The organism is Halomonas sp. Mc5H-6, from assembly GCF_024124705.1.
Taxonomy (GTDB): domain Bacteria; phylum Pseudomonadota; class Gammaproteobacteria; order Pseudomonadales; family Halomonadaceae; genus Vreelandella; species Vreelandella subterranea.
This window is the reverse complement of the sequence record NZ_JAMXSI010000001.1, coordinates 1-57,671: the sequence shown is the minus strand read 5'-3', so window position 1 is coordinate 57,671 and position 57,671 is coordinate 1. Positions and strand designations below refer to the sequence as shown.

The 57,671-nt window shown below is 54.9% G+C and carries 51 protein-coding genes, 1 tRNA gene and 1 pseudogene (1 of these 53 running past the window's edge); 19 read left to right on the top strand and 34 right to left on the bottom strand.

All coding sequences use genetic code 11. From position 1 onward, the window contains the following. Positions 1–1,772 carry the 3' portion of a diguanylate cyclase gene (locus NH395_RS00260; protein ID WP_253021550.1) on the top strand. 181 nt of this gene lie to the left of the window's left edge, so only the last 1,772 of its 1,953 coding nucleotides appear in the window; its start codon lies off the left edge, out of view; its stop codon occupies positions 1,770–1,772. Positions 1,773–2,002: 230 nt separating this feature from the next. Beyond that, complete coding sequence (locus tag NH395_RS00255; RefSeq protein WP_253021548.1) at positions 2,003–2,587, top strand: exopolysaccharide biosynthesis protein; 585 nt, start codon at positions 2,003–2,005, stop codon at positions 2,585–2,587. A gap of 57 nt (positions 2,588–2,644) precedes the next feature. On the opposite strand, the gene NH395_RS00250 is transcribed toward NH395_RS00255, so the two are convergent. From NH395_RS00250 to NH395_RS00200, 11 genes are all read right to left on the bottom strand, one after another. Further along, positions 2,645–2,721: transfer RNA gene (locus NH395_RS00250), tRNA-Arg, on the bottom strand. Positions 2,722–2,771: 50 nt separating this feature from the next. Continuing rightward, complete coding sequence (locus NH395_RS00245) at positions 2,772–3,719, bottom strand: AEC family transporter (RefSeq protein WP_253021546.1); 948 nt, start codon at positions 3,717–3,719, stop codon at positions 2,772–2,774. Between the two features lie 115 nt (positions 3,720–3,834). Then, a complete protein-coding gene (locus tag NH395_RS00240; protein WP_253021544.1) occupies positions 3,835–5,793 on the bottom strand; it encodes a diguanylate cyclase in 1,959 nt (652 codons plus the stop codon). 361 nt (positions 5,794–6,154) lie between these two features. Next, positions 6,155–7,138 carry a hypothetical protein gene (locus NH395_RS00235; RefSeq protein WP_253021542.1) on the bottom strand — a complete coding sequence of 328 codons (984 nt, stop codon included), beginning with the start codon at positions 7,136–7,138 and terminating at the stop codon, positions 6,155–6,157. Between the two features lie 109 nt (positions 7,139–7,247). Further along, the gene (locus NH395_RS00230; protein WP_253021540.1) at positions 7,248–8,381 is read right to left on the bottom strand and encodes a porin; all 1,134 of its coding nucleotides are present in this window, start codon (positions 8,379–8,381) and stop codon (positions 7,248–7,250) included. A gap of 260 nt (positions 8,382–8,641) precedes the next feature. Next, positions 8,642–9,382: a ProQ/FINO family protein gene (locus tag NH395_RS00225; RefSeq protein WP_253021538.1), complete on the bottom strand. Its 741-nt coding sequence runs from the start codon at positions 9,380–9,382 to the stop codon at positions 8,642–8,644. An 87-nt stretch (positions 9,383–9,469) separates the two neighbouring features. Then, the gene (locus NH395_RS00220; protein WP_253021537.1) at positions 9,470–10,003 is read right to left on the bottom strand and encodes a dihydrofolate reductase; all 534 of its coding nucleotides are present in this window, start codon (positions 10,001–10,003) and stop codon (positions 9,470–9,472) included. Beyond that, positions 10,000–10,827, bottom strand: a complete 828-nt coding sequence (locus NH395_RS00215) for a thymidylate synthase (RefSeq protein ID WP_366064797.1) — start codon at positions 10,825–10,827, stop codon at positions 10,000–10,002. The genes NH395_RS00220 and NH395_RS00215 overlap by 4 nt, the downstream gene beginning before the upstream one ends. 92 nt (positions 10,828–10,919) lie before the next feature. Further along, positions 10,920–11,708 (bottom strand): prolipoprotein diacylglyceryl transferase, encoded by a 789-nt coding sequence (gene lgt / locus NH395_RS00210; RefSeq protein WP_253021536.1) that lies wholly within the window; start codon positions 11,706–11,708, stop codon positions 10,920–10,922. Positions 11,709–11,853: 145 nt separating this feature from the next. Further along, entirely contained in the window at positions 11,854–12,657 is an 804-nt protein-coding gene (locus NH395_RS00205; RefSeq protein WP_253021535.1) for a sulfite exporter TauE/SafE family protein, read from the bottom strand. Next, complete coding sequence (locus NH395_RS00200; RefSeq protein ID WP_253021533.1) at positions 12,654–13,826, bottom strand: response regulator; 1,173 nt, start codon at positions 13,824–13,826, stop codon at positions 12,654–12,656. Before NH395_RS00200 ends, NH395_RS00205 begins: the two co-directional genes overlap by 4 nt. A 198-nt stretch (positions 13,827–14,024) precedes the next feature. Here NH395_RS00200 and NH395_RS00195 point away from each other — a divergent pair, with 198 nt between their 5' ends. Beyond that, complete coding sequence (locus tag NH395_RS00195; protein WP_253021531.1) at positions 14,025–14,795, top strand: NRDE family protein; 771 nt, start codon at positions 14,025–14,027, stop codon at positions 14,793–14,795. 9 nt (positions 14,796–14,804) lie between these two features. Here the strand turns inward: NH395_RS00195 and ptsP are convergent, their stop codons facing one another. Together ptsP and NH395_RS00185 are read right to left on the bottom strand one after the other, a co-directional pair. Further along, complete coding sequence (gene ptsP, locus NH395_RS00190; protein ID WP_092825569.1) at positions 14,805–17,066, bottom strand: phosphoenolpyruvate--protein phosphotransferase; 2,262 nt, start codon at positions 17,064–17,066, stop codon at positions 14,805–14,807. Positions 17,067–17,147: 81 nt separating this feature from the next. Next, entirely contained in the window at positions 17,148–17,639 is a 492-nt protein-coding gene (locus tag NH395_RS00185) for an RNA pyrophosphohydrolase (protein ID WP_253021529.1), read from the bottom strand. A 187-nt stretch (positions 17,640–17,826) separates the two neighbouring features. Here NH395_RS00185 and NH395_RS00180 point away from each other — a divergent pair, with 187 nt between their 5' ends. Further along, positions 17,827–18,486: an HAD family hydrolase gene (locus NH395_RS00180; RefSeq protein WP_253021527.1), complete on the top strand. Its 660-nt coding sequence runs from the start codon at positions 17,827–17,829 to the stop codon at positions 18,484–18,486. A 189-nt stretch (positions 18,487–18,675) separates the two neighbouring features. Here NH395_RS00180 and NH395_RS00175 read toward each other — a convergent pair whose 3' ends face one another. Continuing rightward, entirely contained in the window at positions 18,676–19,650 is a 975-nt protein-coding gene (locus NH395_RS00175) for a malate dehydrogenase (RefSeq protein ID WP_253021525.1), read from the bottom strand. A gap of 223 nt (positions 19,651–19,873) precedes the next feature. Between NH395_RS00175 and NH395_RS00170 the strand changes: the two genes are divergently transcribed. Both NH395_RS00170 and NH395_RS00165 read left to right on the top strand, forming a co-directional pair. Continuing rightward, positions 19,874–20,995, top strand: coding sequence for an efflux RND transporter periplasmic adaptor subunit (locus NH395_RS00170; RefSeq protein ID WP_253021523.1), 1,122 nt, complete (start codon positions 19,874–19,876; stop codon positions 20,993–20,995). After that, the gene (locus NH395_RS00165) at positions 20,979–24,041 is read left to right on the top strand and encodes an efflux RND transporter permease subunit (protein WP_253021521.1); all 3,063 of its coding nucleotides are present in this window, start codon (positions 20,979–20,981) and stop codon (positions 24,039–24,041) included. The genes NH395_RS00170 and NH395_RS00165 overlap by 17 nt, the downstream gene beginning before the upstream one ends. Positions 24,042–24,434: 393 nt before the next feature. Here the strand turns inward: NH395_RS00165 and rsd are convergent, their stop codons facing one another. The 5 genes from rsd to NH395_RS00140 all read right to left on the bottom strand — a co-directional run bounded on the left by rsd (position 24,435) and on the right by NH395_RS00140 (position 30,004). Continuing rightward, positions 24,435–24,923: a sigma D regulator gene (gene rsd, locus NH395_RS00160; protein WP_253021519.1), complete on the bottom strand. Its 489-nt coding sequence runs from the start codon at positions 24,921–24,923 to the stop codon at positions 24,435–24,437. Positions 24,924–25,030: 107 nt separating this feature from the next. Further along, the gene (locus NH395_RS00155) at positions 25,031–25,546 is read right to left on the bottom strand and encodes a disulfide bond formation protein B (RefSeq protein ID WP_253022400.1); all 516 of its coding nucleotides are present in this window, start codon (positions 25,544–25,546) and stop codon (positions 25,031–25,033) included. Beyond that, the gene (gshA, locus tag NH395_RS00150; RefSeq protein ID WP_253021518.1) at positions 25,546–27,183 is read right to left on the bottom strand and encodes a glutamate--cysteine ligase; all 1,638 of its coding nucleotides are present in this window, start codon (positions 27,181–27,183) and stop codon (positions 25,546–25,548) included. The genes NH395_RS00155 and gshA overlap by 1 nt, the downstream gene beginning before the upstream one ends. Before the next feature lie 131 nt (positions 27,184–27,314). Beyond that, positions 27,315–29,657 carry a Tex family protein gene (locus tag NH395_RS00145; RefSeq protein ID WP_253021516.1) on the bottom strand — a complete coding sequence of 781 codons (2,343 nt, stop codon included), beginning with the start codon at positions 29,655–29,657 and terminating at the stop codon, positions 27,315–27,317. Positions 29,658–29,737: 80 nt separating this feature from the next. Then, positions 29,738–30,004 carry a DUF1127 domain-containing protein gene (locus NH395_RS00140; RefSeq protein ID WP_253021514.1) on the bottom strand — a complete coding sequence of 89 codons (267 nt, stop codon included), beginning with the start codon at positions 30,002–30,004 and terminating at the stop codon, positions 29,738–29,740. Between the two features lie 139 nt (positions 30,005–30,143). On the opposite strand from NH395_RS00140, the gene NH395_RS00135 reads away from it, so the two are divergent. Continuing rightward, positions 30,144–31,004: a LysR substrate-binding domain-containing protein gene (locus NH395_RS00135; RefSeq protein WP_253021512.1), complete on the top strand. Its 861-nt coding sequence runs from the start codon at positions 30,144–30,146 to the stop codon at positions 31,002–31,004. A gap of 12 nt (positions 31,005–31,016) precedes the next feature. On the opposite strand, the gene msrB is transcribed toward NH395_RS00135, so the two are convergent. From msrB to yrfG, 5 genes are all read right to left on the bottom strand, one after another. Next, the gene (msrB, locus tag NH395_RS00130) at positions 31,017–31,514 is read right to left on the bottom strand and encodes a peptide-methionine (R)-S-oxide reductase MsrB (protein WP_253021511.1); all 498 of its coding nucleotides are present in this window, start codon (positions 31,512–31,514) and stop codon (positions 31,017–31,019) included. Positions 31,515–31,634: 120 nt separating this feature from the next. After that, the gene (locus NH395_RS00125) at positions 31,635–33,191 is read right to left on the bottom strand and encodes a phosphoenolpyruvate carboxykinase (protein ID WP_253021509.1); all 1,557 of its coding nucleotides are present in this window, start codon (positions 33,189–33,191) and stop codon (positions 31,635–31,637) included. 289 nt (positions 33,192–33,480) lie between these two features. Continuing rightward, positions 33,481–34,356 carry an Hsp33 family molecular chaperone HslO gene (gene hslO, locus NH395_RS00120; protein ID WP_066317900.1) on the bottom strand — a complete coding sequence of 292 codons (876 nt, stop codon included), beginning with the start codon at positions 34,354–34,356 and terminating at the stop codon, positions 33,481–33,483. 47 nt (positions 34,357–34,403) lie between these two features. Continuing rightward, positions 34,404–34,793 carry a ribosome-associated heat shock protein Hsp15 gene (hslR, locus tag NH395_RS00115; RefSeq protein WP_253021507.1) on the bottom strand — a complete coding sequence of 130 codons (390 nt, stop codon included), beginning with the start codon at positions 34,791–34,793 and terminating at the stop codon, positions 34,404–34,406. An 18-nt stretch (positions 34,794–34,811) separates the two neighbouring features. Then, positions 34,812–35,465: a GMP/IMP nucleotidase gene (yrfG, locus tag NH395_RS00110; RefSeq protein WP_253021505.1), complete on the bottom strand. Its 654-nt coding sequence runs from the start codon at positions 35,463–35,465 to the stop codon at positions 34,812–34,814. Between the two features lie 72 nt (positions 35,466–35,537). Here yrfG and nudE point away from each other — a divergent pair, with 72 nt between their 5' ends. Continuing rightward, entirely contained in the window at positions 35,538–36,152 is a 615-nt protein-coding gene (gene nudE / locus NH395_RS00105; RefSeq protein ID WP_253021503.1) for an ADP compounds hydrolase NudE, read from the top strand. Positions 36,153–36,192: 40 nt separating this feature from the next. Here the strand turns inward: nudE and NH395_RS00100 are convergent, their stop codons facing one another. Then, the gene (locus NH395_RS00100) at positions 36,193–37,251 is read right to left on the bottom strand and encodes an oxidoreductase (protein WP_253021501.1); all 1,059 of its coding nucleotides are present in this window, start codon (positions 37,249–37,251) and stop codon (positions 36,193–36,195) included. A 122-nt stretch (positions 37,252–37,373) separates the two neighbouring features. Between NH395_RS00100 and NH395_RS00095 the strand changes: the two genes are divergently transcribed. Further along, positions 37,374–38,153 carry a CLCA_X family protein gene (locus NH395_RS00095; RefSeq protein WP_253021499.1) on the top strand — a complete coding sequence of 260 codons (780 nt, stop codon included), beginning with the start codon at positions 37,374–37,376 and terminating at the stop codon, positions 38,151–38,153. 20 nt (positions 38,154–38,173) lie between these two features. Here the strand turns inward: NH395_RS00095 and NH395_RS00090 are convergent, their stop codons facing one another. Together NH395_RS00090 and NH395_RS00085 are read right to left on the bottom strand one after the other, a co-directional pair. Further along, positions 38,174–39,139, bottom strand: coding sequence for a putative zinc-binding metallopeptidase (locus NH395_RS00090; RefSeq protein ID WP_253021497.1), 966 nt, complete (start codon positions 39,137–39,139; stop codon positions 38,174–38,176). Between the two features lie 144 nt (positions 39,140–39,283). Beyond that, positions 39,284–40,210, bottom strand: a complete 927-nt coding sequence (locus NH395_RS00085; protein WP_253021495.1) for a YihY/virulence factor BrkB family protein — start codon at positions 40,208–40,210, stop codon at positions 39,284–39,286. Positions 40,211–40,597: 387 nt separating this feature from the next. On the opposite strand from NH395_RS00085, the gene NH395_RS00080 reads away from it, so the two are divergent. Next, positions 40,598–41,797 carry an integrase arm-type DNA-binding domain-containing protein gene (locus NH395_RS00080; RefSeq protein ID WP_253021493.1) on the top strand — a complete coding sequence of 400 codons (1,200 nt, stop codon included), beginning with the start codon at positions 40,598–40,600 and terminating at the stop codon, positions 41,795–41,797. Between the two features lie 174 nt (positions 41,798–41,971). Here NH395_RS00080 and NH395_RS00075 read toward each other — a convergent pair whose 3' ends face one another. Beyond that, positions 41,972–44,128 carry a pentapeptide repeat-containing protein gene (locus tag NH395_RS00075; protein WP_253021491.1) on the bottom strand — a complete coding sequence of 719 codons (2,157 nt, stop codon included), beginning with the start codon at positions 44,126–44,128 and terminating at the stop codon, positions 41,972–41,974. Between the two features lie 245 nt (positions 44,129–44,373). Here NH395_RS00075 and NH395_RS00070 point away from each other — a divergent pair. From NH395_RS00070 to NH395_RS00060, 3 genes and pseudogenes are all read left to right on the top strand, one after another. After that, positions 44,374–45,401, top strand: a pseudogene (locus NH395_RS00070) (IS30 family transposase). Positions 45,402–45,489: 88 nt separating this feature from the next. Beyond that, on the top strand, positions 45,490–46,008 hold the full coding sequence (locus NH395_RS00065) for a WYL domain-containing protein (RefSeq protein WP_253021489.1): 519 nt from the start codon (positions 45,490–45,492) through the stop codon (positions 46,006–46,008). A 116-nt stretch (positions 46,009–46,124) separates the two neighbouring features. Beyond that, the gene (locus NH395_RS00060; protein WP_253021487.1) at positions 46,125–47,201 is read left to right on the top strand and encodes a hypothetical protein; all 1,077 of its coding nucleotides are present in this window, start codon (positions 46,125–46,127) and stop codon (positions 47,199–47,201) included. A 43-nt stretch (positions 47,202–47,244) separates the two neighbouring features. Here the strand turns inward: NH395_RS00060 and NH395_RS00055 are convergent, their stop codons facing one another. The 5 genes from NH395_RS00055 to umuD all read right to left on the bottom strand — a co-directional run bounded on the left by NH395_RS00055 (position 47,245) and on the right by umuD (position 52,255). Further along, positions 47,245–48,315: an inovirus-type Gp2 protein gene (locus tag NH395_RS00055; protein WP_253021485.1), complete on the bottom strand. Its 1,071-nt coding sequence runs from the start codon at positions 48,313–48,315 to the stop codon at positions 47,245–47,247. A gap of 141 nt (positions 48,316–48,456) precedes the next feature. Further along, on the bottom strand, positions 48,457–49,932 hold the full coding sequence (locus NH395_RS00050) for a YfjI family protein (RefSeq protein WP_253021483.1): 1,476 nt from the start codon (positions 49,930–49,932) through the stop codon (positions 48,457–48,459). A 21-nt stretch (positions 49,933–49,953) separates the two neighbouring features. Continuing rightward, positions 49,954–50,145: an AlpA family phage regulatory protein gene (locus NH395_RS18430; protein WP_366065057.1), complete on the bottom strand. Its 192-nt coding sequence runs from the start codon at positions 50,143–50,145 to the stop codon at positions 49,954–49,956. Between the two features lie 386 nt (positions 50,146–50,531). After that, the gene (locus NH395_RS00045) at positions 50,532–51,809 is read right to left on the bottom strand and encodes a Y-family DNA polymerase (protein ID WP_253021481.1); all 1,278 of its coding nucleotides are present in this window, start codon (positions 51,807–51,809) and stop codon (positions 50,532–50,534) included. Next, on the bottom strand, positions 51,806–52,255 hold the full coding sequence (umuD, locus tag NH395_RS00040; RefSeq protein WP_253021479.1) for a translesion error-prone DNA polymerase V autoproteolytic subunit: 450 nt from the start codon (positions 52,253–52,255) through the stop codon (positions 51,806–51,808). The genes NH395_RS00045 and umuD overlap by 4 nt, the downstream gene beginning before the upstream one ends. Before the next feature lie 156 nt (positions 52,256–52,411). On the opposite strand from umuD, the gene NH395_RS00035 reads away from it, so the two are divergent. From NH395_RS00035 to radC, 6 genes are all read left to right on the top strand, one after another. Then, complete coding sequence (locus tag NH395_RS00035; RefSeq protein ID WP_253021477.1) at positions 52,412–52,750, top strand: hypothetical protein; 339 nt, start codon at positions 52,412–52,414, stop codon at positions 52,748–52,750. 90 nt (positions 52,751–52,840) lie between these two features. Beyond that, a complete protein-coding gene (locus NH395_RS00030) occupies positions 52,841–53,809 on the top strand; it encodes a DUF932 domain-containing protein (protein WP_253021475.1) in 969 nt (322 codons plus the stop codon). A gap of 151 nt (positions 53,810–53,960) precedes the next feature. Beyond that, entirely contained in the window at positions 53,961–54,137 is a 177-nt protein-coding gene (locus tag NH395_RS00025; protein ID WP_253021474.1) for a hypothetical protein, read from the top strand. A gap of 89 nt (positions 54,138–54,226) precedes the next feature. Continuing rightward, the gene (locus tag NH395_RS00020) at positions 54,227–55,012 is read left to right on the top strand and encodes an ERF family protein (protein WP_253021472.1); all 786 of its coding nucleotides are present in this window, start codon (positions 54,227–54,229) and stop codon (positions 55,010–55,012) included. A 37-nt stretch (positions 55,013–55,049) separates the two neighbouring features. Then, positions 55,050–55,661, top strand: a complete 612-nt coding sequence (locus NH395_RS00015) for a lambda exonuclease family protein (protein ID WP_253021470.1) — start codon at positions 55,050–55,052, stop codon at positions 55,659–55,661. An 89-nt stretch (positions 55,662–55,750) separates the two neighbouring features. Further along, on the top strand, positions 55,751–56,248 hold the full coding sequence (gene radC / locus NH395_RS00010; protein ID WP_253021468.1) for a DNA repair protein RadC: 498 nt from the start codon (positions 55,751–55,753) through the stop codon (positions 56,246–56,248). A 305-nt stretch (positions 56,249–56,553) separates the two neighbouring features. Here radC and NH395_RS18425 read toward each other — a convergent pair whose 3' ends face one another. Next, the gene (locus NH395_RS18425; protein ID WP_253021466.1) at positions 56,554–56,760 is read right to left on the bottom strand and encodes a transposase; all 207 of its coding nucleotides are present in this window, start codon (positions 56,758–56,760) and stop codon (positions 56,554–56,556) included. Positions 56,761–57,671: the final 911 nt, after the last annotated feature.

Genomic DNA, 57,671 nt, shown 5'->3' with positions numbered 1-57,671 from the left:
AGACGCTCAGTTACGCGCTCGCAGTCGCCGAGATGCCTATCATCAAGGCCCACATGACCGACAAGAATGGTGAAGGCGTCGACAGCTCGACGACAGCACAGTTGACCGATTTTTTATCGACGCTGGTCAAACATTACCCGCGCTACACCAAGCTTATACTGATCGATAATCAGGGCAACGAAGTCCTGCGTGCTCCGGTCGGGATTAAATCCGACCCTCGCTTTGATGACCATCGTCATGCAAATACCGATTATTTCAAAGCCGCCAGCAAGCTGTTCGCCCGTGATCTTTACATCTCGCCACCCGGCCGCAACCTCCAATACGAGCTACTCAGCGGTGAGGTAATCCCGGTCGTCAATGTCGCTACACCGATTTTTAACGATCAAGGCGAACGCCAGGGGATGGTCCTGTTGAGCCTTAACTGGCAATTTCTGACGGAAGCCGTCCAACAAGCCATGCTCATTGCCCCGGACGCAGGCGTTCTATTGGCTGATGCCCAGGGCGGTTGGCTCCTAACGGAGGGCAGCCAACGACTGCCGATGATCAGGTTTGGTGACAATTACGCCAGACTGGCAGCTAAACCCTGGCAACCCGTGACCGAGCAAGATGAAGGGACGTTCACCCTTGGCAACCATTTATTACGTTTCCAACGTTTGGATATACGCAGCCAGGGGTTCCAGGGGCTAGCAGGACGCATTTTCAGCCAGGACGATACTCTCCCCTGGGTATTAGGGGTTAGCCTACCTGCCCCCACCTGGAAGTCTCTGCTACAAGATGAAGCCATTGTTGTCTGGTTCTTATTGCTAACCTACTCCACGGCTGTGGCGCTGGGCATCTATTGGTCAATTAGCCGCCACCAACAACGCAAGCTGCGTCGAGAGGCGCAGCAGCAGGCCACCGAAGTCAGCAACCTGTATGAAAACGCTCCCTGTGGTTACCATTCGCTGAACGCCGATGGCGTGATCCTTAAAATGAACCAGACCGAACTTGACTGGCTAGGTTTAACCCGCGATGTTGTCGGAAAACGCAGCTACCGGGATTTTATTTCACCGGAATCACTGCTCGATTTTGATGCCGCCTTTCAGGACGTACAAGCAGGCCGACAAGGCGAGGCAGAATGCACGCTGATAGCCACCGATGGCCACAAGCGCCAAGTGGTCATTCAGGGGGTCGGATATCTGGAAAATGATCGTTTTAAGTACTCGAACGCCACCGTTTTTGACATTACCGAGCGCAAGCAACTGGAAGAAAAGCTGCGCGCCCAGGCCATGACGGACCCGTTAACCGGCGTCTACAATCGACGCTATCTGCAAGCGCAGGCCAGCGTCGAGATATCACGTGCCTCAAGGCACCAAACGCCGATCTCTCTCATCGCTATCGATATTGATCATTTCAAGCGCATCAACGATGAATATGGTCATGACGCCGGCGATGAAGTGCTTAAACGCTTTACCAGCGTGATTAAAGGATTGCTGCGCCAGGAGGATCTTTTGTGCCGTGTCGGCGGGGAGGAGTTCGCTATCTTGCTTCCCGACACGCCACTGGAGAAAGCATGGCAAGTGGCAGAACGCATTCGAGTTGCCGTGGAACAGACCCAGGTGCCCATTGAACACGACGACATGCCGGTTACCATTGCCATCACCGCTTCCTTCGGACTGACGCACATCGCCAACGACGAAAAGGCCTTAAAAGCCGCTATCAAGCGTGCTGACAGCGGTCTCTACGAAGCTAAATCCACGGGTCGAAATCGCATTGTCCTTCAAGAGACGTAACGACTATCTCTTGAAGGGCTTCCCCTCCTGTCTGCGATCAATTCTTCCCCGTGACGTTCTGCCGATGCGAGCGAAAGCTTAATGGCTTTCTCTATAGATCAGCTTGCATGCGGGACGAGGGAATTATTCGGTCAGTGAAGCGGTCCCAGCGTCTTATACATTTTGTCTTACACACTTTTAGTCACCAGAAGCAGCGCATCAAGCGCTGGACTTCTACATGGAAACCTCCAATGAACCAGCCGCTGCAGAGCCTTGAACAACTACTAGATCGAGTTAGTCAATTGACCCACGACAACGATCAGGTCTCAGTAGGGATGGTGGTCGAGTCGACTGGCAGTCGTTCTTTCGGGCCGCTGCTGATGCTGATTGGTATCACGCTGTTTTCACCGCTAAGCGGCTTACCCGGCATGTCCATCTTCATGGGGTCGTTCGTCTTGCTAATCGCCGTACAGATGCTAATGGGTCGAAAACAGTTCTGGTTGCCCAGCTATATCCTCAACCGTTCCATCGAGCGCGGCAAGCTTCAAAAGGCACTCCATTGGTTAAACAAGCCAGCACGGGGTATAGATCGCGTTCTCAAGCCGAGGTTAACATTTCTCGTTCGTAACGGCGGTAGCTATGGGATTGCCTCGCTATGCATCGTCGTCGGATTTTGCATGCCCTTCATGGAGCTGGTGCCATTTTCATCTTCAGCGGCTGGTCTGGCGTTATTAGCGTTAGGGCTGGCACTCGTCGTGCATGACGGCTTGTTGGTGCTGCTGGCACTGGGGGCATTCAGCGCAACCTTCATACTTATCGTTGCCAATTTTCTGTGACGGCTAGCCGTCGGGAACAGAGTGTCACGAAAGTCAAAGCCGCCTTACGAATTCAATTGGCGTCCCAGGCAGGATTCGAACCTGCGACCTGCCGCTTAGGAGGCGGCTGCTCTATCCTGCTGAGCTACAGGGACTTATAGGGGCAGAAGTATAACGTCTCGGCCAACCCAGGCCAAGGCATGCACTATATCCAGCCAAGCAGCCGCAACGCAAAAATCCCAGCGGTCACCGTCACGCTTGCCATCAGCGTGGTAATGGCAATGATATTGGCTGCCAATGCGACGTTACCACCAATCGCTTTGACCATGACAAAGCTGGCTGCCGCAGTAGGACTGGCAAAGAACAGGAAAAGCAAACCTAGCGGTTGCCCAGAAAAGCCTATCATCCAAGCAACCCCGGTCGCTAACACGGGGAGAATGGCCATTTTCATGACGCTGGCGCTTAGCGCAACCTGCTGACTATCCCGCAGACTCCTCACCGACAGGGTGGCTCCGATACAAATCAATGCCAACGGCAACGTAAGAGAGGCAAAATAATCACCCGATGTCATCAACCAACGGGGCAACTCAACTGACCAGGCGGTAAATGGCAATGCGACGACTACGGCGATAATCAGCGGATTCGTAACGATCTTCCAGAGCAGACTTCGCCAGTCGGTGGCCTGACCAGGCTGGTACATCGCCAGCACCACGACCGAAAGAACGTTGTATGTAACGATGACAACACCCAGTAATAAACTCCCTGCCGAAAGGCCATAGTTGCCGTACATTCCCGCCGCCAAGGCAAGCCCCACCACACCACAATTACCGCGAAACGCGCCTTGAACATAGACCCCGCGCTCCTCACGCGGGATCCGGAAGCTCGCCCACACCCAACTGAGTGCACATTGACAAAACGTCGCCAGGGCGAAAAACACCAATAGTGGTATATCCAGTGCCACCGACAGATCGGCTTTAATCAAACTCAGGAAGATCAGCGTCGGCAAGGTCGCCTTGAAGACCAGCGCAGAGGCAGTGGATACAAACGGCCGGTCAATCCAGCCAAGTCGTTTTAAGCCCAAACCGATAAATACCATGGCAAAGACCGGCAGGGTGACATCAAGGGTCCGGGCAAAAAGTTCAAATAGACTCACAGGCGACCATCTCTTTTCCTGAGTACAGATAGCAAGAACAGCACCTGCTTATATTCTACGGTTGGCAAAGATTTGTCGATTGTTTAGGGAGCTGGAAGGTTTTAGAGGCTGGACACTACTCAAAGAGATGGACAACGTCAGCGTCTGTTTCGTCGTGCAAATTGATCACCACACCGTTGCGGCCTTGGTCTTTCGCCGCGTAGCTTCCGGCGTCGGCACGCGCCACTGCGTCATCAGTACTACCATCATCCTCATGGAAGGTAGTGACCCCAATACTGAGCGTTACGCTATATTCCTTGCCTTCGTGAACGACCGAAATTTCTCCAACAGACTGGCACAGGGATTCAGCTATCTTTCGTGCCTGACTCAAGGTACAGCTGGGCAGCAGTACGCCGAACTCATCCCCGCCCTGACGGGCAACATGGTCGCTGCGGCGCACTTCCCAGGCCACCACTTGGGCAATGCGCCTAAGCATTTCATCGCCCAGTGCATGACCGCCTTCATCGTTAATCGGCTTGAAATGGTCAAGGTCGAACAATAATAGCGCGGAGGGCGTGCTGGTCTTTTGAAACTCAGCAAAGGCATCATCAAGACGCCTTTCGAAACCTCGCCGATTAAGCAAGCCGGTCAGCGGATCATGCTCGGCTTCCCAGCGTTGAATGGCCTCTTGTTCGCGACGCTCAGTAATGTCTTTGACCACTCCCACCAAACCAAGCGAATGGCCACCCTGGGAAAGCATGACCACCCGAGCGTGAATATCCAGCCACAGCGTTTCTTTATCATTGCGAATAAAACGTAACTGTCGGACGAAATCACTCCCGCTTTTCAAGCTATGTTGCCACATATCCTGGGCGCCACTCAGGTCATCGGCGTGAATTTGACGTAACCAGGCGTTCATCGGCGTATTCGGCTGAATATCGAGCATATCCAGCAACGCTGGATTCATGTAGGTAATATCGCCGTCAAAATTGGCGACGAACATGCCTTGGGGAGTGGCATTCAGCACGGAATCAAGAAAAGCTTCACGTTCCTGGAGATTGGTCATTAATACCTGGCGTTCGTCTTCAACGCGGTTGAAGGTACCCGCCACGTGCTGTAATTCTTGCATCCTGGTACCTAGCTCCACTCGATCACGCTCACCACGCCCTACTTGACCGATCTGTTTGGCTAAATGCTTTAATGGCGACAGCATGCGGCGCAGGATCAACCAGAGTACTGGTAGCATCAGCAATGTCAGCGCAACACCGAGCCACCACAGTCGCTGCAGAAAATCACTCAACGGCGCCAGGGCTTGATCACTGGGCAAATAAAGGCCCACGACCCAGTTTGCCGACCAAACCTGACCGTAGGACTGAAAACCCTCCTGGCCGTTAAGCAGCGAGCCGATGGACTCACCTTCCCAGCCATCCAATGCCAGATTGAGCCAGGGATTGAAATCCCTATCCGGCACATCGGTCATGATCAGATCTCGGTTAGGGTGATACAGAATCTTCCCCGAGGCCGTGGCTATCCCGACATAGCCTTCTTCACCTAGCCGGACGCGGGAGAGGCGATCGAACAGGCCACCGGAATCAAGACTGACAATACCGCCCACAAAGCCGTTAAATTCACCGCTGCCATCAATGCGCGGCACGTTAATCAGGACCATGGGCATACTGCTGGCACGGCCCACAAAGGGCTCACTAACGTAAGGCCTTTGTGTGCCGCGCAGCATCTTAAAATATTCCAACTGAGAAGTGTCCAGGCCTTCGCGACCTTCAACAACAGGCCAGTCAGCCACCACTCGCCCTTCTTTGTTGGCTACTACGACGCCCTCGAACCATGCCATCAGGGCTTCATTGCGTTTCAAGGTGGCTCGCATGGTGTCTCGGTTCGCATCACTCTCAATCTGGTCATTGAGAAGACTTAATGCATCAATGCGGGCCTCTACCTGCTCGGTAACCTCATCAGCCACCAACGTCGACTCATAACGCAAATGCGCCATATTGGTGGCTTTTACCATGGAACTGCCGAGCTGCCAGGCCATACCCAGTACCAACATCACAACCAGTAGCCAGGTAATTGCCAGCCCCATCAGCATTCGGTTCTGAAGCGAGCTGATGCAAGTTTTGCGTGTTAACCAGCGAACCAAACCCTCGCACCTCGCTTACTTTGCCGAATATTCAACGTAGGAAATTGCTATCTTGTTTGTGTATCGGCCTATAGTACCGTTACCTGAGCGTTTACGACAAAAGAATCAAGCGTGACTGATACCCTGATGACAACTCCTTCTGGTAAACATCTGTCACCACAGAGCCTTGTAACGATATCGCCATCGGTATAGCGGCTCGGTCAACATTGCGAAGTCGTCATAAGACAAGGGTAAAAAACCGGCAGGATTCGACCCCTAAGCCCCAACCCTGCTGGGGCTTATCCTGATGCATATGAACGATTTGTTATGGATCCAGACGCTTAACTCTCAACTCGTAGTTATTAACACCTGAGCGTGCACCACCAAATTTTTGCCCCTCAACACGGATGCTGTAACGACCTTGTGGCAACTCTGTGCGTAAATCGATATCACCATCAAAGCCTTCGCCACTATCACGGGCTACAATTTGGCCTTGCTCGTTCAGCACTTCTGCCACAATGCGGTACTCACTGCTGTTATTACCAAAGGTGGAAGTGGTAATGAGAATAGGCCCGGCCTCGAGCATTTCGAAGTTGAGCACCTCCCCTTTGGCACGAATCTTCACGTCGGTGACGATTTCCTGGAAGCCTTGACGGCTATCAGAATTCGATGCCTGGTCGGCCGAATTATTGGCTACTCGCTCATTGGTGTTAGACGATGAAGCGGGCTCTTCTTGAGACACAGAATCATTACTGGCGGCAATGGCGACCACCGTGTCTGATCGGCGTACGAAGGCTGACTGGCCGCCTTCGCGACGATTACCCGTAAAGGCAATGGCGTCACCGGTTGAAACACCTTGGTCAACATTCTGCCCGGCCACGGTAACATAAAAACTGTTTCCGCCAGAGCTCGTGCTACCGTATTTATAGCCCTGTACCTGCAAAACGTAGTCGCCGGGCACAAGTGCCTGGCTCAACCGCTCATTACTGTTCAGTTCATCACGTGCGACTACATTGCCCGCATCATTCATCAAGACAACGTCAACATGGTAGTCATCCGACTCTCCCGCCGGCACCTGGCTACTGAATATATAAGTGCCTTCCTCATCCACCGTGAAGTCATGCTCGTGAACGCTACCGTAAAAAAAGCTCCGACTGCGGGCATCGTTTTCGGAGCTAAGAAAACGCGTCAAATCCATTTGCTTGCCTTCTTCGCGAAAGCGCTCTTCGATGGTACTGGCGACGACGGGAGTGCTCGCAACACAGATTCCAAGAGCTAGCAGACTAACCGTCAACGTTACTTTCTTCATATCACCACACTCCATTTGTACCCACATATAAAAAAGCCGACCCCTAAGGGATCGGCTTTATATATCAAAACCCTAGGAGACTGGGAACCCCCATGTCTCGAAAGAGGGTTTAGAACAAGTAGACAGCACCAACCGCTACGCCGTCATCTTCGTCGTTTTCACGATCGTACATAGCGCCTTCGATGAAGGTGTACATTGCATCAGAAACGTTGTAAGTGACACCCAGAACGATTTCGTTGTAGCTTTCGTCAGAAACTTCGTTCGGGAAGTCACCGCTGGTGAAGGCTGCATCGGCAGTATCGGTGAAGTCGTCACCGCCAACATCAACATACTGGTAAGCGCCGTAGATGTCACCGTTGCCGTAGCCATAACGAGCACCAACGCCGTAGTAGTTGGTATCAGCCAGGAAGTCACTATCAGACTGGAAACGCTCCAGCTTGAGAGCAACACGCAGCGTGTCAACAGTGTACTGACCAGTAATACCGTACTGTTCGCCAGCGTCGTAGTCGCCGCTTACAGCGTTGCCGTCAGCATCTGTTCCAGTGAAAGTACCATCGTTATTACCCAGATCGTCATAAACGGCAGCGATAGAGAAGGCGCCAGCTGAGTATTCAACACCAGCAAAAGCGGATGCGTTGCTGCCAGTCTCGTCACTAACAGTAATGTTAGCACCGGTATCACCGCCAGTATTGACAGTACCACCGCCTTCAGCATCGCCTTCATACTGAGTACCAACCGCGAAAGTAAAGCCGTTGAAAGACGGAGAAGTATAAGTGAACTTATCACCTTCACGACTTTCGATACCTACAATGCGTCCATTGGAATCAGATACATCAAAGAATTCGTTGTTGGTGATCGGATCTTGAATCCAGTCGTCGATCAGCGGATCCCAAGAACCGACACGCAGATCACCAAAATTGCCTTTCAAACCCAGGTAGGCTTGGTCGCCAGTGTTGAGGCCACCAGCGGTTTTTGCTTCGTCGGCATCGTGCTCAAATTCAGCTTTGAAGTAACCAGTCAAGTCACGAGTGATCAGGTGCTCGCCAGCAAAACCGATGGTAGAGCCGTTATCAAAGATTTCGTCTTCGCTGCCATCAGCACCTTGATCAATGCTTTTGTAGGCAATTTGGATGTTGCCGTACAGATCAAGCTTGGTGCCATCTTCGTTGTAGATGGTGGCTGCTTGGGCGCCAGAGGCGAAGGCAGCACCAGCGATAGCAGTCGCTAAAAGTGTCTTTTTCATGATGTAGGTTCCTTAACTAGCTTACTGTTTTGATCGTTTCTGTCCGACCTAAGGTCGGCAGTCGGGCTGCTGGGAGTGCTCTTGTGTCACTGGTGGGAGCGTTCCCAATACAATGCGGCACTTCCTCAACAACACCTTGTTATATTCCAATGCTCGCAGGGCAAACTCTATACCGGGATTCAGAGGAACGCAATAGAAAAAAACACTGTTTTTTTATTATTTGTGATTTTTTTTGGAACCAAGCCCACTGGAACGGGGTCCTAGCGGCCTTGGAATTTTTGCTGCAAGCCCAAGAGCTTATCTTCCAGGCTAAGTTGTTTTTGAGGCGCTTCAACGTCAGGCGGCGTCTTTTCTACCTTTTTCCTCGCCTCTATGGATGCTTTTTTCTTGGGTTTGGACGCTTTAGCGCGAGACTTATCTTCTCGGGCCGACGGTGAACGCTCATCCCGGGTAGCAGGCGTCTTCTGGGCGCGTTTTTCTGCCGCATGGCGCGCGGCCTCTGCGTCAACCACGCCGACTTCGTTGCCTTCCAGATCAATCCGCGTAGCCCCTTCGCGCACCGACTTTATGTAACGCGGCAGATTGACGTAATTTGCCAGCGCGCGGCGAATAAGCTTACCCGACCATGGCTCGCGTTCAGCCAGGTCGTGATGTATGCCCACTTTCAGCGGCTGGGTATGGCCCTTGAAAAACGCCTTTGGGTAGCGCTTGTACCATTGCGCCAGCAGTGCATGGGGGGATGGGGGCTCGGGCTTGGTTTCTTCTAGAGAGGGAGTATCAACGGGTGATGCTCCCGTTGGCTCACGCTCCGGCTTGGCTTGCTCATTTGGCTCAACGAACTCAAAAGACGACTGTTGCGCATCAGATGCTTCAACTTCCGGCGGCGTCGATCTGCGAGCCTCTGCCAACTGCTGCTTTAGCCTGGCGTTTTCTTCACGCAGCTTTGCCAGCTCTGCCTGCGTGAGCATCAAATGCCGCTCCAGATCGTCCAATAACGTCATAGGGCTTGATCCGGCGCTTACCGATTTAGTGCTAACCGACATCCTGGGCTCTCCTTCGCAGTGCTTTTAGACACAGCTTTAACACAGCTAGGCGTCTGCCACGATGCGTTCATAAGTAACAAACGCATAATCAGGCTGCTGTTCGTTAGGCTGCCCGGCCACGCGTTGCGTTTCGCGCCATTCGCTGGAGTCTAACAGGGGGAAGTACGCATCACCTTCTACTTGGATGTCAACTTCTGTGACATAAAGCCGGGTCGCGTACGGCAAGGCTTGACGATATATCTCCCCACCCCCCATCACCATGATCTCTTCGGCCGCTTCGATGGTGGCCTGCTGATCAGCCAGCTCAAGCGCCGCGGGCAGGTCATGACAGACACGAACACCCTCGTGAGTGAACGCTTCCTGACGGGTCACCACTATGTTTAACCGATTAGGCAACGGCTTGCCAATCGAGGCAAAGGTCTTGCGCCCCATTACCAGCGGCTTGGCCTGGGTCATGCGCTTGAAAAACTTCAGATCCTCGGGCAAATACCAGGGTAGCTGCCCTTCCACCCCGATGACGCGATTTTTCGCCATTGCCACAATCATGGCCACGGGCACCAGCGGTTCTAACTGGCTCATACCGCCACCTCGGCTTTGATATGAGGATGCGGCTGATAGTCCACTATCTCAAAGTCGTCGAACTGGAAATCAAAGAGATCGTTGACCTCAGGGTTCAGGTTCAGCCGCGGCGGTGCATTGGGCGTGCGCCCAAGCTGCTGCTCCGCCTGCGCCAGGTGATTACTGTATAGATGGGCATCGCCCAGGGTATGCACAAACTCACCAGGCTTTAACCCGGTCACCTGGGCCACCATGCTCAGCAGCAAGGCATAGCTTGCGATATTGAACGGCACGCCCAGGAAAATATCGGCGCTGCGCTGGTAGAGCTGGCAGGAGAGCCGCCCGTTCGACACGTAAAACTGGAACAGGCAGTGGCATGGCGGCAGCTGCATATCGTCCACTTGGGCCGGATTCCAGGCTGATACGATCAGGCGGCGCGACTGGGGCGACGTGCGAATCTGCTCCAGTACATTGGCAATCTGGTCAACGCTGCCGCCTTTGGGGTCGGGCCAGCTACGCCACTGATAGCCATAAACCGGCCCCAGGTCGCCGTTTTCATCCGCCCAGTCATCCCAGATACGCACACCATTGTCTTTCAGGTAGGCGATATTGGTATCGCCTTTTAAAAACCACAGCAGCTCATGAATAATCGAGCGCAAATGCAGCTTTTTGGTGGTCAACAGCGGAAACCCACGCGACAAGTCGAAGCGCATTTGGTGGCCAAACACCGAGCGGGTACCCACTCCGGTGCGGTCATGGCGATCGGTTCCCTGATTCAATACCAGTTGCATTAAATCCAGATAGGGCTGTTCGAGAGCCTCTTTCATCGGCGTCGTTGCAGTCACGGTAATCCCAGATCAAGTCATCAATTAACGTCTATTCTATACATGTGGGCCGTCAGCGAACAGTGAACCACTGACGACTCCCTATTCACTACTCATCGCACTGCATCTACCGGCTGTTGGCGCGACCACGCTATCAACACGATGCCCAGGGCGATCATGGGTAGCGTCAGCAACATGCCCATGGTCACCCAGCCAAGGGCGATAAAGCCGATGTGGGCATCGGGCATGCGGAAAAATTCGACCAGGAAGCGGAAAACGCCGTAGCCAAGCAAGAACAGGCCTGAGATAAAGCCGCGAGACTTTGGCTTGGCTGATGCAAACCACAAAATACAAAACAGCACGAGACCTTCTAGTATGGCTTCGTATAGGGCTGATGGATGACGAGGTTCAGGCCCCATGCCAGGAAATGGCATTCCCCAGGGCAGCGAGGTGATACGTCCGGGCAATTCATGATTTATAAAATTACCGACGCGGCCAGCGCCAAGCCCGATGGGCACCAGCGGGGCAATAAAGTCGGTTAACGTGAACATGGCCAATTGCTTACGCCGTGCAAAGAACCAGGCCGCCAGCATTACCCCGATAAGGCCGCCATGGAAACTCATGCCGCCATCCCAGACTTTAAACACCCATAGCGGGTCGTCCGCCCACTGGCCCAGGCCATAGAACAGCGCGTAGCCTAAGCGCCCTCCGGCGACCACCCCGATGGCACAGTAAAACAGCAAATCGCCGATATCGTCTCGGCTCAAGCCAATTCGTGCCGCTCGCCGACAACCCAGCCACCAGGCGGCCACAAACCCTACGACGTACATCAGCCCATACCAATGAACTTGCAGCGGCCCTATGGCAATGGCAACCGGGTCGATTGTTGGATAATTAATCATCTAGGCTCTCTAATTAGTGGGTCTATTGATGTGTCTGAATGGATTGACGCGATTGGCTCAACAATCATGGTTTGCTTAACGAGGTCTTTCTCAACAATGCCTTTCTCAACAGTGTCTTTCTCAATAATGCCTTACTCCGCAATGTCTAGCTCAATAAAAACTTGAGTCCCACCACGGTAAGCAGGGCTGCAAACGCCCAACGCAGGATATGGCTGGGCAACCGGTGTGCCAATCGAACGCCTACCCGGGCGAAAGGAATACTGGTCATGACGATGATGATAAAGGCAGGCCACATGACATAACCCGTGGCCCAGGAAGGTAACTGGGAATTGCCCCAGCCCATCCATATGAAGGTGACGGTGCCCAATAGCGCAATGGGTACACCACAAGCGGCTGATGTCGCCACCGCCTGGGTCACACTCGCCCCGCAGCGTGACAGCCAGGGAACCGCCAAGGTACCACCGCCGATGCCAAACAACGCCGACACGCCACCAATCACACTCCCGGCCAGCACCATCGCATAGCGCGGGGGTTGGGCAGCCTGGCGTGGTGAAGGCGTGAACCCCAGCGCCATTTTAACGGCAACCGACAGGACGAACAGACCAAATAGCGTGCCCAGCAGCGGTCCGGCCAACTGCCCGGCAACCAGCACTCCCAGAATGGCACCGGTCATTAACCCCGGCAGCAAGGCGAGAAACCAGGACAGATGGATACTCCCCCGTCGCCAATGGCCCAATGTCGATGACATCCCTGTCACCACGATGGTAGCCAGCGAGGTGCCAATGGCAAGATGCATCACCACATCAGGGGATAGCCCTTGCAGGGTGAAGGCCGCAGCTAAAGCGGGCACAATGATCAACCCGCCCCCAACGCCAAACAGGCCCGCCATCGTGCCGGCGACAGCGCCAAGCAGCCAGTAGCCGAGTAACGTCGTCGCCAGGGTGCTCATTCGTCAGATGGTATCCGTTGTTTATCGGGGAACCACTTGGCAATGATGCCAAGCAAGGTGTCGGGCTGATAGGGCTTGGTCAGCAGGTCGTCGAGCCCTGCAGACAAGCATTCGTCCTGCCCCATGTTGTCAGCGTTCGCCGTCAGGGCGACGAGAACGCTTTTGCGTCCCCCCTGGGTTGCTTCGACCTCCCGCCAGCGACGGGTCGTTTCCAGCCCGCTGAGCGTGGGCATGAAAATATCCATGAAAACAAGATCAAAATAGCTTTGCTGTTGACGCTCGAGCGCCTGTTCACCGCTGCTCACACCCTCGACATGCAGGCCGTGATTTTCGAGCATTTGTCGCGCCAACATGAGATTAACGGGGCCATCATCGACCACCAGCACGCGCAACGACGTTGCCACCGGCGCTGTACCGGAAGCCTCACTCTGGCCGTCACTGTCTTGCACCAGATTCATTAGCAAGGCCCGAATATCGGCGATTCGCTCGCGCACCTCGAGCATGTTGGCCCGACAGTCTTCGCTGACTTCACTATTTAATTGCTCACTTAAACGCGCAAACAGTGCATCAGTCTCGCGTTGCAGCAAGCCCAGATACTCGGACTTGAGCCGCGACTCTTCTCGCGCACGGTCACGCCCGGCAAGCAAGCGTTTTACCTGCTGCTGCTGGTCATGCAGGTCATCGAGTAGCACTTGGGCATCTTCCTCAGGGCTGGCCGATTCCCCTGATATCGATGACGAACAACCAGTCATTGATGTCGACAAGCTGGACAACACGCGGCTAACGTTCGCAATGCGTGCGAACGGGGGTGTCGTTGGCAGCTCGTCCAGCGCTGGCGCCTGTTGAGCGGACGCTGTTGACGTTTGCTGAATAATGGCTCGCGCATGCCGCTCAAGCTCAGCCAAATGCTGCATCAGACGCGCTTCTTTGTGCTTGGCTCGCGATTTTACCAGCATCAAAAACGCCGCCACGTTCAAGCAGCTACCGATCAGCAGCGCTAACATCAACCAGAGCGAAATGCTCCATGAGGCATAGCCAGGCGAAACCCAACCCACCAACCACACCACCAGCACACAAAGCACCACCAGGGTGGCCTGCACGGCCAGTAACGGCCAGAGCACCGGCCATATCAAGGTGTTCCAGAAATGCTCCTGCTGACTAGGTTGCATAGAATAGCGCCTTCCTCTCTGGCAAAACGACACAAGCGGATACGTCATCCCGATAACCTACACATTTGTAAAGCCATTTGCGTTAGTGTAGGAAATGACTGGCAGCAAGTGTACGTCGAGACGCTTGAAGTGTCATGTACACACTGTCTGAAGCACTAATCTGACCTGACCAACACTGACCTGACAAATGGGCCCTCCATGTGTTTAATCGCTTTCCGCTGGCATCCTGGATCTGCAACGCCTTTGCAACTGATCGGCAACCGCGATGAATTCCACGCGCGCCCGACAGCCCCCCTTGCGCCCTGGCAGGATGTTCCCAATCTCGTTGGTGGGCGCGACCTGGAGGCAGGTGGAAGCTGGCTTGCAGCCAACCATCAGGGCAGGGTTGCGGCGATTACCAATGTTCGTGATCCTGCCCTGATCTCTGCACCCGGCGCGCCGAGCCGCGGGCACCTGGTCAAACAGGCCTTGGAATGCGACAACATGATGGACTGGTTAAACAGCCTTGCTGAAGGCGGGGCAGCAGAGTATGCGGGGTTCAACTTGCTGGTTGCCACCCCTACCCGGCTCTGGTGCTTGCATCGCGGCCGCGAGCAGGTATCGCTCCACAGTGTCTCGCCTGGTGTTCACGGCCTGTCCAACGCGGCGCTCAACAGCCCCTGGCCGAAACTGCTATCGGCCAGGGCCGCGCTTGAACAGGTTGACCCCAGCCACTTCCCGGGGAAGGCACTCACCGCCTTCCAGGACCCCCACCAAGCGCCCATATCGGCGCTACCGGACACCGGCGTGGGCACCGAGCTTGAACGACAGCTATCAGCGGCGTTTATCGTCGGCGAGCGCTACGGCACCCGCGCCACCAGCTGGTTGACGCTGGCTGACAATGGCGACGTTTCTCTGACCGAGCAACGCTTTGGGCCTTGGGGAGCATTTGAAGGAGAAACGACGCTCAGCGTCCCCTGCGAGCGCTGAGCAAAGTATTCAGTCACGCGGGGGAAGCAAATGCGAGAGCTGCCAGTCATCCATTCGTTTATCCAGGTGCATATGTACCTGGGCAGGTGTATCCAGCAGCATGACTTCCGACAGCAACTGCTGGGCATCCTTCAAAGAGACACGGCGGATCGCCGCGCGCACTTTGGGCAGGCTGGGGGCGTTCATGGACAGACTGGTGAATCCCATCGCCATCAGCAACAGCGCCCCCGCCGGATCACCAGCCAGCTCACCGCATAACGAAATGGGCTTTTTGAGCCGCAGTGCATCCTGCGACAACTCCTGCAACGCCCCCAGCAGTGCCGGATGCAGTGCATCATAGAGGCTGGAAACGCGCGGGTTGTTACGGTCTACCGCAAGAAGGTATTGAGTCAGGTCATTACTACCCACCGAGAAGAAATCCACCCGCTTGGCCAATGCATCCATTTGATAGATAGTGGCCGGCACCTCAATCATGACCCCCACCTTGGGGCGCTCTACGTCGATGCCCTCCTCGCCCAGCTCCAGGATGGCACGGTCCAGCAATCGCAAAGCCTCATCCACTTCTTCGACGTTGGTAATCATCGGGAAAAGTACGTAGAGGTTATCGAGTTCTTTGGACGCTTTAAGCATCGCCCGCAGCTGAACCATCAAGACTTCCGGGTGGTCTAGGGTCACGCGCATACCGCGCCAGCCCAGGAAGGGGTTGGCTTCCTCGATCGGGAAATACGGCAGGTCTTTGTCGCCGCCGATATCCAGCGTGCGCATGACCACCGGTAACGGTGAGAAGCTTTCCAACTGATCACGGTAGAGTCGCGTCTGTTCTTTCTCGCCGGGGAAGCGCTCGGTAATCATGAACGGCACTTCGGTACGGTAGAGCCCTACGCCGCTGATGCGACTTTTAAGCAAGGCGGCGGCATCGACCGCAAGCCCCGTGTTCACCATCAGCGGCATGTCGTGGCCGTCGGGTGTCTCGCTGGGCAGGTCCTGTTCGTGTGACAACAGCTCGCTTAAGGCTTCTTCTTCGGCAATCAGGCTTTCATAGCGGGCTTTCAGCTCAGGGGCAGGCCTGACGAACAACCGCCCCCGGTGGCCGTCAAGCACGACTGGCGCTCCCGACAGACGTGGCAGCGGTAGATCCACCATGCCAAGCACCGTGGGAATGCCCATGGCGCGGGCGACGATCGCCACGTGGGAGGTGCTGGAACCGCGCACCGAAACCAGCCCTTTCAATTTATCGCGGGGCACCTCACCCAGCATCGCCACGCTGATCTCATCCCCGACCAGAATGGCATTGTCAGGATAGGTCTCGGGAGTCGAGGGGGAATCTTCCTGCAGGTGGGCCAGTACACGACGCCCCAGGTCGCGAATATCCGCCGCCCGCTCGCGCAGGTAATTATCATCCACGCGCTCGAGATATTGCACATGGCGACGCACCACGTCGGCCAGGGCACCAGGTGCCCACTGACCTTCACGAATACGTTTCTCAACTTCCTCCGATAGCGCCGCCTCACCCAGCATTTGTTGATAAACGTCGAACAGCGCCAATTCCTGAGTCGAAATACGGTTGACCAATCGCTCGGCCGCCGCCCGGATTTCAGCGCGCGTTTTGCCAATGGCTTCCTTCAGCCGCGCGACTTCGAAATCCTCATCACTGGGGACCAGGTCAGGCACGCTGTTGAGATCCGACGGTGGTGTGATCACCACGGCTTCACCCATCGCCATCCCAGGCGACGCGGCCACGCCCTTGAACATGGTCTGCCCACTGGGCAAGGCACGGCGGTTCAAATTGCCCGTAGCCAACGCGTGTGCCAGCACACCCGCGAGCTGTGCCGCCATGGTCACCAGGAAGGCTTCGTCCTCATCATCGTACTGACGCTGCTCGGCTTGTTGCACGACCAGAACGCCCAGCATGAGACGCTGGTGGATAATGGGCACACCGAGGAAGCTCGAATAACGCTCCTCTCCGGTCGCCTCAAAATAGCGAAAGTGGGGATGGGATTGGGCATCTTCCAAATTCAGCGGCTCACTGCGCTTGGCGACGAGCCCCACCAGACCTTCGCCTAACGGAAGTACCACCTGCCCGACGGCCTGGGTGCGTAAGCCGATAGTTTCCATGAGCACCAGCGATTCAAGCTCTTTATCGTAAAGATAAAAAGAGCAAACATCGGTTTGCATCGCTTTGCGAATGCGTCGCACCATGGTGGCCAATGCAGCATCCAGGTTGCGCGCGCCATTCACTTCCTGAATAACGCGGCGCAGAACCTCAAGCATGGACGTTTTACTTTTCACTGTTATTTGCCTCGCTGAGGAATTTCTTGGCCATTAACCGCTGCCCATTTGCAGGGCGACGGTTCACCCGTCTATTAATGCCAAGCGTTGAACGCGGGGCGATAGCTCGCGGAGTGCACGTCGATACACTTCACGCTTGAACGGCACGACCTGACCAAGAGGGTACCAGTAACTTACCCATCTCCACCCGTCAAATTCAGGCTTGGGCGTCGCCGTCATGCAGATACGGCTATCCTCGCAGCGGATCTGGAGTAAAAACCACTTCTGCTTCTGGCCAATACAAACTGGCCGCGAATGTGTGCGAATCATGCGTCGTGGCAGACGATAGCGCAGCCAGCCCCGGGTGCAGGCGACAATATCAACGTCATTGGCAGTCAGGCCAATTTCTTCGTGAAGTTCACGAAAAAGAGCTTCTTGCGGCGTCTCGCTTGATTTGATGCCTCCCTGGGGGAACTGCCACGCATTCTGTCCTACACGACGCGCCCATAGCAGCTGCCCCTGGCGGTTGGTGATAATAATGCCAACATTGGGGCGAAAGCCGTCAGCGTCGATCACGGACATCACCTTATAAATTTTGAACTATGCCCATTTTTCCACAAGGACAACAAGCGTATCAATACAATATAGCGTCAAGTTACTAACGCAGCGCGGTGTGTCGGTGTCAAAGCAACAGCGACTCTGCGATAATCCGGCGCTTTACGTCTGGCTGTAAACGACCATCATCAAGCATAAGGGGAGCGCCGTGAGTCTGGCCATTTTCGATTTGGATAATACCTTGCTATCCATCGATAGCGATCATGCCTGGGGAGAGTTCCTGCTTGAACAGGGTGCGGTAGACCCCGTTGCCTACCGGGAAGCCAATGACCGCTTTATGGCCGATTACCAAGCGGGCACACTCGACATGGCCGACTTTCTAGCCGTCGCGCTGAAGCCGCTTGCCGACAACACGCCAGAGCAGTTGGCTGCTTGGCATCAGCAGTTCATGGCCAGCAAAATCGAGCCCCATATCCTGCCGAAAGCTGAAGAATTGCTGGCCCGCCACCGTACCATGGGCGATACCCTGCTGATCATTACCGCCACCAACCGGTTTATTACCGGGCCGATTGCCAAGCGCCTGGGCGTAGAACATCTGATTGCCGTTGAGCCCGAATGCGTCGACGGTCACTACACCGGCCGCGTGCAGGGTGTGCCCAGCTACCGCGAAGGCAAAGTCACCCGCCTGGAGCAATGGCTGGAAGAACAGCAGATGACCATGGAAGGCGCATGGTTCTACAGCGACTCCCACAATGACCTGCCGCTACTTGAGAAAGTCGACAACCCGGTGGCTGTCGATCCTGACGACACCCTGCGCCAAGTCGCCGAAGAGCGCCAATGGCGAATCATGAGTTTGCGGGACTGGTAACCAAAGCTGGAAGCTTGAAGAGCGGCGCTTCGCGCCTGAAAGAAGGAAGAAGGAAGAAGGAAGAAGGAAGAAGGAAGAAGGAAGTCAGGGTAACTAAAGATATCAAACAAGAAAAACCCCGCAGGTCACACACCCTGCGGGGTTTTCTTACCTCTTAACTCTTACTTCTAATCTCTTGCTTTTCTCCGATCAGCCGAGCAGGTGCTCGACGGCAGCACGCTCTTCGCGCAGCTCTTTTTCGGTAGCCTTCATCTTCTCTTGGCTGAATTCGTCAATTTCGAAGCCTTGAACGATTTCATACTTGCCACCCTGGCAACGTACCGGGTAGGAGTAGATGATGCCTTCTTCGATGCCGTAGCTGCCGTCAGATGGAATCGCCATGCTGACGATGCCTTTGGAGCCCAGCGCCCAATCGTGCATATGGTCGATGGCCGAAGAGGCAGCAGAGGCGGCAGAAGAGGCGCCACGTGCTTTGATGATCGCCGCGCCGCGCTGCTGCACGGTGGGGATAAAGTCGTTTTCGTACCAGTCGCGGTCAACCAGATCGAACGCCGCTTTGCCGTCGACTTTGCACTGGGCCAGATCCGGGTACTGCGTTGCACTGTGGTTGCCCCAGATGATCAGGTCTTCAACATCAGTGACGTGCTTGCCGGTTTTCTGTGCCAGTTGCGTCAGGGCGCGATTGTGGTCCAGGCGCGTCATCGCGGTGAACTGACCCATGTCCAGATCCGGCGCGTTGCAGGAAGCAATCAGCGCGTTGGTGTTGGCCGGGTTACCGACGACCAGCACTTTCACATCACGGCTGGCGTGGTCATTCAGCGCCTTGCCTTGAACGGAGAAGATCGCCGCGTTGGCTTCCAGCAGATCCTTACGCTCCATGCCCGGGCCACGCGGACGTGCGCCGACCAGCAGCGCAAAGTCGGCATCTTTGAACGCAACATTCGGATCATCGCTGGCGACAATATCTTGAACGAGCGGGAAGGCACAGTCGTTGACTTCCATTACCACCCCGTTCAGGGCGTCCATTGCCTGGGGAATTTCCAGCAGCTGGAGAATGACAGGCTGATCCGGCCCCAGCATGTCGCCAGCGGCGATGCGGAAAATAAGAGAGTAGCTAATCTGACCGGCACCGCCGGTAATCGCAATACGTACTGGATCTTTCATCATTGCTCCTTGGTTGGTTCGCCTGAGGGTGGGTCGACAGAACTCAAGACGCGAAGATGGTATGCCCAGTTAGGCAAAAACTCAATCAGACATCCGACTAGTCCCCATTTGGCATGCGGGTCATCCACACAGCCGTCTGCGACTCGCCGAACCTGTTCAGTTGCGCTATGGTGTCAACGTTTTACTGCTAACTTTATCGTGTTGCCAAGGACATGGACGCCCCATGCGAAGAATCCCGTTCTCTTACGCCCTCGCCAGCCTGCTTGTGCTGGCACTGGTGATATGGCTCGCCTTGGGTAACTTCCAGGGCTTTCAAAACGCGCCCCCGGATACCCCTGATCGCCAGGACGAAGGCCCAAGGGTCGAGGTGGTTGAGCAACACAGCATCGCCTTTATCCCCGAGCAAGTTACCCAGGGCCAACTGACGGCTCAGCGCGAAACCACCCTGCGTGCCAATATGGCGGGCTTTGTGACCGACAAGCCGATGGCCCAGGGAAGCCGCGTTGAGGCGGGCGATACACTGTTAGTGCTGGATAACGACGCCTTGCCCGAGCAACTGCAGCAGGCCCGTGACGAGCTGGCCGTTGCCGAGGCGGAATATGCCGGTGCCCGCAACCTGCGTGAGCGGGAGTTGATTTCCCAGCCCGAACTATTACGCCTGCAGAGCGCGCTTAGCGCCAGCGCCGCCTCGGTGGCGCAGCTGAAGAAGCAGTTGGATGACAGCCGCCCCACCGCCCCTTTTGACGGCGTGCTTAACCGCGTAGAGGTGGAACTGGGTGACTTGCTCCAGCCCGGCGAAGAGTGGGGCCAACTGGTTGATGATCGCCGCTTGAAAGGCGTTGCCTGGGTGTCACAGCAACAGGTGGGCGATTTGAGCGTGGGGCTGCCGGTCACCGCCCGGCTGCTGAACGGCGACCACCTGGAGGGCGAGCTGACCTTTATCAGCCATCGCGCCGAAGAAGCCACACGCACTTTCTATGTCGAAGCCACGCTGGACAACCCGGCCAGTAAGCCCCTGGCAGGCGCCAGCGCCGAGCTGACCATCACCCTGCCGCCTCGCCAGGTGCATACCCTATCCCCTGCGCTGCTCAGCCTGAATAGCGAAGGCCAACTGGCGGTCAAGCATCTGGATGACGACGACCAGGTACAGCAGACCACCGTGGAACTGGTCAGTGCTGACACCCGGCGCGCCTACGTGACCGGCCTGCCCGACCCGCTACGCTTGATTACGCTTGGCGCAGGCATGGTCGACGTTGGCGAAACGGTCACCCCGGTAGCAACGGAAGAAGCCACTATTTCGCAACCATCCACTGGCCAGGATAGCGTTCATGCGCCAGTTGATTGATGCCGCGCTAGCCCACAGCCGTACAACGCTTCTGCTGTTAGTGAGCTTGATACTAGCAGGTATTACAGCCTGGCAGGTGATCCCCAAGGAAGCCAACCCCGACGTCACCATTCCGATGATTTACGTCTCGCTGTCGCTGGAGGGCGTAAGCCCCGAGGACGGCGAGCGGCTGCTGATTCGTCCCATGGAGCAGGAACTGCGCGGTATCGAGGGACTGCGCAAGTTCACCGCTCAATCCAGTGAAGGCCATGGCTCGATTACGCTGGAGTTCGACCCCGGCTTTGACCCCGACACCGCGCTGACCGACGTCCGTGACCGGGTGGATATTGCCCGTAGCGAGCTGCCCGACGAGGCCGATGAGCCTCGGGTAATGGAAGTCAATGTATCGGAGTTCCCGGTATTGACCATCGGCCTCTCAGGCCAGTTGGACACCCGCGAACGCATGACCGTCGCCCGACGTTTGCAGGAAGAGATCGAAGGCATTGCCGATGTGCTGGAAGTCGATATTGCCGGTGAGCGGGAAGACCTGCTGGAGATTGTGGTCGACCCATTGGTGCTGGAGAGCTACGGGGTCGATTTTGATACGCTGTTCAATCAGGTATCGCGCAATAACCGCCTGGTTGCAGCAGGCAGCCTGGATACCGGCGCGGGGCGCCTGGCCTTAAAAGTCCCCGGTATTATTCAGTCCCTTGACGATGTCATGAATATGCCGGTCAAGGTCGATGAGGACCGTGTGGTCACCTTTGGCGATGTGGCGTGGATCAACCCGACCTACAAGGACCCGGAGGGCTTTGCCCGCATTGACGGCCAACCTGCCGTAGTACTGGAAATTTCCAAGCGCGCCGGGGCCAATATTATCGCCACCATTGGCGCGGTGCGTGACAGATTAGCCGAAGCCGATGACCTGCTCCCCGACCAACTGCGCTTCACCACCATTCTGGATGAGTCGACCACCGTCGAAAACATGCTCTCCGAGCTTTTGAACAACGTGCTCACCGCCGTGGTACTGGTATTGATCGTGGTGGTGGCAGCGATGGGATGGCGTATGGCCTTGCTGGTCGGTCTTACCATACCCGGCGCTTTTTTGACCGGTATCCTGCTGGTGTGGGCATTCGGCTTTACGCTCAATATCGTGGTGCTGTTCGCGCTGATTCTGGTCGCGGGCATGCTGGTGGACGGCGCCATCGTCGTCAGCGAGCTGGCCGATCGCCACCTGCGCGATGGCCAAGCGCCCCACCAGGCATGGCTTAACGCCGCTTCACGGATGAGCTGGCCGGTTATCGCCTCCACGGCCACCACCCTCGCGGTGTTTATTCCTCTGCTGTTCTGGCCCGGGGTGGTCGGCCAATTTATGAAGTACCTGCCTGCCACGGTGATCTTGTGCCTTTTGGCGTCGCTGGCCATGGCGCTGGTGTTCTTGCCGACACTGGGTCGTTTGTTTACTCGTACCGCGGCAGCTTCTAGCAGGGCTCTCCCTGAAGAGGCGACGACATCCTTTGGTCGCGGCTATCGCCATCTGCTGGCCAGGTTGCTCAAGCATCCCGCCTGGGTGCTGTTGATCGCCCTGTTGTTGATCGCGCTGCTATATACCGGCTACGCCCGCTTCAACCACGGCGTTGACTTCTTCCCCAATGTGGAGCCCGACAGTGCCCAGGTCCTGGTACGCGCCCGGGGCGATTTTTCGGCGCAGGAAACCGACGCCATCGTGCAGCGGGTAGAAGCCAGACTATCCGGCATGAGCGAAGTACGGGCGCTGTATGCGCGCTCCTTTGCGGTGCCCAACCAGCAGATGGGCAACGACGTCATCGGCATGCTCCAGTTCCAGTTTATTGACTGGCATGAGCGCCGCCCTGCCCAGGCCATTCTGGACGACATGGCCGAGCGAGCCGGGGATATCCCCGGCATTACATTGGAATTCCAGGAGCAGGAGATGGGCCCCGGCGGCGGCAAACCCATTGTGCTGGAAGTAAGCGCCACCAACCCTGACGTTGCCGATACCGGCGTTGACCAACTGACGCAATTAATGCGCGAACTGGGCGGCTTTACCGATATTCAGGATAACCGCAGCCTGCCCGGTGTGGAGTGGCGGGTGAACGTGGACCGGGAAGCTGCGGCGCGAATGGGCACCGACGTGACAACCATTGGTAGCGCGGTTCAGTTGCTCACCACCGGCCTTCAGGTCGCAAGTTACCGCCCGCCCGAGGTGAACGATGAAGTGGATATCCGCGTACGGCTGCCGCAGAACTGGCGCTCGCTGAATCAGCTCGAGCGCTTGACCATCAATACCCAGCGGGGCCAGGTACCTATCTCGCACTTCGTGACTCTGGAACCGGCCCCTAAAGTCGGCACGCTGAACCGCATCGATGGGCGCCGGGCCATTACCATCGATGCCGACCTTGCCCCCGGTTATCTCGCCGATGAACGTCTGGGCGCTCTGCTAGAAGCAGGCAGCGATAGCCTGCCCGACGGGTTGATGGTGAATGTCGCCGGTGAGCAGGAGGATCAGCAGGAATCAATGCAGTTCCTGGCAAGCGCCTTCCTGATTGCTATCGGTTTGATGGCGCTGATTCTGGTCACTCAGTTCAATAGTTTCTATCAGGCAGGCCTGGTGCTGTCGGCGATTGTCTTCTCCACCGCGGGGGTGTTGATGGGCTTGCTGATTACCGGACAGGCGTTCGGCATTGTCATGGTGGGGATGGGGGTGATTGCCCTGGCGGGTATCGTGGTCAATAACAATATCGTCTTGATCGATACCTACAACGAGCTGCGTGGCCAGGGCATGACGCCGGTCGAAGCCGCCCTGGAAGCGGGCTGCTTGCGCTTGCGCCCGGTGCTGTTAACGGCGATCACCACGGTGCTGGGGCTGATGCCGATGGTATTGGGGATCAATGTGGACCTATTTACCCCGGCACTGGGCTTTAATGCCCCTTCCGCCCAGTGGTGGACGCAAATGTCCAGCGCCATTGCCGGCGGACTTACCTTCGCCACGGCGCTAACGCTGCTGCTGACGCCCTGCATGCTGGTGATTGGCGGCAGATGGCGCTGACACCCAGCAATCAAGCTCGGCGCCTCGATGGTTCCTGATCGCGCAATGAATTGCGCTCCTACAAACCCAACACGGGCACATAGCCCCGTAGGAGCCCGACTTGTCGGGCGATCAGGCTCTAAATGCGTTCATCTTCGGCGGCACGATCGCTGCTGATCGCGCAATGAATTGCGCTCCTACAAACCCAATACGGGCATATAGCCCCGTAGGAGCCCGACTTGTCGGGCAATCTGGCTCTAAAAGCGTTCATCTTCGGCGGCACGATCGCTGCTGATCGCGCAATGAATTGCGACCCTACAAACCCGATGCGGGCACATAGCCCCGTAGGAGCCCGACTTGTCGGGCGATCAGGCTATCTACAAGCATTAAACTGCGGTGGCACGAACACTTACTTCAGGCGGGGGCGTTGGACGTTGCGGGGCTGTGCACGGCGTGTAGCCGGGCAATAAGCTGGTCTTCGAGGGCAAAGCGTTCGGTCAAGCCTCGGGCCAGTCGGTCAATCCAGGCTGGCAGACGGGCGATGTTCTGTTCGCAACTGGCGGTGGAAGCAAAGTCGGTGTCAAACGACAACACCATTTCTGTCGACATTTCCAACCGCTCGAGCAATTTTTCCGCGATGTTCAGCGCACCCTCATCATTAAAAGCCCGCGCTTCCTCGGCCAACTGTGGGTAAATCTCGAAATGCCCTGCGCTGATATAATCCATCAGCGATTCACTGAAATGATCAATGCGCGCCTTGCTGACGCTTTCGAGTTCTGAGTCGCAAGCCTCTTTCAGCTCGATAAAACTAATCAGTAGATTGCGGCGCTGCTGCAGCCAACGATCAATCAGGCTGTGCACACCGCCCCAGCGCTCCTGGGCATTTTTACAATCTTCGAGCATGGGGCTCTCCTTGCTTGTCGCCGCCGTTAACAAGGCTAGACTCGCTTTTCCACTCTGCGCTGTCAATCCTCATCGGGATGGTTTCCCTCATACCATGATTAAGCCTACTAACTGAAAAGCATGGCACGCTGGCGTGCCAGTACGATCATACGCAACGGTATGAGCAACAGCAGTGCAAAACCGATCAGTGTCCAGGCCGGTAGCGATAGCCCCAATAAGCTAAAATCGATCTCAGCGCATTCACCAGAGCCCGTCAGAACCATGGCGACGACCTCCTGCATGGGCAGAATATCAATCATGTAATCAAGGCCTGGGCCACAGGTAGGCACTTCATCCGCGGGCAATGACTGAAGCCAGACGTGACGACCGGCAATGAAGGCCCCTGCCCCCGCCGCCAACAGACCCAAGACGCCGTAGATCACCTTGCCGCCGCGGCTCGCCGGGTCGTGGATCGCGGCTATCAGCAACACCACGCCGGTTGCGATCACCGCGACGCGCTGAAACACGCATAGCGGGCAGGGCTCATACCCCCCGATATGCTCAAGCCCCAGCGCAACCGCCATCATGAAAATACAAAAAACAACGCCCAATAGCGCCGCTGAACGTATGGACGGCGTCTTCATCATTTCTTCTCCGCTGTCAGTGAAGATAGCGCGCGAGATTCCCGTGCATGGGCAAAATAGTCACGCAGAAAATCGTCGAAGCTTACCTGATCATCGGCCTCAATATCGTGCTGTTGCTGGTGGGAGGTATCAATTAGCTGGGCCAAGAGCGCCTCACGTGAGCGCAGCATGGGCTTGGCTTTCAACTCAGCGGCCTGGGCTTGGGCAAGACTTAATAACGTATCGCTGAGTGACCCATTACCGGCTTGCAACTGCGCCAGCAACTGCGCCGATGGCGTCAATGAAGGATCCTTGAGACGCGGCGCCAACGCCTCTAATGCCTTCGCGTGCGGCTTGCCCTCTTCGACCGCATCCAGCAGTCGCGCCACCTCTGCCATCTCGGCAAATATCTGCTCACCCCATGCCGCAACCGTGGTCGATTCGCCATCCCGAATCAGCGTCAGTGCCGGATCACGCCCCCGCTCCACCACAAAGCGACGATTGTCATCGAGCCTGTCGCATTCTTCGTCCGAAATCCATGGGCTTTCGCTCAGCAGACACCACATCAAGAAGGTGTCGACAAAGCGCATTTGCGTTTCGTCAATGCCCAGCGGATCAAAGGGGTTTAAATCCAGGCAGCGTACTTCGATGTACTCGACACCGCGGGCTTCAAGCGCCTGGCTGGGGGTTTCATTATGCTTGGCGACCCGCTTGGGGCGAATATCGCTGTAGTACTCGTTTTCGATCTGCAGAATGTTGGCATTGAGCTGCTGCCAGTCATCGCCCACCTTCACACCCATTTTTTGATAATCGGGCCAGGGCGAGGAAATCGCATGCCGCAGAGTATTGACATAATTGGACAGCGAGTTGAAGCAGATTTTCAGCTGCGACTGCACCTTGTTCTGATAACCAAGATCCGACATGCGCAACGTGGTCGCGTAAGGGGCATAGTAGGTATCGTCGCTCAAGGGTTTGAGCTTGTCTGGCACCTTGCCATCGGGCAGAAAGCTTTTGTCCACGGCAGGCGAAGCGCCAAATAGGTACAGCAGCAGCCAGCTATGGCGTCGGAAATGCCGGATCATGCTGAAATAGCGGGTTGAGCGATAATCGTTGAAGGGCACATTGGTGGCTTGTTCCAGCTCACGCAGCGCCTGCCACATATCGTCAGGCAGAGACACGTTGTAATGCACCCCGGCGATCGCCTGCATGATCCGCCCATAGCGTACATCGAGTCCCTTGCGATAGACGTGCTTCATGGTGCCGACATTGGAGTGGCCGTAGTCGGCGATCGGCACACTGTCATTACCCGATAGGCGCGATGGCATACTGCCTGGCCAGATCCACTCATCCGACAGATGCTGATAGGTAAAGGTATGCAGATCGGAAAGGAACGCCAGCGCTTCTCCGGGTTCGGAATAAACCGGCGTGATGTACTCGAGCAACGACTCGGAGTAGTCAGTAGTAATGTGCGGATGAGTCAGTTTCGATCCCAACGCATAAGGATGCGACGTTTGCGCAATATGCCCCTGCGAATCGACCCGCAGCCCTTCTTTTTCGAGTCCACGGCGAAGACGACCGAGCCGACCCAACCGGGCGCTGGGCAGCAAGCGGTCAATCGTGGCCGTTAGTGAAGATGGCACAGTGAGTGGTTCAGGCAAGGTGAACACTCCTTGTTAGTAAGCCCGCGCAAGCGCGGGCCTTGGTGGAATCAGGTGGCATTGCCGACGTCTACCCATCGAGAATAGACAGCAGGATATGGCGGCAGCCGTTCAACTTTCAAGACGCGCGACTATTTGTCCTGTTTGGCTTTAAGCAATGCAGCGCCCAACGCGCCCACCGCTGCGGGCGTTTCGTTGGCCTTTTTCGTCGGCCGCTGGCTGCGCGATGGTTTGCGCGGCTCCCTATCTCTGGAAGGGCCAGCGTCATTTGGCTCGCGTTCTGGCTCATCGTCCAGACGCATGGAGAGCCCTACCCGCTTGCGAGGGATATCCACACTCATGACTTTGACAGTGACGATATCACCGGCCTTGACCACACTGCGCGGATCGTCGATAAAGCGGTGGGATAGCGCCGAGATATGCACCAGGCCATCCTGATGAACGCCGATATCCACAAAGGCACCGAAGTGTGTCACGTTGGTGACCGTGCCTTCCAGCACCATCCCCTGCGATAAGTCGTTGAGGGTTTCGACGCCTTCGCGGAACTCGGCGGCCTTGAATTCGGGCCTGGGGTCGCGGCCGGGCTTATCCAGCTCCGCAAGAATGTCGCTCACCGTGGGAACACCAAAGCGTTCGTCGGCAAAGTCGGCGGGATTTAATGACTTGAGGGTGGCGCTATCGCCAATCAGCCCTTTGACATCGCGGCCGCTTTGCTTCGCCATGCGCTCCACCACCACGTAGGCCTCGGGGTGAACGGCACTGGCATCCAGCGGATTGTCGGCGTTACTGATACGCAAGAAACCGGCGCACTGCTCAAACGTCTTGGGGCCAAGACGACTGACCTCGAGGAGTGCCTGACGGCTTTTGAAGGCACCCTTAACATTACGCTGGGCAACCACATTCTCGGCAATGGCAGCGCTCAACCCGGCCACTCGCGACAGCAGCGCGCTCGATGCAGTATTCAAATCCACGCCCACCGCATTCACACAATCCTCGATGACCGCCTCCAGGCTGCGGGAAAGCTGCATTTGCGACACATCGTGCTGGTACTGACCAACCCCAATCGATTTGGGCTCGATCTTGACCAGCTCGGCCAGCGGGTCCTGCAAACGGCGGGCGATCGACACCGCGCCGCGCACCGTCACGTCCAGGTCCGGGAGCTCTCTGGAAGCGTATTCCGAGGCAGAGTAAACCGAGGCCCCAGCCTCGCTAACCATGACCTTGCTGAGCCGATGGTCAGGCGCCAGCGACTTGAGTAACTCCCCTGCCAGCTTGTCGGTTTCACGGCTGGCAGTGCCGTTACCCACGGCAATCAATTGAACGCCGTGCTGCCTGACCAGCCTCGCCAGCACGCCAAGCGCATCATCCCAGCGCTTCTGCGGCGCATGGGGGTAAATCGTTGCCTGGTCGACAAACTGGCCGGTGGCATCGACGACGGCTACTTTGCAGCCGGTTCGCAGGCCCGGGTCAATCGCCAGGGTGACTTTCGGCCCCGCCGGTGCGGCCAGCAGCAGGTCCTTGAGATTGGCCGCAAAGACGTCAATCGCGGTTTGTTCTGCTGTCTCACGCAGGCGACCCAAAAGCTCGGTTTCCAGCGCCGTATAGAGCTTGACGCGCCACGTCCAGCGCACGACTTCCAACAGCCATTTATCGGCGGCACGGCCCTGGTCGCTGATGCCAAGGTGTTTGGCTATCGCCACCTGGGCAGGGTGAACCGGCGCTTCGTCTTCGCCCGGAAGGCGAATGGCGAGGCTCAACACGCCCTCGTTGCGGCCACGGAACATGGCCAGCGCGCGGTGCGATGGCACTTTGGCAAGCTTTTCGTCGTGCTCGAAATAATCGGCGAACTTGGCGCCCTCCTGCTGCTTACCGTCCAGCACCCGGGCACTTAATTCACCTTCCTGCCAGAGCCGCTCGCGAAGCTGGCCGATCAGATCGGGGTCTTCGGCAAAACGTTCCATCAAAATCTGCTTGGCCCCGTCGAGGGCAGCCTTGGCGTCTTCAATCGCCGGAATATCGCCCTCTGCCGGGCGTAGATAATCGGCCGCCTCGCTTTCAGGGTCGAGCGTTGGATCGCCAAGCAGCGCATCCGCCAGCGGCTCTAAACCGGCTTCACGGGCAATTTGTGCTTTGGTACGGCGTTTTTTCTTGAACGGCAGGTATAAATCTTCCAGACGCTGCTTGGTCTGGGCATCATCAATCGCTGCTTTGAGCGTCGCGTCCAACTTACCTTGCTCATCAATAGACGCCAGAATCGCGCTGCGGCGCTCTTCCAACTCGCGCAGGTAGCGTAGGCGTTCATCCAGTTGGCGTAATTGACTGTCGTCCAGCGCGCCGGTGACTTCCTTGCGATAACGGGCGATAAACGGCACGGTAGCGCCACCATCAATAAGCTCTACCGTGGCCGCCACTTGTTCGGGGCGAACGCTCAACTCGTCGGCCAAGCGGGCAATAATTCGCTGATTAACATCCATAAATGGCAACTAACTCATGCAGCACTTCTTAGTGCCTACAAGGTACCACAATCCCGCTCTGACTGGCATGAATCGAGACATCAACGACGCCACCCGCGGTCGTCCCAGAACGGACGGCGGGATTCGCGCCTAACCGCCTCACGACTCAGTCCAATATCTTTCAGCATGTCGTCACTTAAATAACGTAACGTATTGCGCTCGTGGCGCAGCTGGCGCCAGCGGTATAGCCTTTCGCGCCAGGTTACCCTGCAAGAACGATTCTTCCCCTGTTGGCTCTGTTCAAGCGGCTTGGCTTCATCGACCTGATGGCTCTGAATGGCTTGGCGGCATGATAGCGAGCATTCCATTTCAATCACTCCTCTCCGGTTAGATCACCCATACGCTCGGCAGGGCAATTTAAGTTAAGTGTTGAAAGAAGTATTAAACGGCGCCTAAAATCAATCCAACGAATAGTGCTTATGCACAACATCAAGAAGATTGATACCCATGGCGACACTACCCACCATCGATCACGAGCTGCTGCGCACCTTTGTTGCCATTGTGGATCAAGGCGGCTTTACCCGTGCCGCCGCGGCCGTCAACCGCACGCAATCGGCCGTGAGCATGCAAATCAAACGGCTGGAGGAAGACGTGATTCAGCGCCCGCTGTTTGTGCGTCAGAACCGCCAGCTACTGCTGACCAGCGAGGGCAACACCCTGCTCGGCTATGCACGGAAGATTTTATCGCTGCAGGGCGAGGCGCTGACGCTGCTTCGCCAACCCGATATGGTGGGCCGCGTCAGGCTGGGCGTACCCGATGACTATGTGATGCGTTTTCTACCGGGCATTCTCAAGACGTTTTCCCAGGCGTGGCCGCTGGTGGATGTGGACGTACACTGTGCGCCCTCCTCCGTGCTTTCCCAGCAGCCGCAGGGGAGCCTGGACCTGATCATCATGACCCGGGAAATAGGCGACGAGATTGGCACAATACTAAGAAGAGAGCCTACCGTATGGGTCGCGGCCGAAAGTCACAGCACCCATTTACAGACACCGGTACCGCTTGCGCTCTTTGAAGCGCCCTGCTTTTGTCGCCGCCATGCCTGCAATGCGCTGGACCGTGCAGGCCGTGCCTATCGCGTCGCCTACAGCAGCCCGAGCCTGGCGACACTGCAGGCGGTTGTGGGAGCGGGGTTGGCAGTCTCTGCCTGGATGCGCAGCCTGGTAACCGCCGAGATGCAGATACTGGGTAAAGAGGAAGGGTTTCCCGAGTTGCCAGAATCATCCATCGTTTTGCTGCACACTTCCTCCACTCAGTCACCGATTATCGATAGCCTGGCCGAGCATATTGGTGAAGGTTTCAGGCTTTAGAGGCTGCCAGCGCTACGCGGCCACGAACCGTAACGCCACGCCGTTATTGCACCAGCGTAGCCCCGTCGGGTCGGGGCCATCCTCGAACACGTGACCTTGGTGACCACCGCAGCGGGCACAGTGGTATTCAGTACGCGGCCAGACCATTTTGAAATCAAGTTCAGTCAGCAGATGGCCCTCAACATGCTCAAAGAAACTCGGCCAGCCGGTGCCGGAGTCGAATTTCATGGCGCTGGTAAACAGCAACAGATCACAGCCCGCACAGCGATACTCGCCTTCCCGCCACTCATCATCCAGCGGGCTTGAGAAGGCGGGTTCAGTGCCATGATCGCGCAGTACGTCAAAGGCTTTATCGGAAAGCCGTTCACGCCACTCCGCTTCGCTGAGTTCAAGTGGTTCGATATCCGGCGCTGCTTCGAGATCGAGCCTTGGAAAGCCAAACGAGACACCGGGGATGACCCCGGCCAGTCCCGTAAAACCGGCAAGGCCTAAAAAGTGGCGACGTTTCATGCGTCTGCTCCCATAGCGATTTAAAGACAGGCGAACCGAAAAGGGGTAACGCCGTGGCGTTACCCCTTAAGACACTTTAGCAGCGCTTGGGTTCTAAACCCTTCAGGCTGAGCATCAAGCTCAAGTCAACCGCGGACCTGCGTGCACAATCGCCTGGTTAACGCCTTCAAATTTCTTGAAGTTATCGACAAACTTGGTAACCAACTCTTGCAGGTGACGGTCATAAGCCGTGCGGTCTTCCCAGGTATCGCGCGGATCAAGCAGGCTTGAATCCACGCCCGGCACCGCGACGGGGACGTCCAGGTTCAACCCATCGATGTGCTTGGTTTGCACATCGCGCAGCACACCCGACTGGATCGCGCTGATAATGGCGCGAGTGGTTGGAATTGAAAAGCGTGCACCGCCCTCACCAAAGGCCCCGCCTGTCCAGCCGGTATTCACCAGATACACCTGGGCGCCTTGCTTATCCACACGTTTGATCAGCAAGTCGGCGTATTCCCGCGCCGGGCGCGGGAAAAAGGGAGCGCCGAAACAGGTAGAAAACGTCGCCGCCAGCCCTTCAGAAGAGCCCATTTCCGTCGAACCCACCTTGGCGGTGTAGCCCGACAGGAAATGATACGCCGCCGCTTCCTTGGAAAGTACCGATACTGGCGGCAGCACGCCGGACATGTCGCAGGTCAAGAACACAATGGCGTTGGGTTCACCCGCAAGGTTTTCCGGCACGCGCTTTTCAACGTGCTCCAGCGGGTAGGCGGCTCGCGAGTTCTGGGTCAGGCTATCGTCGACGTAATCCGGCTCGCGACGGTCGTCCAGCACTACGTTTTCCAGCACGGTGCCGAACTTGATGGCGTTCCAGATCACCGGCTCGTTCTTTTCAGACAGGTCGATGCACTTCGCGTAGCAGCCGCCTTCCATGTTGAACACGATACCGTCGCCCCAGGCATGCTCGTCGTCACCGATCAGGTAGCGCGCCGGATCGGCGGAAAGGGTGGTTTTGCCGGTACCGGAAAGGCCGAAGAACAGGCAGGTTTCGCCATCTTCCCCCACGTTGGCTGAGCAGTGCATGGGCAGCACATCGGCGCCAGGCAACAGGAAGTTTTGCACCGAGAACATGGCTTTCTTCATTTCACCGGCGTAGCGCATACCGGCGATAAGGACCTTTTTCTCGGCGAAGTTAATGATGACACACCCTTCGGAGGATGTGCCGTCGCGGCTGGGGTCACAGGCAAAATCGGCGGCGTTGAGAATGGTCCACTCATCTTTTACGGCCGGGTTAAACACCTGAGGCCGCACAAACATGGTACGCCCGAACAGATTTTGCCAGGCGGTTTCCGTTTGAACCCGCACCGGCAGGTAATGAACGTCGTCGCTACCTACGTGCAACTCGGAAACAAAGTGCTCGCGCTCGACCAGATAATCTTCAACCCGCGACCAGAGCGCCGAGAACTTGTCCGCATCAAAAGGCCGGTTGACGCTGCCCCAGTCAATGCTGTCGCGAGTAGAGGGTTCATCAACAATAAAGCGGTCTTTCGGTGAACGCCCGGTGCGAATGCCCGTGTTCACTACCAGAGCACCGTTTGCCGACAGGCGGCCTTCGCCACGCGCAACGGCGCGCTCGATCAATTCGGCGCTACAGAGGTTAACGTGGGCTTGATGAGCGGCTTGAGTCGTGGTCATGTCGATTCCTGGATTTTCTCGATTACCGGGCGCCACCGACGCCTTAAAGTTCATCCCGGCACGTGGCTGGGCGCTTAAGTCCGGCGCATTATGGCAAAAAGAAAGCCCCCGGAAAACGGGGGCTAGAAGCAAATATGTTGTAGTTAAACTACAACATTGACACTATATTTTGTGTTGCGGCGCAGTATTTTTTCAAACAACCGTTTAGCCAATATGCCCAAGTGACTGGTATGGCTCGCGCCCGTCAGTGGCGTTTTAAACATGGGCCTTGACCGGCATGACTACAAAATCAATGGATCGTGGGCGACGGCGCGTCAGGGTTGTCCAATAAACTTTCAATATCCGCGGCCGTGTAGTGATATTTCGTGTGGCAAAAGTGGCACTGGGTATTGATTTCACCCTGTTCGCGCAAAATATCCCGCAGCTCGGCACCACCCAGTGTCAGCAATCCACTACTCATACGCTCGCGAGAGCAAGTACAGCCAAAGCGCAGCGCTTTCGGCTCGAAGACGCGCACGGTTTCCTCGTGATAAAGCCGGTACAGCACTTCACGCTGCTCAAGACCCAGCAGCTCTTCGGGCTTTATGGTATCGGCCAGGTGCACACTTCGCTCCCAGGCGTCCACGTCCTGGTTCTGGGAGGCGTCCGGCAGGCGCTGCAACAGCAAGCCCCCTGCCCGCTCACCGTCCGCGGCCAGCCATAGCCGTGTGGGCAGTTGCTCCGACTGGCTGAAATAGGCCTCCAGACAGCCACTCAAGGTATCGTGGTCAAGTGCAACCACCCCCTGGTAGCGATTGCCGCCGCGGGGGTCGAGGGTAATCACGATCTGCCCGTCACCAACCAGGTCACGAAAGCTGGCGTGCTCACTGGGTAAAGCGCCGCCATCGGCAATCCGGGCAATAGCCCGCAACTCGCCGCCCGGGTTGGATTCAGCCATCAGCAGCGACAGTTCGCCCTGGCCGCGAACCTCTATGCTGAGGGTCCCGTCCAGCTTCACGGTATCCGTCAGCAATGCAACGGCGGCCAGTAATTCGCCCAGCAGCTGGTTGACTGCAGGTGGGTAGGCGTGACGGTCCAGCACTTCATGGTAGGCGTTTGATAGCGTCACGATTTCGCCGCGCACATTGGTTTGGTCAAACAGGAAACGTTGGATTTGGTCAGACATAAGACAACCGTTGGGGGAAATAAAAAAGGAACCGACGAGCGGGGAACTCAGCCCCCTTGCTCGCGTTGGAAACGCTGGATATCGCGGCGCTGTTTTTTGTCAGGCCGCTTGATCGGATGCTGCATGACTTCGTTGTTCAACCGCCGGGCCTCGGCCTCACGGGCGCGGCGCTCAACGCTTTCCTGGGTCTCGGCGTACAGTTTGCGGGCTTCTGGAGCGCCCCTGCGCTGATCTGACAGTGCAGTCACTTCCACCTCATACACGTCCCAGCCTTGGGGCACCTTGATCAACGCGCCAAGCTCCACATTCTTGCTGGTCTTGGCCCGGCCACCGTCGTAGTGAACCTTGCCACCTTCGATGGCTTTTTTCGCCAGGGCGCGGGTCTTAAAAAAACGCGCAGCCCACAACCATTTATCCAGGCGAACTCCATCACTCATTAACGCTCTCCTAGCTGCTCAAGCATGCGGCAGCAGTTGGGCAAATCGGTCCAGGGCGACAAACTCCTCGAGCGCCTTTTCTGGACGCTGGCTATCCGGCTGTTTAATTCCCAGCAAGTACTGGATGCCGAAGGCACGGGCGCTGGCAAGAACCTGAGGGTTGTCGTCAATGAACAAGGTGCGCGCGGGATCAAACGGCTCAAGCCGCTGTAGCGCGGACCAAAACGCCTGCTCTTCTTTTGCCGCACCGACGTCTTCCGAAGAAATGATGGCATCCAGGTAGTTTTCCAACCCCGTGAGCGGCAGCTTGAGGGCCAGGCTGGCCCGGTCAGCATTGGTTGCCAGTATCACACGCGGATGGGCCTGCTTGAGCCAGGTCAGAAAATCCTGGGCGTCGCCGCGCAGGCCGATCAGGTGCTGTACTTCCCGCTTGAGTGCCACGATATCGACGCCCAGCTCGCGGCTCCAATAGGCTAAACTGTACCAGTTAAGCGTACCCTGCTCGCCGATAATACGGGCACGAATCGTGTCCTGGGAGGCTTCATCCAACTGATGAAGTTCCACGTAACGACGTGGTAAATGCTCTAGCCAGAAGTGGCTGTCAAAGTGCAGGTCCAGCAGCGTACCGTCCATGTCCAATAGCACGGTGTCAATTTCACTCCACTCGATCATTGCCACTCCCATCGTGAAAGTTATAAGCGTGCTATTGTAGCCCAACTGCCGTTTACCAGCCATGGAGGCTCGATGTCCCAACACGACTCAACCACCGATCACACCTCGCCGGGCTATCTGAAAAGACCGCAGATCACGGCGCGCAATACCGTGGCACAAAGTCGCTTGTTTCAGATTGAAGCGCTGGACTTGTGCTTCTCCAACGGCGAGGAGCGTCAGTTTGAACGCTTGACCGGTGCCGATAGAGGCGCGGTAATGATCGTCGCCATGCCCGACCCGGAACACGTGTTGTTGATCCGCGAATACGCAGCGGGCTTCGAAGATTACGTGCTGACATTACCCAAAGGTTTGGTGGACCCTGGCGAAGACATCGTCACCGCGGCTAACCGGGAATTAATGGAAGAATGCGGCTTCGGTGCGCATCACCTTGAGCCACTCGCAGAGCTGTCCCTGGCGCCCAACTATATGCGCCACCGGATGCAGGTATTGCTGGCGACTGACCTTTACCCCAAGCGTCTTCCGGGCGACGAGCCCGAGCCCTTGATCGTGGAAACCCACGCGCTGGAAGAACTTCCCGCCTTGTTAATGCGGGAGGATTTTCATGAAGCACGGGCAATCGCCGCGCTGTACATTGCCCGGGATAAACTGCGTGAAGATAAACGCAATAGCGCGACGAATCTGCTTTGACACAGGACGACCGGCTGGCCGTCCCAGTCTTGCATCATGCTTAGAGATGATTTTTCAGTGAGATCCAGCGCCGTTGGCGATGGCTGTCAAGGCCAGCTTCCAGAAGTGACATGCTGCGCAGCGCATCGTCAATACTTACCGGCATTGGCGCTTCATCGAGGAGCGCACTGGCGACACCCTGGTAATACGCCAGGTAATCGCCATGCTGGGTGGGGTATTCGTGGCTTACCAATGAAGCGCTTTCTCCCTCGCCTTCCCGCAGCGTCAGCGTACCGTGCTGGCTATCTTCGCCCCACTGGGAGGTAGGCGGCTCACCGGCTTTCAAGCGATCTTCCTGAGGGTCCAGACCGTACTTGACGAAACTTCCCTGAGTGCCATGAATCCGGAAGCGCGGCGTGGGTTCAGCCACCAGGGTACCCGCCGCAAGCGTGACGCGAAACCCCTCATACTCAAGCAGGGCCAGGAAGTCATCATCGGCCTTGGCCCCATCACGCAACGCGTCCAGTTCCAGCAAAATGGCGTTGGGCATGCCAAACAGTTCGCAGGCTTGATCCAGAAGATGCGGGCCCAGGTCATACCAGATACCGCCGCCGGGAGTCGCTTTTTCCCGCCAGCGATCGCGCACCTCGGGCCGAAAACGGTCAAAATGCGACTCAAACCCGGTCACGCGCCCAAGCGTACCCGCCTCAAGCAGTGCCTTGATGGTCAGGAAGTCGCTGTCCCAACGCCGGTTATGGAACACCGACACCATCCGCTCCTTGTCCGTCGCTAATGCTTTTAGCTGCTTGGCTTCAGACAGCGTAACGGTAAAGGGTTTATCGACCACCACATGCTTGCCAGCCGTCAGTGCCGCCTTGGCAAGCGGAAAGTGGGTGTCATTGGGTGTAGGAATCACGATCAGGTCGATATCCTTGCGATCGCATAACGCCACCGCTTTGCTTTCAACCTCGACATCGGGCAGGTCAGCATGCACTTTTGCTGCATCGCTTGAGGAGACAGCAACCAAATCCAGACCTTCGGCCGCCTGAATCAGCGGGGCATGAAACGTTTTGCTGGCAAAACCGTAGCCGACAAGGCCTACATTAATACTCGACTTCATTGCATTCCTTACTGGTCAATACAGGCGTTGGTCGATTGTGGCACGCGCACACCGCGCAAACCAGATGCTTAAACGATATCATAAAGCTACGACGTCTCTTGCCCCCTTCAGCGAGCCATACCGTGAGTATCAGTGCACGTGAATTTTATCGTAACGGACCGATCCACCGCCAAGCGCACGTCAGTAGCTTTGCGCTGATTCGTCGCCAGTTTGATTTTCGTTCTATCGAGATTGGCCGTTGGGTGACCAACGCCGAACGCGACCGTGCAGCGGAACTTTTCCACGATGCGCTATGCGATTTGATGTTGATTTTGCGGGGACCTGAAGCATTGATTTCGCTACGCGGCTCGCTCGCCTTGCAGTACGGTAGCGGCGGAAGGCCGGGCGTGTCCGCCCATTACGACCCCAGCCAGCGCAGCTTTTCACTAGCCAAAAACGCGGGTCCCGGGAGTATCGCTCACGAGTGGTTTCATGCGTTCGATCACTACATTGTCACCAAGTGTTTTCGCGGCGCGCCAAGCGGATTGTTTGCCTCGACCGCCTGGCTTGCGGATGCCAAACCGGTTCCTCACCCACTTAATGACCGATTGATGCACTGTTTTCAGGCCATTTTACTACAGCCGGAAGGCGATCGGCCGAGCGAGCTTTTCAGGCATTCTGCACGGATGGATAAACAACTTGGCCAGCTGTACTACAGCCGACCCGAAGAACTCTGCGCCCGCGCTTTCGAAGCCTTTGTACAGGACGCCACGATCACCAACCATTTTCTGGTCAAAGGCAGCAAGGCCTCGCCGGAAGCCGCAAAGGGGCTCTATCCCCAAGGCGAGCAGCGCGAACGCATCAATCGGCTATTTGACGACTATTTCTCGACCTTAGGCACGGCGCTGCGCCAAGAGCATTGAGCCTCTGCCCTCTGAGACGTTTAAAGCCCCTGCGCGCCGCGCCTTAACCAGTTATGCACAAAAGCCAGCTTATGACGCGCATGCTCCGAGAGCACAAACGGATAAAGATCCGATAACCCCATGGAACGATTGATGTGGTTGACACCCACGGTCAATGAGGCGGCAATGTGGATCAACTGACCGGCGTCAGGCTCCGAATACGGGTCCCAACCGGCGCTGGGTATTTGCGGCGACGACAGGCCTGTGGCGACAAAACTGTCGGCAATATCGGTCAGATGAAGCAGGTGCGCCGCCGTTTCGGCCCAGTCTTCGTGGGGATGCGCTGAAGCGTAACTCGTCAGATAATGCTGCTTCCACTCCGGCGGTGGGCCATTTTCGTAGTGGTAACGCAACGCGGCTGGATAATCGATCCGCTCGTCACCGAACATGGCCCGAAACTCATCCAGAAAATCCTCGCGCAGGCTCAACCGCCACCACAGCATGTGGGCAATTTCATGGCGCATATGGCCAATCATGGTCCGGTAAGGCTCTTCCAAGGCTTCTCGGCGCGTGGTGAGCAACACCGGGTCCATTTCCGCAACGCTGATGGTCACCACACCTTGCGCATGCCCCATGGGAACAGGGGTAGGTCCCTCAGCCAGCAGATGAAACACAGGCCGTGCACCTGGATCTTCAGGCCGGAACCAGTGCCAACGCCCCAGATTATCCAATACCCAGCGTTTGGCCGCTTCTGTCTGCGCCCAGTTGGGGATGGCATCGGGGATGGAAGGATCAGGTGCCAGTGCGGTCATGGCGCAGGACCGGCAAAACGCTCCTTTCTCTGGCGCAATCCAGTTGCAACCGATTCTTTCCCGGTTGGCGCAAAAGGGAGGCATCGGCACGAACGCCCGCGCCTGGGGATCATAGCCGACAGGGGTGCCATCTGCGGTGCTGAGATTGTCGAACCAGAGATTCCCCGTGCCGACGGGATTGGCGAAAACACGCATAGGATGACGACTCCGAAATGAACATTGACGACCATCTTGCGCGCCCAGGCCGCCCCCCTACAAGTGGCTGAGTATAAATAGCGGTTTCTCTGCCTGTGCGTCGCCAATTTATCTCCTGTCCCCGGTCATCGGTGAGTCTGTCGGTCATTCCAGCCGAGTGACCGGCTGGCGGCCTGGGTCGATATACCATGGCAGCCCCAGGCGAGTATTACGTTCCAGTTCGGCGATCACCTGGGCACCCAGCAATAAGATGATCGCGCCAATTTCAAGGCTGAGCAGCACAATCACCAGTGTCGCCAAGGAGCCATAGACGGCGTTGACCAAAGAAAGATGGGTGAAATAATAGACCAGCAACAGCCGTACACCTTCCCATAAAAGCGCAGCAACAAAACCGCCCACCACCGCTCGCCTCAAGGCGATACGCACAACCGGCAGTACCTTGTAGATGGCGCTGAATAACAGGAAAACACCGACAAAGCTGATCAAATTAAGCACCGGCTCGGAAAATTGCGCCAGCGGCAGTTCCCGCTCGAAAATTGCCAGCACCATCGTATTGAGCGAACTCGCCAGGGTCACGACCAGCGTTAACGCCATTAATCCGGCCCCAAGCACCAGCATGAAGGCATATGGCAGCATCACGGACACCCAGGCACTGCGCTTGATATGTGGCGTCTCTGGCGCATGGAAAATAATCGCCAGCGCATCCTCGAGCATCCGAAAAGCGAACGAGCTGAAAAGCAGCATGATAGGAAAGCCGAAAATGCCGATCACATCCCGGGAATCCAGTATCCCCCTTACGGCTTCCAGCAAAACCTCGGCATTGGCAGGCGTTAAATGACGCGCCTGTAACGCCAACACATTGAGAAGATGCTGCTCGTCCACGACTTGCGCTAACAACACAACCAGCAACGCAAACAGCGGCACGATGGAGAGCAGGACGTTGTACCCCACACCTCCCGCCAGCAGAATGCCGCGGTTCTTCAGAAAATTGCACAATACTCGCCAAGAAAAGTGCAACAACCTGGGTAGCAGAAGAACGACAGCACTGAGTAATGTGCGATTGCGAGCCATTGGTTGCCATTCTCCTTGTACGCTAAGGCCATGATACGCCTATGGCGCCACCTGAGTGCAAGGATGGCAGAAAACAGGGGTAGCGTACTTAACGAAGACAACTGTCTGAAGATAAACTTAAGTGCAGACAACAAAAAAGCCCGCTGAAAGTAGTTCAGCAGGCTTTTTCAATAATCTTGGCGGAGGAGGAGTCCGCATACACCCTTTCCAGGCAAATCCAAGGTCGTATATTAATTATCTGTTTTTATTGATAAATACATTATTAAGCGCCCAATCCTTTCCAATCAAATCCAGCTTATCCCAGAGCAAAGATGTGGGTCAAAGTGTGGGTTATATTGTGGTAGGCTCATCAGCAATCAGTCGGCTGTACCACAGAGAGGCATTGCCATGGGTAAGCTCACTAGCAAAACAGTTCAGAAGCTTGCGAAAGAAGGTAAAAAGGGATCGACGGGTGACGGCCAAGGCCTATACCTGCAAATTACCGCTGGCGGGTCGGTTAGCTGGATTTACCGTTTTAAGCTTCAAGGCAAGCAGCGCTATATGGGCCTAGGGTCGCATCCTGGCGTAAGCCTATCCGAAGCCCGCGAGCTCGCAGCGGATAACCGCAAAATGGTCAAGCAAGGGATTGACCCACTGGAAGCGCGCTTAAAAGAAGAGAAAGAAGCTCAGAAAGAAGCTGTCACATTCACAAGCTGCGCCGCTCGCTTTATCAAGGCACACCGCCGCAGTTGGCGAAATGCCAAGCATGCCCGTCAGTGGGTCAGCACTCTCAAAACCTATGTGCGTCCAAAAATCGGTGGAAAGCCCATAGAAGATATTTCGACCCAGGACGTGCTTGAAGTCCTAAAACCTATCTGGGCAAATAAAAACGAAACGGCCAAACGCGTGCAGGGACGGGTTGAGAATATCTTGGATTATGCAGCTGCACACGGCTATCGCGATCCGGTCAATCCCGCCCGTTGGCGCGGGCACTTGGATAAACTACTAGCCAAACCGTCACGTATCCAGAAGGTTAATCACCATCCTGCCATGCCCTATGATGACGTTGCTGATTTCATGGCGTCGGTTCAACAGTACAGCAGCATGTCTTCTAAAGCGCTCCTGTTTTTGATTTTGACCGCAACGCGCACCTCCGAGGTGCTGAATGCCGAATGGAACGAGATTGACCTCGCTAATGCCACATGGGCGATCCCTGCTGATCGGATGAAAACCAACCGCGAACATCGAGTACCGCTTTCCAAGCAAGCTCTATCGCTACTCTCGAATCTACACCACGTAAAAGGTAGTACGTATGTATTTCCCGGCATGAAGCACGCCCGCCCGCTTTCCAACATGGCCTTACTTCAATTCATGCGCGGAATGGGATACGGCCCAAGCGGCGAAAAAGGCAATTATGTACCCCATGGGTTTCGCTCCAGCTTTCGTGACTGGACTGGCGAGGTTACCAGCTACCCCCGCGACGTAGCCGAAATGGCGCTGGCCCACACCATCGAGAATAAGGTGGAGGCTGCCTATCGCCGCGGCGACCTGTTTGAAAAGCGACGATCTATGATGCAAGACTGGGCGGACTTTATCGCCACGCTTTGAGCCCAGGTAAAACACTGTGGGTACACATGTGCATGCATGAGTGCCAACGGAAATGCTAATTCACTAGAATTTTGGCGAATTAGCTGCTTGATTAGAATTAACATTTTGATCTAAAACTGTTGTAAAGGCAGGTCAACGCATGAGATAAGCGAGGAGCAGGATAAAACTTTAAGTTTAGTCAACATTCGCCAGAGGATAGCTTTCAGGATAGGGGACATTCGGAGCAAGAGGTGTGCCAACACGTTTCCGTGGACCATTGGTGCAGCGCAACTCTTCGCGCAGCCTAGAAGTTAAACCAGTGAACTCATCCCCCCAATAGACCGTTTCATTTGTTATCAGTACAAGCCGATTAAAGTCAGGTGGTTCTTTCTCCCAACAACTCCAAACGTGATATGGCTCGCCGGTATCGGGGGCGGGTAAATTGGGAAGAAGTGTATTGGCATTGCCAATCACACCGTTGAGCTGAGCCTGAGTAAGATGGCGAGCGTTACGTAGATCAGCGTCTCGCATAACAGTCCATCTTAGTTCCGCCCCCTCGAAGTTTGCCCCTTTGATGTCTGCCATTTCCAAGTTTGCAAATGTGAGGTCTGCCCTTTCTAGATTCGCCCCCTCTAAATCTGCGCTCTCCAGCCGCGCCCCATGGAGGTCGGCTCCCACTAATTTAGCCCCCACCAGATTGGCCTCATTTAGCTGTGCAAACGTTAGGTAGGCTCCCTCCAGCAGAGCAAACGTTAGATAAGCTCTTTCTAATTTCGATGATCTAAGGTCTGCCCCTTCTAGTTGCGCTGCCGAGAGGTTTGCCCCCTCTAGATTCGCCTCCCGAAGGCCTGTTTCCTCCATTCTAGCACCTACGAGCTTCGCGCCCTCTAGCCTAGCCCTCTCAAGGCTTGCCCGCTCTAGACTCGCCTCATTTAAGTTCGCCCTCTCCAAGCTTGCTTCCTTAAGGTTTGTCCGATCCAGACTCGCTGACATGAGGTTTGCACCTTCCAACCTCGCTAACGTGAGGTCCGCACCCTCAAGTCGAGTTGATGCAAGATTCGCGTTAACAAGTGAGACCCTTGATGCATTAACGCTCCGAAGGTCACGACCATCTAATTCAAGCTTGGGAAGTTTGGCAAGCATAGCGCGACGTTCCTCTTCCCAGTCGCTTTCGAAACGCTGATTTAAAATTTCAAACTGATTTAGGCAGACATCGACTTGCAGGCTCAGAAACTGGGCACACCAATTCTTCCGCTCCGCCGACAGTGTGACGGGTAGCGGACTGTGGACAGAGGGCATATGACCACAGACAGCCATTCGTAACCCTTCGCGTCGACACCATTCCTCTCTAAAAGCCTCTTGGGCAGTATGAGAAGGACGCCATGAGGCTGGCAGCACTACAAGCTCAACCCCTGAAAGGTCGGTATGAGCGATAGGATCCCAAGCCTCTTGCTGATTAAGCCAACGGCCTGCTAGCCAGTGTTCAGACCCCAAGGTGAACGTACCGAGGTTAGGAATCCATTCACGTGAAGCAACCCACTCTTCCTGAACAACCTGTTCAGATTTCCAGTCGCCGTTAGGGTAGAACCCCCCTTCGAAGAAATCTTTCCCAAGCGCAGCCTCAACTAGGTCAATTGCACGGTTTGCGTAATGATCGATGCCTCCCTCAGTGCGCAGCCAACTCAAGGTGATAACAACAACCAGAGCCAAAGATCCGAAGCCAACTCGCATCCATCCGCTCCAAGGGTTTGCCCAAGGTCGTCGGAAAGTTCGGCAGGCGGCAGTCCGAGCACTCCACCAACTGGTAAGGCCGACATAGGTAGATATGATTAGACTAAGTGACAGAAGTAGCGTTAGCCACTCATCATGTGCGGGCATTGAGCGCCACCAGAACCCTGTCAACACCAACGGTGCTGTCACCCAGACTAGTACAAGGGTTGCTAGATTTGATAGGCGACTCAGTGGCCGCTCGTTAGCCGAACCATCTGAGCGCATCGTCAGAAAGAAGTTATTAGCTAACCATGGATGTATACGATCGCCGAGCGCTTCGCCGTCGATACGGGCAGGCGCTGAGGCAAGCTCGTCGAAGAGCTTAAGCAGGTGAATATGAAGATAGACATAGAGAGCTGCGGCCAGAGGTGGTGCGAATACGAAGAACCAGAAGGTGGGGATAGAAATACCCACCAGAGGCAACTCCGTCTGCCTAGATGGAACGAAGAAATCGGCGTCCTGTACAGCGAGCAAAGTAATACCGATATAGCCGAGATAGGCGAGCAATGCGATCCACGAAGTTCGGGCCAGGGTCGAGAGCTCGTTGATGCGTGTGACCTTTTGCTGCTCTCTATCATTCATTATGGGCGTCCGTGAGGATCTATATGGCACATTATAGAGCAATATTTCACTGGCTGCGGTAGCTTTTAAATCGCTAAGGAAGAATGAAATCCAAGACTCATCAAGTTTTATTTTTTAATTTATTGATCTTTTGAGTTACAAAATAAATCCAGCCAAACATCAAGAGCACTGATTCCAACAAGGCTGGAAGAAAGGCGGTCTCAATGACCAAGTGCAACACCTAACCTATCAGGTAGGGTATTGCCATGACTCACTGTTATCGCCATCTTTCTGCTGAAGACAGAGCCGCCATCATGCTGATGCGGGTTAGCTACTCGATTCGCGCTATCGCCCGCCAACTGGGACGTGCACCTAGTACGATTTCACGAGAACTGGTGCGCCATACAGTCAAGCCTGACGGGGACGGGGCGTATGACGCCAGCCTTGCTGGACACAGAGCCCGACTGACCCGCTGTCGGCCTCGCCATTGCCCGAAGCTACCTCTCGATGGTGAGCTTTTTGAGCTGGTGATCTACCTGCTGCGCAAGTACTGGTCACCAGAGCAAATAGCCCGCACACTGAAGCGTATGTTTCCTGATAACACTGACCGCCACGTCTCGCACGAAGCCATCTACAATGCGCTCTACCTCATGCCGCGCGGCTCGCTCAATGAAGGAGCTGATTGCCTGTTTGCGCCAGGGTAACGGTAAACGACGCCCTCGCAGCCGTGGCAAGGATAGGCGGCAACAGATTCCTGACCTGGTGAGCATCCACCTTCGGCCACCTGAGATTGAAGACCGCCTGATGCCTGGCCACTGGGAGGGGGATCTCATCATTAGCGCTAACAATCGCTCTGCCGTTGGTACATTGGTTGAGCGCACGAAGCGTTTAGTGGTCCTGGCGAAAGTGGATGGCACCACGGCTACAGCGGCGGCTGTTGGCTTCAGCGACATGCTCAATGAGGTGCCGCGCGCTCTGCGCCTCTCCATGACCTATGACCAGGGCAAAGAGATGGTGAAGCATGCCGAGATCACTCAAAAGACGGGGACAGCGATCTACTTTGCCGACCCGCATAGCCCATTGGCAGCGGGGTTCCAATGAGAACACCAACGGGCTGTTGAGACAGTACCTGCCGAAGGGCACGGACCTGTCGGTCTACAGTCAGGAAGAGCTCGACGAGATCGCCGACTCACTCAATACACGGCCACGCAAGACACTGGACTGGCGCACGCCGTTGGAAGTCTACGCCGAGGTGCTCAAGAAATCCGTCGCCGGACCGAGCACGCTTCAATAGTGTTGCACTTGGAACTTGAGGCCGCCAAACCTCTTGGCAGACAGTCACACAGGCATTGTTGTAACAAAAGACCATGGAGGTCATGTATGTGTACCTCGCCACAGAGAGTAAAAAAGACCTGACGCTGCATCCCCAAGGGATTGTTAGTCGCCATAGCGTTAACTACCTGATCGCTCAAGTGGACGGCTTTGGTGACCTGCAACAATTTGCTCTGCACCGAATAACGGACGCAGCGATGAGCGATGTACCCTGGGAGCCGACAGGAGGGGGGAGCTATATCGATGCTTATATTCAGGTAGGTGCTTTTGACTACAGGCATGAGCTAGACTACGTAATGCTAGATGCGGAAATTGCCCACTCGGTGGCATGGCTACTGCAGGAGACACCTCTGGCCAAGTCGCAGACCATCAAGCCTCTCGGGGATAAGACTTATCACTTAACTGCGCATGTTCCAACCGACCAGCAAACGCTCTGGTGGCTGATGGGCATGGGTGCCAACGTGAAGGTGTTTAAACCAGCGTCCTGGCGGAAAGCGCTCAAGGACAATGCCAAACAGGTACTGGCGTATTACTATGATGTGGACAACCCAACAACACCCAGTGGTTAAATATACCCTTTGTCGCCACCTCCCGACTGCCTAGGATTGGGCTTTACAAGGGATGTCGAAAATCTGGAGCTGAGTTACGATTTCCTATCAGGATCGTCGCTATGTGAGGTGCCAAAATGCTTTTGAAGGATAAGTTGGAATCGGATACGAGGGTTCTGTTCAAGGTTCGGGAGGCTGTTGAATTAACAGGCAAGTCCCAAAATTGGTTTCTAGATAAAGCCGAAGAAAAAGAAATTGAATTTCTCTACAGAATCCCTACTGACGAGGTCGTTTACTGCTTAATACCTGGAAGAGAAAATGCGCAATTTAACAACCAGTTTGAAGGTGCCGACCTCTCTCAAAACCCAAAAACCTCTTATTTAGAATCAAACGATTATGATTATGCAGTATTAACTCATCTGCATTATGAATCAGTTATACTAGAAGGGGAAGCAGCACTAAGATCTTTCACCACAGCTGCTGTATTGGACAAAAGAGAAAAGATATTAAAATATACTCATGCATCAAGTATAAAAGACATATATAAAGATAAACCTAGACAACTTGAAAGCTCTTCGTCAATGATGCAAAGATATTTTCGCAACGAATTCCGCATATTTAAAAACCGCACCCCCAACAATCCTCAAAAAATATTTGGGCATATATTTTTCGCCAATCGCCCTGGTGGAACAATCGATACCACTATAAAGATAGACGATTTATGGATCACTAGGGAGTCACTCCTTTCCTCTGTTGGCGAAACACCCTTAGATGAATATATAACGGACTACCCTTGGCCGAATAAAAATTTGAAAGCACTAAACCTGGCTTGCATTAACTACTACCAAAATGTGTTCGACATCTCCGATAAAAAAGAGAATTTAAAGAATTTTCTAAGAGAGAAAATTGACGGCATATCCAATAAAGCCTTGGATTTTTGCGTAGAGATTGTCACTGAAAGTAATTCAGTCAACAATATAAAAATACCCTCAAAAGAAGAACGTAAAAGGTACCCAGACTATTTCCCGTATTGTCTTGTCAACATGAACGAGGTGTCGAGGCAATTATACATAGAGCATAGTGAAATTATTGATAACGGAGGTAGAGCAAGACAAATAACTAGTGGAATAGCGCGCGATAAAGCAAAAAGTTTGAGCGCCCTACCTGAGCGCCGGATTGTCTCGCTGGCTAGTTTTATGAAGCCCAATCTTTGAGGGCTTCATGTTTAATATATCAATATCCTGATAGATAATGATGCTATATTCTCTGATGTACTAAACTACTCTCCCTGGGTCGTCCACGCTTGATAGCATCCTGTGTTGGGTTATTTCCTCTAGAATAAGCTCGTTCGGCAGGTGCTACATGTCTCAAGACGAAGTCGGTTTTAACCATGTAATCGATAACTTTGTATTTTAGTGCTCTGTACTTATCTTCCTCGTAATGATTAATCACTCCTATTCCAACGTGCCGATAGTTTTCTTTATACCTGTTACAGTTGAAGTACCTACCTTCTCCATCGGACACAACATAGTTGTTCCAATGCTCTCCTACCAACATACCCAAAGTGATATCTTGTTGATGCCGAGAACCATCCACTATTAATAAGAGATGATAGTGATAACCTGCTAGCAACCCATATTCCAATGTCATAATGAAGCCTATCAACCCCTCAATAGGCACTCCTCTCCTTAAATCAGATCGCATCGTATCCCAATGAGATTTCACTAATTCTATATCTTCTGAGTAATAATCACTATCTACAAACTTTCCCTCTCTATATCCTAAATCAACTCTAATATAATTTACCCTTGCGTATTTTTTCCTAATTTCATCTATATATTCGAAAGAGCCTTTCAGCCTTTTCTTCCTTGCTAATTCCTGACGTTTTCTTGCTAATATAAATTCTTCGCTATTAATTGATTCCCTTATAACCTGCACTGATCGGTTTAAGCACTCCACCTCATTGCTCACTGTATTTTCCGTACAGATATGTAGACCGTAAATTAATGCTGCCTCATGGTATATTTTGACATAAGGATTCATGTTTACAGCTGTTTTATTCCAACATTCATTCTGACACCCCGCTTCCAGCATTTTCTTTAAATGCTTCGCCGTGATGCTTTCAAAGCCAACTACGCTTTTTCCATGACGATCTTTTTTTACTGAATATAAAGACCCATTTATTTCTGCAACACGCTTAACCAGGGCCTCTGCCTGTACGCAATGGTTTATCAACCACCTTTCTTCAACTCCATATCCCCCATCATTCATGGATATGTTACAGGTAGCTTTTTCAGCTACCTTATTTTCTTCGCTTAGATTCACCATACAATAAACTCCATAAGTATTTCCTACTATCGCAGTCAACCCCAATAACATATAAAGCAGAATATAAAAGCTCAGATATATTATATATAACAGCTACAATGCGAAGTAAAGCAAATAAACAGCTAGCTAATAGTTTAAAAGTTAGTATATTTTTGGATACCTCTTTTCTATCCCAGCTAAACTAAAGGAAGATTGGTCTAAAGGATAATTTGGAGCCAAGTCTACGCAATTCACTCCTTTGTGCTGAAAGCAGCTCACCACCCCCGACTGACTAAGTCGAGTTAAACAAGGATCCAGCCTTTTTATTTTCCTCAGCCTTGATGGGCAATACCTTTGCAATTCCGCTTTACGGTAATAACGCTGACCGTTGCCTCTTCTAATTTCAATCCAATCCATCATCTCCTGGTCATCTATATCACTGTCACTTGGACTGTAAAAATTATTTCTGAATTGATACGAGTAATACATTACAATATCGATTGATTTTTCAAGCACCTCTTCGGATATCTCAGATTCTGGGTCATTTATAAAAACACTCATTAAGCAAGCCACTCTTAATATGTTATCAGGGAGCTTTGCAGCATGGTCTTCAAAGCCATGAAACAGACATCCAGGAGCAGTATCCGACTCGATGCCATTGCAAACTCCCATGAATCGAACTTGTGCGGCATGAGATAATCTTACTGACAATTCCCTCTCTTCACTTTCAAACCTTTTTTTGGTTAACTCAAGAAGCTCGAATATTCTATTAGCAAAATTTACACTATACGTTATGCTTTTTTGCCCAGCGCTATAACTCCTTTTACCTACCATTCTTTCGGGCTCTGTGATTAGAAATCTAGCCCACATTCCAGACCCCTTGGCAGCTCTACCAGCGCTCTGTAAATAACTACCAAAGACATCGGGCTGGACCATAATGCATGCTGTAAGTCTTCCTCCCGAAAGATATCCTGACCCTGTCGTTTTTCGATGGATTCTGACGGTCTCATTACTCCATAATCCGTTCATCAGTGAATCGTTTTTAAATGCACTGCTTTTAAGTATGCTTCCTCCTTCGCTTGATACCAATGTGGCGTACTTTGAACTCTTCAGCATGCCATCAATCAATGCTTCCGCTGTCGAATTTTCATAAAGCACGATAGGCTCTTTTTTTACTACAGGCTCGTCTGCCAAGTGTTTTTTAAATTGCTCTTCAAGTTCAACAGTCCCCTCCCCTTTAGACGTCATCCGAGCTATCTTTTTAAGAATAACCTCCTTTTTCTTTACCCATACCTCATGCTCTGCCAAGTAATTTTTATTCGCATTTTCATATACAGTCCTCTCGCGCTTCTGGAAATCAAGCACGCCTTTGAAAACCTCTGAATAGGTGGGGGTTTTACCTTCCCCCGAGCCGGCTATTATCAACGTGTAAAGACTTGCTGAACTACTTCTTCCGTCGGGCCACTTTGCAACCACAAGCCCTTGTACTGCCGTTGATATAGCCGCCAAGGCTGTTAATTGAACCATATCCCTGTGAACCTGCTGATTCTGGGATACCTCCTCCACGAACCCATCCAACAAGTATTTTCTTACTACGGGGTAAGCTCGTGGCATGGGGGAAGTGTCCGTGATCGCCATACACCATTCCTTGCATCAATTTTAGTCCCGTAGATTCATGCGTTTATGCAGCCATTCGTCAATCTCGTTCTCTTCCCAGGCAACGCTCGCTCTACCAAGCTGAACCCGGCGAGGGAAGTCTGGGTCGTGGAAAGGGGACGATGGATCCATCTTGTTGTAAATCGTTGATCGAGATAGCCCTGTTCGTTCTTTGACCTGCTTTATACGTAGCATCACTGGAGCTTTTTTCTTACTTGCCGTCATCGTTCTTACCTCTTGTGTCGCGGTTGACACAGGTATGTTGGTTCATAAGACGGCGCATGGCTTGTGACGAATGCTGACGTTTTCTAACGCATTGATAAAAAATGGAAAATTGAATGGGATATTGGCCGTGTTAGCCTTGTTGGGTGGGTATTCAGAGAGGCAAAACACCTCAAAAAGGCTGCTATTTTTGCTACTCGATAGCAAAAATAGCAGCAATAGCACGTCGGGTTGCCGATGGTGATATGGATGTTGGCCAAAGTTACTCGCAAGCATCCAAGTAAAATGGGCCAAAAAAAATCGTCAAAACTCGCCCTGATTCCCCCCGGCTCGGAAAAGTACTCCGACTAGTAGCCCTCTTACTTAACAGCCAGCAATTCATTCCATTGAGTCGTGTAGCGCGGCGTGCGCCGTTCGCTTCGCAGCGCCCAGGCATTACCTTTACGGGGCAGGCCCATCTGTATGGTGCCCCGACCAAACTCCCGATTGAGCTTATCAACCGTGGTCATCAGGCGTTCGCTGCGCTGTGCATCCGCTTCTGTTTGCGGGGTCTCGGCAAGGGTGAGCTGGCGGTTGGCCTTGGGGGAAAGGTCGAGCAACATCAGGCCGGCTTTTTGGTAGGCGTAGCCCTTACGCCATAGACGCCGCAAGCCCTGTACTGCGGCGGCCGTGATTTCTCGGTTGTCGTCGGTGGGTCGTTCCAGTGAAATAACCACCCGGTTGGTATATTGCGGCAAGTCGTTGCGGAAGGGATTGGTGCGGATGAAAATCATGACGGCGCTGGTCACGCTGCCTTGCTTGCGAAGCTTCTCACCGGCCCTGGCGGCATGCTGCCGGAGCGCTTCGCGTAGATCATGCGGATTACCGGTCAGTCGACCGAACGAACGCGATACCATGATCTGTTGTTTGGGCTCGCTCATGTCGTCCAGTTGTATCACCGGCTGGCCCCTCAGCTCCCACACGATGCGTTCCTGCACCACGCTGAAATGCCGTCGTATGTGCTTGGGATCGGCTTCGCGTAGATCCCACGCCGTTTCAATCCCCATGACCCGCAGGCGCTCACCGGTGCGGCGGGCCACGCCCCACAGCTCTATGACGGGCAACTGCTTCAACAGCGCCTGAGTGTCGATACCGTCAGCCATGAGTTTGCACACGCCCTGCTCCCGGTAGGCGGGATGTTTCTTGGCGGCATGGTTGGCTACCTTGGCCAGGACGCGCGATGGTGCAAAACCCACCGAGACCGGAATGCCGGTCCATTGTTTAACGGTCTCTCGCAACGTTTGCCCGTACTGCTCCAGCGCGTCGGGATCAAAGCCCTGAAAGCCCACGAAGCTCTCGTCAATCGAGTACACCTCGACATGGGGAGAAAACTCGCCAAGCACTTCCGTGACGCGCCGGGACATGTCGCCGTACAAGGCGTAATTACTCGACAGCAGCACGGCTTGTCGACGGATCTGGGGCGAAAGCAGGTGCATCGCCGCACCCATCTCGACGCCGAGGGCTTTCAGTTCGTTGGAGCGGGCTACAACGCATCCATCGTTATTGGAGAGCACACCCACCGGACGACCTTCCAGTGTCGGGTTAAAGACCCGCTCGCAGGACACGTAGAAATTGTTGCAGTCGACCAAGGCCATCATTGCAGCGGTGCCCCTGGCAGGCTGTGCAGCACATGAGTGACGACGCCCCAGACGTGGGACTCACGACCATCAATCGGAATCGGAGGGTAAGCGGGATTGCTTGCCTTGAGGTAGGTGCGCTGGCCAACCCGTTCCAGCCGTTTCACGGTCAGTTCGCCGTCCACGCAGATCACCACAATCCGGCCTGGCATCGCGTCAAGGCTCCGGTCTACCACCAGCAAGTCACCGTGATGGATACCATCACCCGTCATGGAATCCCCTTCGGAACGTACGAAGTAGGTCGCTGCCGGACGTTTCACCACATACTGGTGAAGGTCCAGGTCGGTATCCAGGTGATCATCGGCGGGAGACGGAAACCCCGCACGCACCGCACTCGAATAGAGCGGTAACGGGCACGATGGGGCATAAGCGTCTGCTCGGCCCAGCAGGGAAACGGGCAATGACATGGTAAGGTGCCTCTCGATAACTGTATATATAGCCAGTATCAAGAAAGACACCGGTTGACGCAACACCACCACGATCAACGCCACTAATTTTGAGACCTATATCACTCCTATGAGCCCACCACAGGGATCGCTTCCCTGACCATAGGAGTGCCGCTTATGCCACCACCCTGCTTTAACTGTGCTGAAACGCGCATGCTCAACCTTGATACCGCTCAACGGATCGGTACCACGGGGAGTTGCCTGATTGGCGGGGCGATCGGTGCCTGGCGATCAGCCGCCGTCACCCAGCCTCTGTCGATAGCCAGCTCGCGCTTTCCGCTCGCCAAACTGCCCGTCGCGATGATGGGCGCCATTGCCGGAGGACAGTCGGGGGCGCGGGTAGCCGCCCTGTTCTTCTCGCAATGGTTGCCGCCCGGTGAAGGCACCCCGTGGCTCTGCCTGTCGTGCGGGCATATCTTTCGTCACCCCTTTCCGCCCCTGGCCCCCGCACGTTGATACATCGCTTTACGGCGATACACCTTACTCACCACCCACCCATGCGCTGACAGCTGTGTCAGCGCTTTTTTTATGTCTGGAGAATGACTGATGGCACATCTCGTTGAACAAATGGCTTACGTAGGCGCTACCCCCTGGCATGGCCTGGGACAGCAATTGACCCGTCATCAACCGCTGGAAGTCTGGCAACAACAGGCCGGTATGAACTGGCACATTGAAGAGGCCCCGGTGCGCTTTATTGCCGAAGGCGCAAGTCACCTGGGCAGCATTCATTCCTTCCCCGAGCAGAAGGTGCTCTACCGTTCGGACAACAAGGCCCCGCTCTCCGTGGTATCGCAGCGCTACAAGGTGGTGCAGCCGGAAGAGATCCTGGAGTTTTACCGTGACCTGACCGAGTACGCGGGGTATGAGCTGGAAACCGCCGGGGTTCTCAAGGGTGGTCGCAAGTTCTGGGCCCTGGCGCGCAGTGGCTTGAGCACATCGCTGCAAGGCCAGGATGAGGTGAACGACTACCTGCTGCTGGCCACCTCGTGTGATGGCACCTTGGCGACCATGGCGACCCCCACCACGGTACGGGTGGTGTGCAACAACACATTGCAGATCGCCGTTGATGGTACATCGCAGGCAGTGAAGGTGCCCCATCGCTCGGAGTTCGACCCGCGGGCCGTCAAGCGACAGCTGGGCATTTCCGTATCCCAGTGGAATGACTTCATGTACCGCATGAAGGCCTTGTCGGAACGCAAGATCGACCGCCGTGAAGCCCAGCAGTACCTGCAGTCGGTGATTTGCGGGGCCGAAACGCCTCTGGATGATCCTTCCAAGCTGCCGAACTACCGGGCACTGAATAAAGTGCAGAAGCTTTATACCGGCGAAGGTCGGGGCTCGCACCTGGTGACCGCCAAGGACACGGCCTGGGGCCTGCTCAATGCGGTCACCGAGTATGTCGACCATGAGAAACGGGCACGTAGCAACGATACCCGCATGGATTCGGCATGGTTCGGTCAGGGCGCACAGTTGAAGCAGGAAGCGCTCGATGCAGCGCTTGCGCTGGTGGCGTAATCAGCCCCTTAACCTCGCTTCATCGATTTCCCGGATATCCCACCATCACGCTATTCCCTATCCAGTGACACTCACCACCTCCACGGCATAAACGCCCGGCCCTATCAAGGCCGGGCGTTTTGCTGTGGGGTTTACCTTACGAGGAACTGCCATGACATTCGTCTCTCACACCGTCGAAACCGGACTGACCCAGCTGACCGAAGCCCTGCTGGCCAACCAAAAACATCACGCCGAGACCGTCGTCTGCGCCCAAGGAAAGTTCTACCGGGCGGAAGTCCGTCTAGAGCCCCTGGATGCCGAGACATTGGCCGATCACCTGGGTGACTAACCCTACCCGCCTCACCGCTTCCAACCAGCCCAGCAACGTTTGGGCGTTGGATTATCCCTGTATCGATTCGAGATAACCGGAGGTGCCCCATGGCACAACGCACCCATGTCATCAATTCCAATCACCCCGAAACATCGTCATCAGCTATTCAGCCAGACGCTGCCTCGTCGAACACGCCGGCCGCATTGGAGGCTCATCCCACCGCTGACAGTACCGCGATCATTCAGGTGATCGAGCGGGCTGCGCTGAACCCGGACGTCGACATCGACAAGATGGAGCGTTTGCTGCAGATGCAGGAGCGGGTGATGGATCGCCAGGCCATGATGGCCTACAGCGCGGCCATGGCAGCGATGCAGACCGAACTACCCAGCATCGAGGAGCGAGGACAAACCAACAACGGCTTCTACGCCACCCTGGAGGATATCGTCGATACCGTACGCCCGATCATGCAGAAACATGGCTTTGCGGTGAGCTTTCGTATTCAGACGCAGGAACGTGGCATTCAGATCACCGGCGTCCTGATGCACAAGGACGGCCACCGTGAAGAAACCAGCATGCTGCTACCCGCCGATATCAGCGGTAACAAGAATGCGGTTCAGGCGTTTGGCTCCTCCACCAGTTACGGCAAGCGCTACGTGCTGTGCGCGCTGCTCAATATCACCACCCGCGGCCAGGACGATAACGGCAATGCCAGCACTAAAGCAGGCATCAAGACAGTCACTGCTTTCCAGGCGGGGCAGATCCAGCGGCTGATCAGCCAGTGCCCAGCAACGACTCAGGAGTGGTTCAGCGGCAAGTACGGGTCTGCCGTGCAGGTGCCCTACAGCGACTTCGACAAACTACGGGCGTCCCTCACCAAACGGGCCAATAAGTAACAGGCATTTTCCCCCTATCTACCCTAAGGAGGCGACCATGCAGATCCTCAACATGACGCAAGGCTCTCCCGAGTGGCTGGCGGCGCGTTTGGGGCGCGTCACCATGTCGGAGCTCAAGACCTTGCTGGTCAACGGCAAGGGCCCTTGTGGATTCGGTGCCGGGGCCATTACCTACATGCACCAGTTGATGGGTGAGCGGATGACCGGCGAGCTAGCCGAGCCATTTCAGGGCAATGCCCATACCCGGCGTGGTCATGAACTGGAAGGGGTGGCCCGTTCGCTCTACGTCAATGCATCCGGCGAGCCGAGCCCGCAGGAAGTGGGTATCATCCTCAACCATGACGTGGGCTATTCGCCTGATAGCCTGGTCGGTGCTAACGGCCTGCTGGAGATCAAAACCAAACTGCCCAAGTTCCAGATCGATGTGCTGTTAAGCGGGGAGATTCCATCAGAGCACGTTGCCCAGTGCCAAGGCGGCTTATGGGTCAGCGAGCGGGAATGGATCGACTTTGTCAGCTACTGGCCCGGCATGCCGCTGTTTATCAAGCGGGCCTACCGCGACGACATCATGATCCGCACCATTGCCGAGCGGGTCGAAGCCTTCCATGAGGAAATGGAGCGGCGTATCAGCCAAGTGATGGTGGCATGAGCCAACCTCATCATCGACGAACTATCTATCACATAACGACATAGACGCCGGGGCCACCACCCCGGCGTTTTCTTTTTTTGGAGACAACCATGACCCGCAGCAAACTCAAGGCCGGTGAAGTGGCAGGCACTTACCACGTCGTAGAACCGGTTACCGAAGCCGATATCATCAACCTCGCCAAAGGCTTTGCGCGTCGCAAGCTTGCCAGAGGCTGCAAGATCACCCAGCCCTCGCAAGCGTTTGAGCACTTGCGGCTACTGCTCCAGGACTACGAGCACGAGGTGTTCAGCGTCCTGTTTCTCGATACTCAGCACCGTGTCATATGCTTCGAGGAAATGTTTCGGGGTACCATCGATACATCCAGCGTCTACCCCCGGGAAGTGCTCAAAGCTGCCCTCACCTACAACGCCGCGGCGGTCATCCTCGTACATAACCATCCAAGCGGTGACCCCGAACCAAGCGATTCGGATAGGCGAATCACCCAGCAACTCAAGGAAGCCCTGGGGCTGATGGACATTCGGGTGATTGATCATGTGGTGGTAGGAAGCGAGGGGTGTAAGTCGTTTGCAGAAATGGGATATTTGTAGCGGAAATGGAGAGCAACTTGGATCCGCCCGCCTGGGCGGGTCCAAGTTGGGATGTTTTCTTTCTTTTTTATATCAGCTATCGGGCGAGGCTGTGTGAAAACAAAAAAACCAGTTGGGGATTACAGTATACAACCGCAATTGCGCCATTAACGGTCAGCTAGATAGGTTCACAACGTCCTCAATAATTAAACCAACATCTACGTTGATCGATATAAAAGTCTAAGAAGCCTCTACTAAAGAGCCTTACCAGATTCTACAAGCGCAGTAGCGCCAAGCTCAGCAACTCTATGGTTGCATTGCTTGGATCACCCCCCAGTACCGAGAATATTCATGAGGCGTTTCATGTTGTAAGCAAGCACCTGAAGGCTCATTTCCGTGCTGACGTTCTTAAGGCTCTTGGACATGAAGTGCGTTATTCCCATGCACGCTTTCAACTTGCCAAAGAGGTGCTCGACATTCTGACGACGGAGGCGCACCATGTTCGGCGTCCGGTCCAGTAGAGATTTTACCACCTCCAGTTTATCCTAGTGTTCCCAGCTTTTGATACGCCTATAGGTGCCCGTGGTGCATTGCGTTTTCATTGAGCAACACTGATAGGCCGAGCACCAATAGCAATGTAGCTTGTTAGGCGAGGTTCTTGGCTTAGGGAAATAAGACGTTAAACCGGCATCGTGGCAAGCAAGAATTTTCCGTCTCTTAAAGTAACCGCGATCAGCTACGCCATGGAGGTCGCTAAAGCAACTAGCATCACGTGACTACTTGGACACCCGGTAAAGTTCCCCCGATCACTGCCTACATTAGTTACTTATGTGATACCCGTTTGTGACATAGCATATGACATATCCACAGAGCTCATGGAATCTAGATTTATTGTCAACGTGTTTTGTCACATCAAGCCTCTACATTTTGTAGGTATTCCCGCCCTTTAAAATGTCAAAGGGGACTAAATAACATCCGAGACGGCTGCCCGTTTCCAGCCTCATCCAGCCATGGTCAGTACCTGGAGCGTGAAGTACTGGAGAACGCTCCTGACCTCTTCGAAGCCAAACAGAAGTCCACCAAACAGTCCGACGAGCCTAATACCGATGAGCTCTATCACGGATTGGTCAACTGATGGAGAAGCGTATTTTTATGTCGCGCAAACTTGTTCAGTAAACCGTTAGAGTAAGTTTTTAACCGATACTTTCGCCACTTTAACCAGAGATGGAAAAAACAACCGCATCAGAACTTGGCAACAATAATCAAGCCATAAAAATGACCGGACCCACCTAAAACACCAATGGTCTATTCAGCTAAGGAAGGTCTGAATAACTGCCGATTATCGCCAATCGCGGTTTGAGTCGACAAAAAATCAAAGATTCAGACACGCTTCTCCCGTTATGTGTGTGTTTTTTGCCCGTTTCCCGCCTTTTAGGCGGAAAAC

What these genes read in the sequence shown, in the direction of transcription:
- NH395_RS00175 (WP_253021525.1), bottom strand. Translation starts at nt 19,650, where the DNA reads ATGAAAGATCCAGTACGTATTGCGATTACCGGCGGTGCCGGTCAGATT.
- NH395_RS00080 (WP_253021493.1), top strand. Translation starts at nt 40,598, where the DNA reads ATGGGTAAGCTCACTAGCAAAACAGTTCAGAAGCTTGCGAAAGAAGGT.
- NH395_RS00085 (WP_253021495.1), bottom strand. Translation starts at nt 40,210, where the DNA reads ATGGCTCGCAATCGCACATTACTCAGTGCTGTCGTTCTTCTGCTACCC.
- NH395_RS00145 (WP_253021516.1), bottom strand. Translation starts at nt 29,657, where the DNA reads ATGGATGTTAATCAGCGAATTATTGCCCGCTTGGCCGACGAGTTGAGC.
- lgt (WP_253021536.1), bottom strand. Translation starts at nt 11,708, where the DNA reads ATGATTAATTATCCAACAATCGACCCGGTTGCCATTGCCATAGGGCCG.
- NH395_RS00045 (WP_253021481.1), bottom strand. Translation starts at nt 51,809, where the DNA reads ATGATGGCCTTGGTCGACTGCAACAATTTCTACGTGTCCTGCGAGCGG.
- NH395_RS00100 (WP_253021501.1), bottom strand. Translation starts at nt 37,251, where the DNA reads ATGAAGTCGAGTATTAATGTAGGCCTTGTCGGCTACGGTTTTGCCAGC.
- radC (WP_253021468.1), top strand. Translation starts at nt 55,751, where the DNA reads ATGACCCGCAGCAAACTCAAGGCCGGTGAAGTGGCAGGCACTTACCAC.
- NH395_RS00230 (WP_253021540.1), bottom strand. Translation starts at nt 8,381, where the DNA reads ATGAAAAAGACACTTTTAGCGACTGCTATCGCTGGTGCTGCCTTCGCC.
- NH395_RS00240 (WP_253021544.1), bottom strand. Translation starts at nt 5,793, where the DNA reads ATGGGGCTGGCAATTACCTGGCTACTGGTTGTGATGTTGGTACTGGGT.
- NH395_RS00090 (WP_253021497.1), bottom strand. Translation starts at nt 39,139, where the DNA reads ATGCGTGTTTTCGCCAATCCCGTCGGCACGGGGAATCTCTGGTTCGAC.
- NH395_RS00255 (WP_253021548.1), top strand. Translation starts at nt 2,003, where the DNA reads ATGAACCAGCCGCTGCAGAGCCTTGAACAACTACTAGATCGAGTTAGT.
- NH395_RS00195 (WP_253021531.1), top strand. Translation starts at nt 14,025, where the DNA reads ATGTGTTTAATCGCTTTCCGCTGGCATCCTGGATCTGCAACGCCTTTG.
- NH395_RS18430 (WP_366065057.1), bottom strand. Translation starts at nt 50,145, where the DNA reads ATGCTACGTATAAAGCAGGTCAAAGAACGAACAGGGCTATCTCGATCA.
- NH395_RS00035 (WP_253021477.1), top strand. Translation starts at nt 52,412, where the DNA reads ATGCCACCACCCTGCTTTAACTGTGCTGAAACGCGCATGCTCAACCTT.
- NH395_RS00140 (WP_253021514.1), bottom strand. Translation starts at nt 30,004, where the DNA reads ATGGAATGCTCGCTATCATGCCGCCAAGCCATTCAGAGCCATCAGGTC.
- hslO (WP_066317900.1), bottom strand. Translation starts at nt 34,356, where the DNA reads ATGTCTGACCAAATCCAACGTTTCCTGTTTGACCAAACCAATGTGCGC.
- yrfG (WP_253021505.1), bottom strand. Translation starts at nt 35,465, where the DNA reads ATGATCGAGTGGAGTGAAATTGACACCGTGCTATTGGACATGGACGGT.
- ptsP (WP_092825569.1), bottom strand. Translation starts at nt 17,066, where the DNA reads ATGCTTGAGGTTCTGCGCCGCGTTATTCAGGAAGTGAATGGCGCGCGC.
- NH395_RS00020 (WP_253021472.1), top strand. Translation starts at nt 54,227, where the DNA reads ATGGCACAACGCACCCATGTCATCAATTCCAATCACCCCGAAACATCG.
- NH395_RS00050 (WP_253021483.1), bottom strand. Translation starts at nt 49,932, where the DNA reads ATGGCGATCACGGACACTTCCCCCATGCCACGAGCTTACCCCGTAGTA.
- NH395_RS00030 (WP_253021475.1), top strand. Translation starts at nt 52,841, where the DNA reads ATGGCACATCTCGTTGAACAAATGGCTTACGTAGGCGCTACCCCCTGG.
- NH395_RS00220 (WP_253021537.1), bottom strand. Translation starts at nt 10,003, where the DNA reads ATGAGCCAGTTAGAACCGCTGGTGCCCGTGGCCATGATTGTGGCAATG.
- NH395_RS00015 (WP_253021470.1), top strand. Translation starts at nt 55,050, where the DNA reads ATGCAGATCCTCAACATGACGCAAGGCTCTCCCGAGTGGCTGGCGGCG.
- NH395_RS00205 (WP_253021535.1), bottom strand. Translation starts at nt 12,657, where the DNA reads ATGAGCACCCTGGCGACGACGTTACTCGGCTACTGGCTGCTTGGCGCT.
- hslR (WP_253021507.1), bottom strand. Translation starts at nt 34,793, where the DNA reads ATGAGTGATGGAGTTCGCCTGGATAAATGGTTGTGGGCTGCGCGTTTT.
- rsd (WP_253021519.1), bottom strand. Translation starts at nt 24,923, where the DNA reads ATGCTCGAAGATTGTAAAAATGCCCAGGAGCGCTGGGGCGGTGTGCAC.
- NH395_RS00165 (WP_253021521.1), top strand. Translation starts at nt 20,979, where the DNA reads ATGCGCCAGTTGATTGATGCCGCGCTAGCCCACAGCCGTACAACGCTT.
- NH395_RS00135 (WP_253021512.1), top strand. Translation starts at nt 30,144, where the DNA reads ATGGCGACACTACCCACCATCGATCACGAGCTGCTGCGCACCTTTGTT.
- umuD (WP_253021479.1), bottom strand. Translation starts at nt 52,255, where the DNA reads ATGTCATTGCCCGTTTCCCTGCTGGGCCGAGCAGACGCTTATGCCCCA.
- NH395_RS00025 (WP_253021474.1), top strand. Translation starts at nt 53,961, where the DNA reads ATGACATTCGTCTCTCACACCGTCGAAACCGGACTGACCCAGCTGACC.
- NH395_RS00060 (WP_253021487.1), top strand. Translation starts at nt 46,125, where the DNA reads ATGCTTTTGAAGGATAAGTTGGAATCGGATACGAGGGTTCTGTTCAAG.
- NH395_RS00170 (WP_253021523.1), top strand. Translation starts at nt 19,874, where the DNA reads ATGCGAAGAATCCCGTTCTCTTACGCCCTCGCCAGCCTGCTTGTGCTG.
- NH395_RS00075 (WP_253021491.1), bottom strand. Translation starts at nt 44,128, where the DNA reads ATGAATGATAGAGAGCAGCAAAAGGTCACACGCATCAACGAGCTCTCG.
- NH395_RS00225 (WP_253021538.1), bottom strand. Translation starts at nt 9,382, where the DNA reads ATGACGTTATTGGACGATCTGGAGCGGCATTTGATGCTCACGCAGGCA.
- NH395_RS00235 (WP_253021542.1), bottom strand. Translation starts at nt 7,138, where the DNA reads ATGAAGAAAGTAACGTTGACGGTTAGTCTGCTAGCTCTTGGAATCTGT.
- msrB (WP_253021511.1), bottom strand. Translation starts at nt 31,514, where the DNA reads ATGAAACGTCGCCACTTTTTAGGCCTTGCCGGTTTTACGGGACTGGCC.
- nudE (WP_253021503.1), top strand. Translation starts at nt 35,538, where the DNA reads ATGTCCCAACACGACTCAACCACCGATCACACCTCGCCGGGCTATCTG.
- NH395_RS00200 (WP_253021533.1), bottom strand. Translation starts at nt 13,826, where the DNA reads ATGCAACCTAGTCAGCAGGAGCATTTCTGGAACACCTTGATATGGCCG.
- NH395_RS00155 (WP_253022400.1), bottom strand. Translation starts at nt 25,546, where the DNA reads ATGAAGACGCCGTCCATACGTTCAGCGGCGCTATTGGGCGTTGTTTTT.
- NH395_RS00125 (WP_253021509.1), bottom strand. Translation starts at nt 33,191, where the DNA reads ATGACCACGACTCAAGCCGCTCATCAAGCCCACGTTAACCTCTGTAGC.
- NH395_RS00055 (WP_253021485.1), bottom strand. Translation starts at nt 48,315, where the DNA reads ATGGTGAATCTAAGCGAAGAAAATAAGGTAGCTGAAAAAGCTACCTGT.